This is a genomic window from Chryseobacterium defluvii (assembly GCF_014204415.1).
GTDB lineage: Bacteria > Bacteroidota > Bacteroidia > Flavobacteriales > Weeksellaceae > Chryseobacterium > Chryseobacterium defluvii_A.
Window position 1 is genome coordinate 288,357 of sequence record NZ_JACHLE010000001.1, and the last position, 57,671, is coordinate 346,027.

General features: G+C 39.0%; 43 protein-coding genes (2 of these 43 cut by a window edge). 25 read left to right on the plus strand and 18 right to left on the minus strand.

From position 1 onward, the window contains the following. The 4 genes from HNP38_RS01300 to proS form a co-directional block, all read right to left on the minus strand. On the minus strand, positions 1–132 hold the start of the coding sequence (locus tag HNP38_RS01300; protein WP_184183235.1) for a nucleotide exchange factor GrpE. 405 nt of this gene lie to the left of the window's left edge; 132 of the gene's 537 nt are visible here — the first part of the coding sequence; it begins with the start codon at positions 130–132; its stop codon lies off the left edge, out of view. A 143-nt stretch (positions 133–275) separates the two neighbouring features. After that, positions 276–1,610 carry an Nramp family divalent metal transporter gene (locus HNP38_RS01305; RefSeq protein WP_184183238.1) on the minus strand — a complete coding sequence of 445 codons (1,335 nt, stop codon included), beginning with the start codon at positions 1,608–1,610 and terminating at the stop codon, positions 276–278. A 114-nt stretch (positions 1,611–1,724) separates the two neighbouring features. Next, positions 1,725–3,005 carry an OmpA family protein gene (locus HNP38_RS01310; protein ID WP_184183241.1) on the minus strand — a complete coding sequence of 427 codons (1,281 nt, stop codon included), beginning with the start codon at positions 3,003–3,005 and terminating at the stop codon, positions 1,725–1,727. Positions 3,006–3,123: 118 nt separating this feature from the next. Continuing rightward, complete coding sequence (gene proS / locus HNP38_RS01315; protein ID WP_184183244.1) at positions 3,124–4,599, minus strand: proline--tRNA ligase; 1,476 nt, start codon at positions 4,597–4,599, stop codon at positions 3,124–3,126. Between the two features lie 167 nt (positions 4,600–4,766). Here proS and HNP38_RS01320 point away from each other — a divergent pair, with 167 nt between their 5' ends. Together HNP38_RS01320 and HNP38_RS01325 are read left to right on the plus strand one after the other, a co-directional pair. After that, a complete protein-coding gene (locus tag HNP38_RS01320; RefSeq protein WP_228460897.1) occupies positions 4,767–5,795 on the plus strand; it encodes a prolyl-tRNA synthetase in 1,029 nt (342 codons plus the stop codon). Positions 5,796–5,849: 54 nt separating this feature from the next. Further along, positions 5,850–7,226 (plus strand): OmpP1/FadL family transporter, encoded by a 1,377-nt coding sequence (locus tag HNP38_RS01325; protein WP_228460899.1) that lies wholly within the window; start codon positions 5,850–5,852, stop codon positions 7,224–7,226. Between the two features lie 119 nt (positions 7,227–7,345). Here HNP38_RS01325 and HNP38_RS01330 read toward each other — a convergent pair whose 3' ends face one another. Beyond that, entirely contained in the window at positions 7,346–8,056 is a 711-nt protein-coding gene (locus HNP38_RS01330) for a ZIP family metal transporter (protein ID WP_184187488.1), read from the minus strand. Further along, the gene (locus HNP38_RS01335; protein ID WP_184183253.1) at positions 8,056–8,793 is read right to left on the minus strand and encodes a class I SAM-dependent methyltransferase; all 738 of its coding nucleotides are present in this window, start codon (positions 8,791–8,793) and stop codon (positions 8,056–8,058) included. Before HNP38_RS01335 ends, HNP38_RS01330 begins: the two co-directional genes overlap by 1 nt. Before the next feature lie 248 nt (positions 8,794–9,041). Between HNP38_RS01335 and HNP38_RS01340 the strand changes: the two genes are divergently transcribed. Then, complete coding sequence (locus HNP38_RS01340; RefSeq protein WP_184183256.1) at positions 9,042–10,202, plus strand: class I SAM-dependent RNA methyltransferase; 1,161 nt, start codon at positions 9,042–9,044, stop codon at positions 10,200–10,202. Between the two features lie 100 nt (positions 10,203–10,302). Here HNP38_RS01340 and HNP38_RS01345 read toward each other — a convergent pair whose 3' ends face one another. Genes HNP38_RS01345 through HNP38_RS01355 form a run of 3 tightly spaced genes read right to left on the minus strand, consistent with a single transcriptional unit; the run spans position 10,303 to position 13,281 of the window. Further along, positions 10,303–11,367 carry a GTP pyrophosphokinase family protein gene (locus HNP38_RS01345; protein WP_184183259.1) on the minus strand — a complete coding sequence of 355 codons (1,065 nt, stop codon included), beginning with the start codon at positions 11,365–11,367 and terminating at the stop codon, positions 10,303–10,305. A 49-nt stretch (positions 11,368–11,416) separates the two neighbouring features. Continuing rightward, a complete protein-coding gene (locus tag HNP38_RS01350) occupies positions 11,417–12,223 on the minus strand; it encodes a helix-turn-helix domain-containing protein (protein ID WP_184183262.1) in 807 nt (268 codons plus the stop codon). 38 nt (positions 12,224–12,261) lie between these two features. Then, positions 12,262–13,281, minus strand: coding sequence for an SDR family NAD(P)-dependent oxidoreductase (locus tag HNP38_RS01355; protein ID WP_184183266.1), 1,020 nt, complete (start codon positions 13,279–13,281; stop codon positions 12,262–12,264). A 184-nt stretch (positions 13,282–13,465) separates the two neighbouring features. On the opposite strand from HNP38_RS01355, the gene HNP38_RS01360 reads away from it, so the two are divergent. Next, the gene (locus tag HNP38_RS01360) at positions 13,466–14,470 is read left to right on the plus strand and encodes a glycosyltransferase (RefSeq protein WP_184183284.1); all 1,005 of its coding nucleotides are present in this window, start codon (positions 13,466–13,468) and stop codon (positions 14,468–14,470) included. A gap of 33 nt (positions 14,471–14,503) precedes the next feature. Here HNP38_RS01360 and HNP38_RS01365 read toward each other — a convergent pair whose 3' ends face one another. Together HNP38_RS01365 and HNP38_RS01370 are read right to left on the minus strand one after the other, a co-directional pair. Then, positions 14,504–15,532, minus strand: a complete 1,029-nt coding sequence (locus HNP38_RS01365; protein ID WP_184183288.1) for a bestrophin family protein — start codon at positions 15,530–15,532, stop codon at positions 14,504–14,506. Positions 15,533–15,683: 151 nt separating this feature from the next. Further along, complete coding sequence (locus HNP38_RS01370; protein ID WP_184183291.1) at positions 15,684–17,756, minus strand: thiamine pyrophosphate-dependent enzyme; 2,073 nt, start codon at positions 17,754–17,756, stop codon at positions 15,684–15,686. A gap of 340 nt (positions 17,757–18,096) precedes the next feature. On the opposite strand from HNP38_RS01370, the gene dnaE reads away from it, so the two are divergent. The 4 genes from dnaE (at position 18,097) to HNP38_RS01390 (ending at position 30,625) form a co-directional block, all read left to right on the plus strand. Further along, positions 18,097–22,764 (plus strand): DNA polymerase III subunit alpha, encoded by a 4,668-nt coding sequence (gene dnaE / locus HNP38_RS01375; RefSeq protein WP_184183294.1) that lies wholly within the window; start codon positions 18,097–18,099, stop codon positions 22,762–22,764. A gap of 310 nt (positions 22,765–23,074) precedes the next feature. Beyond that, a complete protein-coding gene (locus HNP38_RS01380) occupies positions 23,075–26,683 on the plus strand; it encodes a T9SS type A sorting domain-containing protein (RefSeq protein WP_184183297.1) in 3,609 nt (1,202 codons plus the stop codon). 327 nt (positions 26,684–27,010) lie between these two features. Continuing rightward, positions 27,011–28,912, plus strand: coding sequence for a T9SS-dependent choice-of-anchor J family protein (locus tag HNP38_RS01385; protein WP_184183301.1), 1,902 nt, complete (start codon positions 27,011–27,013; stop codon positions 28,910–28,912). Between the two features lie 126 nt (positions 28,913–29,038). Continuing rightward, positions 29,039–30,625 (plus strand): GEVED domain-containing protein, encoded by a 1,587-nt coding sequence (locus HNP38_RS01390; RefSeq protein WP_184183304.1) that lies wholly within the window; start codon positions 29,039–29,041, stop codon positions 30,623–30,625. A gap of 113 nt (positions 30,626–30,738) precedes the next feature. Here HNP38_RS01390 and HNP38_RS01395 read toward each other — a convergent pair whose 3' ends face one another. Both HNP38_RS01395 and HNP38_RS01400 read right to left on the minus strand, forming a co-directional pair. Beyond that, positions 30,739–30,897 (minus strand): hypothetical protein, encoded by a 159-nt coding sequence (locus tag HNP38_RS01395; protein WP_184183307.1) that lies wholly within the window; start codon positions 30,895–30,897, stop codon positions 30,739–30,741. A 42-nt stretch (positions 30,898–30,939) separates the two neighbouring features. Next, positions 30,940–31,767 carry an ion transporter gene (locus HNP38_RS01400; RefSeq protein WP_184183310.1) on the minus strand — a complete coding sequence of 276 codons (828 nt, stop codon included), beginning with the start codon at positions 31,765–31,767 and terminating at the stop codon, positions 30,940–30,942. Between the two features lie 62 nt (positions 31,768–31,829). Between HNP38_RS01400 and HNP38_RS01405 the strand changes: the two genes are divergently transcribed. Then, complete coding sequence (locus tag HNP38_RS01405; protein WP_184183313.1) at positions 31,830–32,927, plus strand: Nif3-like dinuclear metal center hexameric protein; 1,098 nt, start codon at positions 31,830–31,832, stop codon at positions 32,925–32,927. 2 nt (positions 32,928–32,929) lie between these two features. Beyond that, entirely contained in the window at positions 32,930–33,706 is a 777-nt protein-coding gene (locus HNP38_RS01410) for a zinc ribbon domain-containing protein (RefSeq protein WP_184183316.1), read from the plus strand. A gap of 76 nt (positions 33,707–33,782) precedes the next feature. Here the strand turns inward: HNP38_RS01410 and HNP38_RS01415 are convergent, their stop codons facing one another. Beyond that, the gene (locus tag HNP38_RS01415) at positions 33,783–34,454 is read right to left on the minus strand and encodes a hypothetical protein (RefSeq protein WP_184183319.1); all 672 of its coding nucleotides are present in this window, start codon (positions 34,452–34,454) and stop codon (positions 33,783–33,785) included. An 8-nt stretch (positions 34,455–34,462) separates the two neighbouring features. Then, on the minus strand, positions 34,463–36,241 hold the full coding sequence (locus tag HNP38_RS01420; RefSeq protein ID WP_184183322.1) for an AMP-dependent synthetase/ligase: 1,779 nt from the start codon (positions 36,239–36,241) through the stop codon (positions 34,463–34,465). A gap of 258 nt (positions 36,242–36,499) precedes the next feature. Between HNP38_RS01420 and HNP38_RS01425 the strand changes: the two genes are divergently transcribed. Together HNP38_RS01425 and HNP38_RS01430 are read left to right on the plus strand one after the other, a co-directional pair. Next, positions 36,500–37,639 (plus strand): acyl-CoA dehydrogenase, encoded by a 1,140-nt coding sequence (locus tag HNP38_RS01425; protein ID WP_184183325.1) that lies wholly within the window; start codon positions 36,500–36,502, stop codon positions 37,637–37,639. Between the two features lie 21 nt (positions 37,640–37,660). Beyond that, complete coding sequence (locus HNP38_RS01430) at positions 37,661–38,023, plus strand: hypothetical protein (protein ID WP_184183328.1); 363 nt, start codon at positions 37,661–37,663, stop codon at positions 38,021–38,023. A 38-nt stretch (positions 38,024–38,061) separates the two neighbouring features. On the opposite strand, the gene HNP38_RS01435 is transcribed toward HNP38_RS01430, so the two are convergent. Beyond that, on the minus strand, positions 38,062–38,400 hold the full coding sequence (locus tag HNP38_RS01435; RefSeq protein WP_184183331.1) for a helix-turn-helix domain-containing protein: 339 nt from the start codon (positions 38,398–38,400) through the stop codon (positions 38,062–38,064). A 128-nt stretch (positions 38,401–38,528) separates the two neighbouring features. Here HNP38_RS01435 and HNP38_RS01440 point away from each other — a divergent pair, with 128 nt between their 5' ends. Then, positions 38,529–39,212, plus strand: coding sequence for a hypothetical protein (locus HNP38_RS01440; protein WP_184183334.1), 684 nt, complete (start codon positions 38,529–38,531; stop codon positions 39,210–39,212). A 5-nt stretch (positions 39,213–39,217) separates the two neighbouring features. Next, positions 39,218–39,403, plus strand: coding sequence for a hypothetical protein (locus tag HNP38_RS01445; RefSeq protein ID WP_184183337.1), 186 nt, complete (start codon positions 39,218–39,220; stop codon positions 39,401–39,403). A 39-nt stretch (positions 39,404–39,442) separates the two neighbouring features. On the opposite strand, the gene HNP38_RS01450 is transcribed toward HNP38_RS01445, so the two are convergent. After that, complete coding sequence (locus HNP38_RS01450; protein WP_184183340.1) at positions 39,443–40,411, minus strand: DUF4349 domain-containing protein; 969 nt, start codon at positions 40,409–40,411, stop codon at positions 39,443–39,445. Between the two features lie 246 nt (positions 40,412–40,657). Here HNP38_RS01450 and HNP38_RS01455 point away from each other — a divergent pair, with 246 nt between their 5' ends. The 3 genes from HNP38_RS01455 to HNP38_RS01465 all read left to right on the plus strand — a co-directional run bounded on the left by HNP38_RS01455 (position 40,658) and on the right by HNP38_RS01465 (position 44,783). Beyond that, the gene (locus tag HNP38_RS01455; protein WP_184183343.1) at positions 40,658–41,599 is read left to right on the plus strand and encodes a hypothetical protein; all 942 of its coding nucleotides are present in this window, start codon (positions 40,658–40,660) and stop codon (positions 41,597–41,599) included. A gap of 460 nt (positions 41,600–42,059) precedes the next feature. Beyond that, entirely contained in the window at positions 42,060–42,449 is a 390-nt protein-coding gene (locus HNP38_RS01460) for a hypothetical protein (RefSeq protein WP_184183347.1), read from the plus strand. 15 nt (positions 42,450–42,464) lie between these two features. Next, positions 42,465–44,783: a reprolysin-like metallopeptidase gene (locus tag HNP38_RS01465; RefSeq protein WP_184183350.1), complete on the plus strand. Its 2,319-nt coding sequence runs from the start codon at positions 42,465–42,467 to the stop codon at positions 44,781–44,783. Between the two features lie 319 nt (positions 44,784–45,102). Here the strand turns inward: HNP38_RS01465 and HNP38_RS01470 are convergent, their stop codons facing one another. Beyond that, a complete protein-coding gene (locus HNP38_RS01470; protein ID WP_184183353.1) occupies positions 45,103–46,698 on the minus strand; it encodes a peptide chain release factor 3 in 1,596 nt (531 codons plus the stop codon). A 144-nt stretch (positions 46,699–46,842) separates the two neighbouring features. Between HNP38_RS01470 and HNP38_RS01475 the strand changes: the two genes are divergently transcribed. From HNP38_RS01475 to HNP38_RS01510, 8 genes are all read left to right on the plus strand, one after another. Then, on the plus strand, positions 46,843–47,436 hold the full coding sequence (locus HNP38_RS01475) for an AAA family ATPase (RefSeq protein WP_184183356.1): 594 nt from the start codon (positions 46,843–46,845) through the stop codon (positions 47,434–47,436). Between the two features lie 46 nt (positions 47,437–47,482). Then, positions 47,483–48,313, plus strand: coding sequence for a CPBP family intramembrane glutamic endopeptidase (locus HNP38_RS01480; protein ID WP_184183359.1), 831 nt, complete (start codon positions 47,483–47,485; stop codon positions 48,311–48,313). Positions 48,314–48,497: 184 nt separating this feature from the next. Continuing rightward, on the plus strand, positions 48,498–49,088 hold the full coding sequence (gene rdgB / locus HNP38_RS01485) for an RdgB/HAM1 family non-canonical purine NTP pyrophosphatase (RefSeq protein WP_194299321.1): 591 nt from the start codon (positions 48,498–48,500) through the stop codon (positions 49,086–49,088). Positions 49,089–49,143: 55 nt separating this feature from the next. Then, entirely contained in the window at positions 49,144–50,058 is a 915-nt protein-coding gene (locus HNP38_RS01490; protein WP_184183362.1) for a ribonuclease Z, read from the plus strand. Between the two features lie 7 nt (positions 50,059–50,065). Next, the gene (locus HNP38_RS01495) at positions 50,066–50,833 is read left to right on the plus strand and encodes a TIGR02757 family protein (protein ID WP_184183366.1); all 768 of its coding nucleotides are present in this window, start codon (positions 50,066–50,068) and stop codon (positions 50,831–50,833) included. 11 nt (positions 50,834–50,844) lie between these two features. Beyond that, complete coding sequence (locus HNP38_RS01500) at positions 50,845–51,375, plus strand: DUF1003 domain-containing protein (protein ID WP_184183369.1); 531 nt, start codon at positions 50,845–50,847, stop codon at positions 51,373–51,375. Positions 51,376–51,628: 253 nt separating this feature from the next. Then, on the plus strand, positions 51,629–53,971 hold the full coding sequence (locus HNP38_RS01505) for a choice-of-anchor L domain-containing protein (RefSeq protein WP_184183372.1): 2,343 nt from the start codon (positions 51,629–51,631) through the stop codon (positions 53,969–53,971). A gap of 184 nt (positions 53,972–54,155) precedes the next feature. Continuing rightward, a protein-coding gene (locus HNP38_RS01510) for a choice-of-anchor L domain-containing protein (RefSeq protein ID WP_228460902.1) crosses the window boundary here: on the plus strand, positions 54,156–57,671 show its 5' portion. Its footprint extends 57 nt past the window's final position; only the first 3,516 of its 3,573 coding nucleotides appear in the window; it begins with the start codon at positions 54,156–54,158; its stop codon lies beyond the right edge, outside the window.

Consider the following 57,671-nt stretch of genomic DNA (forward strand, 5'->3'; position numbering starts at 1 on the left):
GTCTTTTTCCTGTGCCAAAAGTTCCTCTGCTGTCGGCTCAACTGTCACATTTTCTTCAGAGGTATTTTCATTCTGAACGATAGTTTCTTCCTGCTTATTCATGTTTTCTTCGTTGATATCCTGATTTTCCATATTCAATAACTATTTTAGAGAATTGTTTGTCAAAGATTCTGCCAAATAAAAAATATGGACATTAAGTCATATAATGTGAATGGTGAATAAGTGAAGTTGTGAATTTAAAATAGCTTAAAAAAAATTGACAATTCACAAATAAATTATTCTCCAAAAAAAGTCTGATACAACAGGTAAAGGTTCAGTATAATAATCACAAAGGAAATGATCCAGACACAAACTTTCAGGAATGGCTTGTTAACAAATTCCCCCATTTTTACCTTATCACTGGTAAACATTACCAGCGGAACAACGGCAAAACTCAGCTGCATGGATAATATGACCTGACTTAATACCAATAGATCCGTAGTTCCTTTTTCACCGTAGATAATCGTTACAATAAGCGCAGGAATTACTGCAATAAGTCTTGTGATCAGCCTTCTGAGCCACGGTTTCAGTCTGATATTAAGAAAGCCTTCCATTACGATCTGTCCGGCAAGAGTTCCGGTAAGCGTAGAGTTTTGTCCTGATGCCAATAAGGCTATTGCAAAAGCGATACTGGCCATTGAAGCCCCTAAAATAGGAGTCAGCATCTTATAGGCATCATGAATGTCTGCCACATGCTTGTTTCCTGTGGTATGGAAAGTGGCGGCAGCAAGAATCAGGATAGCTGCATTGATAAAGAAAGCCAATAGAAGGGAGAAAGTACTGTCCAGTGTTGCAAATTTGATCGCTTCTTTTTTCCCTTCCCTGTCACGAGAGTAGTCCCTTGTCTGAACGATGCTGCTGTGCAGGTAAAGGTTATGGGGCATCACAGTGGCACCCAGAATTCCGATCGCTATGTAAAGCATTGCCGGATTTTGAATGATCTCCTTTTGAGGAACCAGCCCGCCTAAAATTTCGTTAAATGCAGGTTTTGATACTACGATTTCATAAACGAAACAGGACAGGATAATGAAGATCAGCCCCGCAACGATGCTCTCGATCCATCTGAAGCCTTTGGCTTGCAACAAAAGTATTAAAAGCACATCTATTGTCGTAATAACTATTCCCCAGGTCAGGGGAATATGAAAAAGTAAATTCAGTGCAATGGCAGAACCTATAACTTCGGCGAGGTCACATGCGGCAATGGCAATCTCACAAAGAATCCATAGAATGAAATTTGTAGTGGGATGAAAGTGGTCCCTGCATGCCTGAGCAAGATCTCTTTCTGCAACTACCCCCAGTTTTACAGACAGATGCTGCAATACCATGGCAAAAATATTGGAAATAAGGATCACGGAGAGCAGGGTATAGCCAAATTGCGCCCCGCCGGCAATATCCGTGGCCCAGTTTCCCGGATCCATATAGCCAACGGCAACCATAAGCCCCGGCCCTGCAAAGGCAAGGTATTTCCTCCAGAAACTTCCTCCTTTGGGAACATTGATTGATGAGTATACTTCCGGCAATGAGTGTGAGACCCTGTCTTTTCTCCAGCCTCTTTTGATATTAAAATTCATAAATGTTAGAAATGACTAACAAATTTAATTAAATAAATGAAAATGTAAACAATTTATGGAAAGAAAAATCCCGGAAATTATTTTCCGGGATTAATTTTTATTGATTCTAAAAGATTATTTTGCAAATCTTACCGCCATTTTTCTGTCAACGGCTCTTGCCTCATTAGAAGCAGAAGCATCTACAGTAGCAAATTTACTTCCATATCCTTCAGCTTCTAAAACCTGAGCACCAACACCTGCTTTTGTTAAAGCAGCTTTGATAAATTCAGCTCTTCCTTTAGATAGTTTTACGTTATCTGCCTCATTACCTGTTTTATCAGTATATCCACCAATCTTGATCTTAGCATCCGGGAAAGCTTTTAAGATAGCTACAAGGTTATCCAATTGTCCTTGAGAACCTGCTTCCAGTTCAGTAGCACTTCCGATTTTGAAGTTCACGTGATCAAAATCATACCAGATATCTTTCAGGGCAGCATCATCTTTAGCATTTTTATAATCGTCAGACTTTAAGAAAGCGATCATTTTGTCTTCCATTCCTCCTTTGTAGCCTTTTAAAGCTATACCATTCAGGTCGATATCTTCATCCACTTTTGCTGTAGTTACTGCTGAAGTATCTGCAGAAACTGCTGCCGTATCAGAAGATACTCCTGTAGAATCCGCAGTGGTAGTTGTAGTAGCCGCATCTTTTTTCTCACACTGCTTCCATAGGAAATACCCTGCAGCAAGTAATAATAAAAGAGGAAGCAACCATTTCCAGATAGAACCGCCACCGCTGCCATCATTATTGTTATCATTATAAGAGTTGGTAGGGGTAGTACTTCTTGTCACCTCTACTTTAGGCTCGTCATAAGAACTTACCTTTACTTTATCATCATCGTTTCCAAACCAGCTTCCTAAATTTAAAGATGCCAGAGACAGTCCTGCAGGCAATAGGGTTGAAATGATTCCTTTTTGATCACCCAGCAGGCTTGAAATACCGGATTGTCCCAAATTATTATCAGCTGCATATTTTCCGACAGACCCTAAAGCAGCACCGGTCACCAGATTCAGTAATGAGCTTGATGAATTATTGCTGATGCCTGCGAAAGTAGCTATTGTATTCACCAATCCGCCAACCTTATCTCCAAAGATTGCAGATAATAAACTTGAAATGATAGAATTATTGGAAGAATTTCCCAACAAATTTCCTAAAATTCCACTGGATGAAGCATTGGAAATAGCATCCAGAACACCAGGGTTGTCCGCATTATTAGCTAATCCTCCCACAACAGCAGGTAATAACCCTCCTATTGCTTTTGAAATACCGGACTCACTTTCTCCCAGCTGCGAAGCTGCCTGAGAAACCAAAGCAGGACCTAGTTGCCCTTTAATTAAATCAATGATGTTTAATGACATAATAAATTATTTTTAAGATTAATGTTGAGATAAATTTAAACAAAAAATCTACCAAACATCATTTTTTTTAAAATATTTGTTAGTTTTTCAATAAAGTTTTTGAAAATAATTAAAAAAATTAATACGCTTTTGCGAATAATACACGTCTCTTAGATGTTTTTCCGGAAATTAAAGAAACCCCTTCCTCCATATCATCATCCAAAGGAATACATCGGATGGTTGCCTTCGTTTCGTCCTTGATCTGCTCTTCTTCTTCTTCCGTACCATCCCAATGGGCATAAATAAATCCTCCTTTTTCTTCTAAAACCTTTTTAAACTCTTCATAAGTATCCACTTTAGTAATATGATCTTTTCTGAAGCCGGCAGCTTTATTATAAATATCTTTCTGAATGGTTTTCAGTAATTCTTCAATATAAGAGTCTAAACCATCGATCGAATGGATTTCCTTAGTAAGGTTATCTCTCCTTGCGATCTCTACAGATTTGTTTTCAAGGTCTTTAGGGCCGATGGCAATTCTTACAGGGACTCCTTTCAATTCATATTCCGCAAATTTCCATCCCGGTTTATTCTGGGTATCATTGTCGAATTTCACAGAAATTCCTTTTGTTCTTAACTTAGCCTGAATATCCAAGGCCACCTCGCTGATCTGGTTAAGTTGTTCTTCTCCTTTAAATATAGGTACAATAACCACCTGGATCGGGGCCAGGGTAGGAGGCAGTACCAGTCCGAAATCATCGGAATGGGTCATGATAAGAGCTCCCATCAGACGGGTGGAGGTTCCCCAGGATGTAGCCCACGCGTGTTCAATTTTTCCTTCTTTATTGGTGAATTTCACATCAAAAGCTTTGGCGAAGTTTTGCCCCAGGAAGTGAGACGTACCGGCCTGAAGGGCCTTTCCATCCTGCATTAATGCTTCAATACAATAGGTTTCATCGGCTCCTGCAAATCTTTCAGAAGGAGTTTTCAGCCCTTTAATAACCGGGATAGCCATGAAATTCTCTGCAAAATCTGCATATACATCGATCATTTTTTCGGTTTCTTCAATGGCCTCTTCTTTTGTAGCGTGTGCGGTATGCCCTTCCTGCCATAAGAATTCTGCCGTTCTTAAAAATAAACGGGTCCTCATTTCCCAGCGTACAACATTGGCCCACTGATTGATAAGGATGGGTAAATCTCTGTAAGACTGTATCCAGTTTTTATAAGTATTCCAGATGATGGCTTCTGAGGTAGGGCGAACAATAAGTTCTTCTTCAAGTTTCGCATCCGGGTCTACAATTAATTTATGAGGATTGTTAGGATCAGTTTTCAGCCTATAGTGAGTAACTACCGCACATTCCTTGGCAAAACCTTCTGCATTTTTTTCTTCAGCCTCAAATAAGCTTTTGGGTACAAAAAGAGGGAAGTAAGCATTAACGTGGCCTGTTTCTTTAAATTTTTTGTCCATTTCATCACGCATTTTTTCCCAGATCGCATATCCGTATGGTTTGATAACCATGCATCCCCGCACCCCTGAGTTTTCAGCCAGATCTGCTTTTACAACCAATTCGTTATACCATTTGCTGTAATCTTCGCTTCTTGAGGTTAATTTTGCCATTATATTTTTAACTTTTATGTATTATTGTTATCTAAAAATAAAAATCTATTTTTGATAGATTTTTGTTACCAGTATTTGGTACATTTTTGGTACAGATTGCAAATATAATTTAAATTAAAAATTTTTACAGTATCATGAAAAGAAATATACATAAAAATTTACTTGATATGCTAAAGTCTAAAGGGATCTTGGCAATATCAGGCGGATTATTGCTAATGTCCTGCGGAGCCCAGGTGGGTGGATACAGCGAGACAGATGGTGTTTATTATGATCCCAATAAGGACACCCTGCCGGAAGGCGTAATTATCAGTGAAGGAGGAAACAGAGTGGGAGAATATTATGATTATTATGAGGACTCTAATGTGATCCAGAATGCAGAAATGAATTCCAAAGAACAGGATAACCGTTATAACTCTTGGAATGACAATAATTGGAACAACAATGCTACTGACTCGGACTGGGGTAATTTTGCAGGGAATGTGACCAATTATTATGACAATTCCTGGTGGGGCTGGGGATCTCCTTATTGGGGTTGGAACTATAACCCTTGGGGCTGGAACAGAGGCTGGGGTATAGGTTTATCCTGGGGCTGGGGTAATTCCTGGGGATACAACCCATATTGGAACTGGGGCTGGAACTACGGTTATTCTCCTTATTGGGGATACTATGACCCATACTGGGGAGGCTATGGATCTCCTTACTGGGGCTGGAACGGAGGCGGTTACTGGGGTAACGGATATTATAACAGACCTGTGTACAGAAGAAGCGGAGCTGACGGAAGAGGATTCAACAGCTATAATGCAGGAGGTTTGAATAAATATAAATATAACGGAAACAGCTCCGGATTCAGAAACACCAATGGTTCTACTTTAAGAAACAGTAACGGTGGATTCAGAAACAGTACCGGAGGTTACAGACAACAGGGAGGGGGAACCAGTGGTGGTTTCAGGAATTCTTCCAGCGGAGGCGGTATGAGACAAAGCCCTACCTATACTCCGCCTAGAAGAAGCGATAGTGGTTACAGAAATGACAGTGGCTATAGAAATGAAGGAGGATTCAGATCCAACAGCAATAATAGTGGCGGATTTAATAACTCCAGCAGCAATAGCGGTGGCTTCAGGTCATCGGGAGGTTCCGGTGGCGGAGGCGGTGCCAGATCCGGCGGTGGAGGCGGAGGCTTCAGAGGGGGCAGATAATTTTCAAACGTAATAACTATTCAAAAAATAATGTTAAAAAAATCTTTAGTAATAATGAGCATTTCTGCCGCATTCTTTGCGCAGGCTCAGGATGTTTCTGTGATAAGAAATTCTATAGATGTTTATTCAAATTCTCCTATGGTGGGATCTTCAAAGTTCAATGCAATGGCGGGATCTAACGGAGCCTTGGGTGGTGATGCCAATTCATTGCTTACCAACCCTGCAGGTTTGGGAGTTGCCATTTCGGGAGAAATTTCAGGAACTCTTTCCGTTATGAATAACAAGAATACCTCATCTTTAGCAGGATCATCAATAAAGTATGATATCAATAAAGCAGATATCGGAAATGTAGGTGGGGTTATGACATTCCAGTTAATGACCGAGAGTGCCTGGAAGTTTATCAATATAGGGGTAAATTTTTCCAATCAAACCCTTGAGGATTATGTAGAGACACCGGGAAACAATAATCTGATTTATGATTTTGATGTGGATAGAAGTTCCGCTTATGCGGGGCATGCTTATAATAGATACGGTAATTTGTCTAAAACAAGTTTTGGGATCGGGGCCAACTATAATCATAGTCTCTATCTGGGTTTAGGATTGAATTTCTTTAATGCATCCATCGATCAGTATGATACCGCAGCTTTCAGGTCTCTTGAAAATGGTGCAGTCGATTATTTTGATAAGCAGAATACCCCTTATTTTGAAAGTTCCAATGGATTTTCGGCTTCTCTTGGGGTTATTGGAAAGGTAGGTTCTAATCTCAGATTGGGTGCAGCTCTTGAAACCCCTACTTTCTGGGATATAGACAGGAGCTATAATTTCTACAATGATCCTGCTTACGGAGACGATGTAGCTATAGAAGGAAGAAGATTCACTTCACCGCTTAAAGCTACCGTAAGTGCTGCTTTAGTAGCCGGCAAGAATTTTTCCCTAAACGCCGATTACAGCCTCGGATTAACGAAACCTAAATATAAGGTATACGGACCTGCTGAGACTGAACTGAATGACTTCTTTGAAGACTATTATAAAAACGGATCAGAAGTAAGATTAGGGGCGGAATACAGAGTTAAGCAGCTCAGACTGAGAGGTGGATATTCTTATATGTCGAATCCCCTGGATGCTTTGACCATCAGCAGATTTACTAATGACGGTTCAATGGGTAACCAATCATACAGCAATCTTATTCTGAATGACCGGAACTTATTGTCCTTTGGATTAGGATATGACTTTAAATCATTCTATATAGATGCAGCTTACCAGAACGTAACTTCAAAGTACAGCAATCCTTTCATGAGAGGGCTTCTTACAGATAATATAGACTCAGCTTACTATTCACCAAGTGATATCGTGGCAAGTGATGCGTACATTGTATCAGATGTGAAGAACAGCAGGAATAATTTCTTTGTTACATTCGGCTGGAAATTCTAATTTCCGGATTGTGTAATGAGTGATTAAATTGAGGCTCCGGATTTTAAATCCGGAGTTTTTCATTCCCCTTCACCGAAGGGGTGGATTTTTGCAGAGCAAAAAGACGGGGTAGTTAAATATTAATGCTCGTGAGAATGGAAAAGATGCATTACTAAAGCTAAAGAAACCCCTATGATCACAAGCCCTATCTTGGCCCAGTCGATATTGTGGTTTTTGTTGCTTTCAAAAATAATTACTGAAGAAATGTGCAGGAAAATACCTCCTACAACGGCTAAGAAATAAGGCTGCAGATCAGGATTGAAATAATTGCCCAGCAGCATGCCTAAAGGTGATGCCAATGCAAACAAGGCCACAATCAGCATTGAAGGATAAGGAGGTGTGCTTTTCGACTCATTGCGGTTGAACAGAAAAGCGCCCAGAATAAAGGAGATAGGAATGTTATGAAACACTATTCCTAATAAATAAGGAGATAAAGCTTCCTGCTCATTTGCCAAAGGAATTCCTTCGATGAACGCATGAACAAATAGCCCTGCCATCAAAGCTACAGGAAGTATATTGTGTTCGTTATGATGATGAAAATGCCCATGCTCAAAACCTTTGGTAAGTGCTTCCAGGACCATTTGCAGTAGAACACCCAAAATCACAAAAATACCAAGATTAGTACTTCCTTCCGAAACATACACTTGTGGAAAAACTTCATTCAGGCAGATAGTAATGAGGAAACCGGCACTCAGGATCAGCAGATTTTTAGCCAGCTTTTCTTTTTTGCCGAAATATTTTCCCAGAAGTACTCCTGCAATAACACTTATAATCAGTAAAATAACCGATATCATATTTTTTTCTTAAATAAATTGATGCAGCGTGGTGAAGTATCTTTATAAAATTCATTGAGATGATAATCTCCCCAGACTTTTATTTTTTCAAAGCCACATTCTTCCGCATAAGAATTAATAGCTTCTAAGGTATGAAGTTTTACTTTTTCGGTGAAATGGTATAGGTCTCCCTTATCTTCAAAACGGATATCTTTGATGACATGTCTTCCTTCAATTTTCTTGTTGATTTTAAATTCTATATCTCCCCGCCGGATCGTTGAGTCGGATAATTCAGGAGTGATGGCATGCCGTACATAGATTTCATTTAAATAATCCAGAACAAAATATCCTCCGGGTTTCAAAACATTGTAAACAGACTTGAAAACCTTTTTATCATCACTTTCACGGTCAAAATACCCGAAACTGGTGAACAGATTGAACACGGCATCCATGGGATCTGCATCAATAGGATTTCTCATATCATGAACGTCAAAAATGAGGGTCTGGTTCTCGAATTGTTTGTCAAACTCTATACTCCGTCTTGAAAGATCCAGCCCCAGAACATCATACCCCAGTTTATTGAGAAAAACGGAATGTCTTCCTTTCCCGCAGGCCAGGTCGATGATTTTGGAAGAAGGCGGAAGCTGAAGGTCATCCGTAAGCTTTGTAATAAAGTTTTCCGCTTCAGTATAGTCCCTGTTACTGTAAAGCAAATGATAATAAGGTGTATCAAACCAAGATTCAAACCATTCCATAATGCAAAAATAACTAAATTTGTGCGGTTAAAAGCAAACTACTTTGAAGATTAAAAAAATTAAGAGATTAGAATTAAAGTTATATAAGCTTGTTAGTTTTTTAGTGAATCAGTTTTATTATATTGAAAATCAAAACACTTTTAAGGTAAACTGATCTAAAAGAATAATTAAATCTTAACTTATATAAACTCTATTTACATTCACTAATTTTTTAATTTTTAAATCCTTCAATCTTTTAATTATTATTTATGGATACAGAAAACCTACAGATTCAGATAAAGACATTCTTTGGACTGGAGCCCTTTTTGGCAGAAGAAATTAAAAAACTGGGCGGAAGAAAAGTGGAAATTAAAAACCGCGCGGTAAATTGTGAAGGAGATCTGGGATTCCTTTATAAAATCAATTATTCTGCAAGGACCGCTTTAAAAATCCTGATTCCAATTCATGAATTTAAAGCTTTCAATCAGCATCAGTTTTATGACAGGCTTTTCAAGTTTAATTGGGAAGAATTGATGGATGTTGATCAGTCTTTTGCCATTGATGCCACCGTAAATTCCGAAACGTTTAAGCATTCACAGTTTGTCACATTGAAAATGAAGGATGCAATCGTAGACTATTTTCAGGCTAAGTTTAAAAAGCGCCCGGATGTGGAAACCAAAGACCCGGATATCAAATTCCATCTGCATATTGACCGGGAACTGGTGACCATTTCTCTGGATTCTTCGGGAGATCCTTTATTCAAAAGAGGGTACAGAAAGGAGCAGGGACAGGCTCCGATCAATGAAGTATTGGCAAGCGGGATGCTTCAGATCGCAGGCTGGGACGGAAAAGGCAATTTCCTTGACCCGATGTGCGGTTCCGGGACACTCCTGATAGAAGCTGCCATGATCGCGATGGATCTTCCGGCGCAGATCTTCAGAAAAAAGTTTGCTTTTCAGAACTGGAAGAATTATGATGCCGATCTGTTTACTAAGATCAAAGAGTTCAGGATCAACAGAGTCAAAGAGTTTCAGGGAAAAATTGTAGGATATGACATTGATGCGAGGATGCTGAATGCCGCAAGGATAAATATTGAAGCAGCGGAAATGGAAGATGTGATCGAGGTGAGAAAGCAGAATTTCTTTGACTCCAAAAAAGAGCTTTTCCCTTTATTAATGGTCTTTAATCCGCCTTATGACGAGAGAATTTCCATTAATGATGATGATTTTTATAAGAAGATAGGAGATACCTTTAAAACCAGTTACCCAAATACTTTAGCATGGCTGATCTCTTCTGATCTGGAAACGATGAAGAAAATAGGTCTTCGTCCTTCAAGAAGAGTGAAATTATTCAATGGAAAGTTGGAAACAAGGTTTTTGCAGTATGAAATGTATGAGGGAACGAAGAAAGTTCATAAGATTGAAAATTAATAATTATTTTTGGCTATACAATAGAAAGATTAATCTTCTAATTCAATGGAATAAGGCTATCACAACTAAATAAAATTTAAAATCCGCCATTTGGCGGATTTTAAATTTTAGAGATTTTTAAAAATGTATCAAGAATTCTTTTCCCATTCTTTTCTGAGTCTAGTCCACTAAAAATATAGTTTTCAAAATAATCTGTAGCAAGTTTTAATTCATTTTTTTCTCCAATCAATACATAGCATAAATAAAATAAAGAAATTCCACGGTGAAATTCTCCTTCTTCATCTTTATCAATCCAATGTTTAGCAAATGCAACTATTTTATTTTGATAACTTATTAATAAGGTATCAAGTTCTTTAATATTTCTAATATTTAAAAATTTAAGTCTTTGAACATCATTGGATATAATATAAAAAGATTTTAATAATTTTTTATTAGTTGATTTTGCTATTTCATTGTCTAAAGATTTTACTATTTCACTATTTTTTGCGTAAGCTCTCAAAGATGTTAGATTTATATCAACATCTCCAGTCTTTTTATTAATGAAATTTTGCTTTAATTCTTTTTCATATTTCTCAAGACCATTTTTTATATTTATGAATTCAATATCTGCAGTCTCTAATAAAGCGGCTACTCTATAAAAATTCCTTTTAAATTTATCAGGTATGTCAAATTCACCTTTATAACCTATATCATGTTCTATTTCTGCCCATGCATGTTGTAAAATTGAACGGATCTGAATTTCGATTTTCAAATCTAAAAATCTAGAATACTCTGTTAGCTTTTTTCTTTGGAGACTTAATTCAACAACATAATGTAAAGATCGATAACCGAATTTATCAGTTTCTAAAACTCTTTTATCTATAGAGTTTTTCTCATCTTTTATAAATTCTTTTTCGATCATTTGAGCAATATGATCGACTTCATCTTCATAATAAGTAATAATTCTTATCCCGATTAAGTCAGTAATTTCGTCAAGATTTGAATATTTATTATTTTTTCTCTGAATTTTTTCATCAAGACGATCAACATTTTTAATTCTGGATTCTATTTTATGAAAACTTAGCTTATTTTGAATTAACAATTCTTTTATTAATAATTCAGCCTTATCTTTAAAATCAGAATATTTAGAAATATTTTTCTCATACTCTTTGCATAAGTCATTCATATATATCTAGTTTTAAACAAATGTAACTAAAAAATAGATATAACAATAATTACCTCACAACAGACGGCGCAAAACCATATTGTTTTTTAAATGCATAGGAAAAATGCGACAGGTCTTCAAAGCCTATTTCCATATAAACATCAGTAGGTTTTTTGTTCTTTTCCGTTAAATGATAATATGCCAGTTCAAGACGTTTCTGGATAAGCCAACGTTGTGGCGTTGTCTGGAAAATTTTCCTGAAATCCCGGTTGAAAGTGGAAAGACTTCTTCCTGTAAGATAACCAAATCTTTCCAACGGCATATTGAACATGTAATTCTTTTCCATGAAGCTGATCAGATCTATTTTGCCGGGCTCTTCAAAATTTGTCAGTACGGAATCAATCGTTTTGTCAATTTCCCGTAAAATACTGATCGCTTCCATGATCTTTAACGTGGTAATGTTTTCCGGGAAAGGCTCTTTCATCTCAAAATACGGGATCAGTGAAGCCAGGCAGCTTTCCAATAACGGATGCTTACTAAAACTTCGGATCTTTGTTTCCTCACGGATACTCTTCGGAGCTGCATCAATCGTAGAGTAGAACTGTTTCAGACGTTCTGTGGTAAGATGCATGACTACCGCTTTATGGGGCTGCCCGTCTTTTGGATAATTGATGATGGTTGCCAGATGATTTCTTGGGATCAGGAAGGTATCCCCTGCTTTGAACAGGTAGGTCTTGTCTGCCTGAATAATTTTGGTTTCCCCGGAAATAAACCACACCAGCATATGATATTCAAAAATAGTTTCCGTTTTGAAAAGTTTATCATCGTAGGTGGATAATTTGATATCCGGTGTGAGATATTTGATTTGAAAATCCATTATATAATTCTCTGCTGCAAAGTTATTTAAAAAACAGATTATTCCACCTCGAATTTTATACCGGTCATTTCTTCACTTAGTATCCATAACTGTTTTGCGCTTTCTTTATCTATGGAATAGGGCTGTACGCCACGTATAGTTGACGGATCATCATATCTATGCTCTATTTGCCCGAGATCAGGTTCGGCAATATCACAATCTTCGCAATATACTCCTCCCATGTCTTCCAGTAACAGACTCGTAGCGCACCATACCGTTGTGGCAGCACCCTGCGGAACCGTTTTCAACCGGGCGGCGACTTCCGGCTTTATATGGCCATTTTCATCATGGGTTCCCATCTGTTTGTACAGCTCAATAGGTTCATCCCTTCCTAAGTCTGTACCATATACAGAACCCGGATGCAGGGAATAAGCCCTTACATTGAATGCTTTTGCCCTGCTGTCCAATTCAACGGCAAATAAATTACAGGCTGTTTTGGATTGCCCGTATCCCAGCAAAGTCTGATACTCCCTGTGTTCAAAATTAGGATCATCAAAATGAAAAGGAGACATCTGATGTCCATAGGAGGATACATTGATCACTCTTGCGCCATTGGCTTTTTTCAGGGCAGGCCAGAGTTTTGCCGTAAGGTGGAATGGCCCCAGATAGTTGGTTGCCAGTTGGGATTCAATACCTCTTTTGTCTCGTCGTAAGGGTACCCACATAATGCCGGCATTATTGATCAGCAGGTGAAGGTCTCTGCCTGACCGGATGAACTTTTCAGCAAAAGCATTGATGGAGTCCGGATCCATCAGATCCAAAGATTCTAATTCTATATTTTCAATGCCGGCTAAATTTTTTCTTGCCTTTTCTACATCTCTCGCGGGTATGATCGCTTTTGCACCGGCTGAGACAAGGATCCGGGTGGTTTCGAGGCCTATTCCGGCATAGCCGCCTGTTATGATCACGGTCTTCCCGGAAAGATCGATCCCTTTGATTACGTCCTCTGCGGTAGATTGAGAATTAAAACCCGAATGAATGGGTTTCTGCAGGTTTTCCTGCTTGTTGTGTGGTTGCATTTTTTAAGTTTTTGATTAAGACAAATGTAGAGAGGATATTCTTTGATTATTTTGCTTAAAATGTCAAATGATTTTGTTTAAAATGTCAAAATAGATGAATAAGAAAATAAAAATTTATTGCGCAATCAATGGCAAACAGTTTGCGGGTTCTCCGGCGAATAGTTAATTTTGAAAAATTTTCAATTTGAAGCCAACCATTTCCATTATCGTTGCCATTTTCAACCGGAAGGATGAACTTTTTGAGCTGTTGAGTTCTTTAACCCAGCAGACAGACAGGGATTTTGAAGTAATTATAGTGGATGACGGTTCCCAGATCGATCTTAAGCCAACTATTAATAGCTTTGAAGGAATCTTAAATATTAAATATTTCAGGAAAGATAATTCAGGACCTGGTCTGACGAGAAATTACGGTGCCAGAAGGGCAGAAAATGACTGGCTGGTTTTTGTAGACAGTGACGTTATTGTAGAGAAAGATTATATCGAAAATATTAAAAAAGATATCCTTGCGATCCCGTGTGATGCTTTTGGAGGTGCTGATAAGGCTCATAAAGGCTTTAATCTGATGCAGAAAGCCATTTCTTATTCCATGACCTCTGTTTTTACGACGGGGGGAATCAGGGGTAGTAAGAAAGCAGTTTCCAGATTTCAGCCGAGGAGCTTTAATATGGGGGTAAAAAAGCAGGTTTTTGAGAAGGTAGGCGGTTTTTCGGAAATGAGGATAGGAGAGGATCCCGATCTGTCGATGACCCTCTGGGAAAATGGTTTTACGACTGCATTTTTTGATACTATTGCTGTGTATCATAAAAGGAGAGTAGATTTTGGGAAATTTTCAAAGCAGGTGTATCAGTTTGGCTGTGCAAGGCCTATTCTTAATCAGAGGCATCCGAATTATGTGAAAATTTCTTTTGCATTTCCCACTTTATTTCTTTTGGGGTATATCATGGGCTTCCTGGAATATTTCATACTCGGAAAAGGATTTATTCTGGCGCTGTATGGCTTGTATACCTTTCTGGTATTTTTCCATGCGCTGATGATGACTAAAAATGTAAGCATAGCAGGAATGGCTGTCATTTCTACCTATATCCAGATGTTTTCGTATGGTTATGGCTTCCTGAAGTCCTGGATCCTGCTGAATATTTTCAGGATGAAGCCTGAAGACGCATTTCCAAGCCATTTTTACAGGAAGTAAAGATTTAAAAGCTTCCGAAGTATAATGATGAAATTATACTAAAACACCATTCCTTGATGAAATAGCCTCAGGAAGATCTTCATGTTCCCCGATCATCTGCAAAAGGTCTATTTCAATGGTCCTGCATATGGAAAGCATGGGCACATCAAACATTAATCCGGCAAAAGGGTTTTCCGAATAATCCCCGACCAGCTCCATAACAATGTAGATCCATCCTACAATGACACAGAACGGGATGCAGGTCCAGATCCCCCAGTCTCCTAATTTGGCAAATTCATTCACGAGTCCCAAAGGAAGAAGGATAATGAATATAACGATAAAGATAAAACCAGTATTGGCAAACTGTCTTGGGGAAGGGAATTTTTTAATCCTTTCAGCTTGTCCCTGATACTCATAGAAATCATTCAGGGAGGTCTGTAGCTGCACCTGGTTGAAATCTGATATGGATCTGCCGTTTTTTAATTCATTGATCTCTTTCGCCTGTTTTGAAATTAAAAAGGTGGCGAAATTTTTATAATCGGCTTGTAGTGTGAATTCTTCTTCGGAAAGGTATTTGTTCAGGAAAATAGGGGCTCTTCCGTAATCAGGGAAGCCCGCTTTGATGAGCCTGTGACGCCTTTGATTGATGGCACCAAAATGCCTTCCGAGACTGATGTGTTCCCATTCGGTGGGTACCAATAGCTGTTCACGCAAGGTATATAGCCAGGCAATGTGACGGTATACTATTCTCTTTCTGATTGCTTCCGGATAACCGGCTTTTTCTCCGTCTTCCGTATGAAAAGCATACAGCATGGAGGTAAATGACCTGCTGGAATTCACAATCCCACCCCAGATTTTTCTGGCTTCCCACAGTCTGTCATAAGCCTGATTATTTTTAAAACCCACATAAAAGGCAACGGCAGTACCTATAGACGCCACCGGGATCCACGGGATGATCATCCAGCGCCAGTTAAAGAAATAAAATAGTGCTGCGACTAATGTACACCAGGCAGAAAGCCATATAAGGTGACCGCCTGCTAAGTTTAAAACCTGCCTGTACGTAAAATATTTAGTTGTGATCATAAATGGATATCGGGTTTAAAAATGAAAGTCATCAACAAAATGAATACCAATTTAAGATATTTACTTTATTTAATAGAATATATCCTGATGCAATTTTTTAAAAATCAGGAATAAAAAAACCTCTAATTAATTAGAGGTTTATGTTAAGGTGCTAATATTTTAGCATTTCTTCTATCTTCTTGGTGAGCTTTTCAGCATTGGGAAGCATTTCCTTTTCTAAAACCAGGTTGATAGGAACGGCAGGCAGATCCAGCGATCCCATGGTTTCTACCGGAGCATCCAGGTATTTGAAACAGTTTTTAGAAATACGGTGTGCAAAAGCTTCTGCAAAAGAATTATTAAGCTGTTCTTCCGTCAGCACCATACATTTTCCGTGTGCTTTCACTCTTTCAAAAACAAGCTCTTCATCCAAAGGAATTAATGTTCTCAGATCAATCACCTCAACTCTTCCGTCGAAATTTCTGGCAGCTTCCTTAGCCCAGTAAACACCCATTCCGTAGGTGACAACCAATAATGTTCTTCCTTTTTCGGTTTCTTCCTGATCTGCTTCAATGATCACTTTTCCTTTTCCGAAAGGTAGAATATAATCTTCTGCAGGCTCTACGGTTTTGGCATCTTCGGTTCCCGGAACTTTACTCCAGTACAATCCTTTGTGCTCCAGCATGATCACTGGATTCGGATCGTAATAGGCTGCTTTCAGCAAACCTTTAAAGTCTGCTGCATTGCTTGGATAGGCTATTTTAATACCTTTGATGTTGGCCAGTATACTTTCAACACTTCCACTGTGGTATGGTCCGCCGCCGCCGTACGCACCAATGGGCACACGGATGATATTGCTTACCGGATATTTACCATTGCTTAAGTAATTGGATTTTGAAATTTCTGTGATCAGCTGATTGATCCCCGGATAGATATAGTCTGCAAATTGTACTTCGACAATCGGCTTTAAGCCGACAGCACTCATCCCGGCTGTGGAGCCAATAATATAAGCTTCCTGAATAGCTGTATTGAATACTCTTTTATTCCCAAATTTTTTGCCTAATGTTACAGTCTCACGGAAAACCCCACCAATCCTTTCGCCTACATCCTGCCCATAAAGCAAAGCTTCCGGATGTTTCCACATAAGTTCCTGAATGGCATGGATAGCAGCATCTACCATTACAATTTTTTCTCCACCGGCTGGTTCACGGGTGCCACTTTCTTCGGTAATCGGAGTAGGGGCAAAAATATGGTTGGTCACTGTTTCAGGTTTCGGATCTTCTGCATTTTTAGCCCTTTCAAAAGCTTCTTCAACTTCTAATCTGGCTTTTTTTGTGATCTGTTTTAAAAGTTCCTCATCTATTCCTCCGTCCAGCAATTGTTTTCTAAGGATCTCTCCCGGATCTTTTGCTCTGTGTTTGGTTAAATCTTCTTCATCTCTATAGAATTCTCTTCTTACTCCTGAGGTATGATGTCCTATAAGAACTGTTTTTGCACATACCACCAAAGGTTTTCTCTCAGTTCTTACGAAATCTACCGCTTTTTTCATGGCTTCAAAGCTCTCGGCAAAGTCAGTTCCGTCCACTCTCATTCTGCCCAAGCCTGTAAATCCTGCTACAAAATCGTAAGCGTCACAGGTTCTCGCTTCATCTTTCGTTACGGAGATTCCCCATTCATTGTCCTGAACCAGGAAAATGATAGGAAGCTGGTGTAGAGCTGCAAACTGTAAGGCTTCACTTACTTCTCCTTCTGTTACGGAATTATCTCCAAGGCTGCAAATGACCACAGGATTGTTTTCAAAATGCTGTAAATTAAATTCTTGGATATATTTTATTCCCTGTGCAACTCCCGTGGTGGGAATGGTCTGCATTCCAGTAGCAGAACTCTGATGAATGATCTTTGGCATTTTCTCATTTCTGCTGGAAGGGTGGGAATAGTACGATCTGCCTCCGGAAAAAGGATCATCAGCTTTTGCCAATAGCTGCAACATCAACTGGTAAGGTTCAAAACCTATCCCTAAAAGAATGCTTTCATCCCTATAGTAAGGAGAAACCCAGTCCTCTTTTTTCAACTGATAAGCTGTTGCCAGCTGAATGGCTTCGTGACCTCTTGAAGTACTATGAACATATTTGCAGATATTCCTGTTTTCTTCATATACATCAGCCATAGCTTTCGCAAGCATCATATGATTGTAGGCCTTTAGCAAAATATCCTGAGAAACTTTTTCGTGAAGTGTATTTTCCATAGAAAGCAAATATACATAAAAAACAAAATACTAACAACTGTTAGTATTTTGCTGTAATCTGTTTATGGTATTGATTATTCTTTAATTATTTTTTTAGAAATCACCTCTTTGCCGGTTTTTACTTCAATGATGTAATTTTGTTTATTCGAATTGAAACATCAGGAATGTATTTCAATAAGTCAACTCTAAACTTATCTGTGTCTTTATATTCGATTATCCTACTCATCGATGAGTCTTTTAATCAATAGTTATTAGTCATTAAGTAAATGGACAAGTTCATAATTATTGAAAAATTTGAAGTAACTTTACATTCACTTTCCTAATAAAGTTAGAAATTTATATGTATTTAATTTTTGACACAGAAACCACAGGTTTACCAAAGAATTTCAACGCACCTCTTTCGGATTCGGACAACTGGCCCAGAATGGTTCAGATTGCCTGGCAGGTGCATAATGATGATGGAACATTAATAGAAAATCAGGATTATATCATTAAGCCTGAGGGGTACGATATACCTTTTAATGCGGCGAGAATTCACGGGATCACGACAAAAATTGCCAATGAGGAAGGTCGAGACCTGCAGGAGATCCTGGAAGAATTTTCCAAAGTCCTGGAAAAAGTAAGAGTAGTTTCCGGACACAACGTAGAATTTGACTACAATATTGTAGGCGCTGAATTTTTCAGAAAAAATATAAAAGATAATCTCCAGGAAAAGCCCAAAGCCGATACGATGCTTCTGGGTACGGACTTTTGCCAGCTTGGAGGAGGCAGGGGAGGAAGATTTAAACCTCCCAAACTGGAAGAGCTGTATGAAAAGCTCTATGGATATAAGTTTGACGAAGCACACAATGCTGCTGCCGACGTAAATGCAACGGCCCAGGTTTTCTTTGAAATGATGAGGGTGGGAATAATTCCGGCGGAAGTATTGAAGATTTCAGAAGACCAGCTACAATATTTCCGGACTTTATATCCAGATCCGATCAAGCCTTTCGGTATAGTGATCAGAAGACAGGTTGCAGATTTCCATAACAAGAAAAAGCAGGCTGATTTTGGAAGTATTGATGAAATAGATCTTGGAAAATACTTCAATTTTGATAACCACAGTGTTTTTTCAACACTTACAGCTACTTCCGGCATATCTGATCTGATCAAAAAGGCGGCTGATGATAATTTCCCGGCGGTCGGGATGGTGGATTTGGGTAATATGATGGGAGCTTTTAAATTTGTTTCCGCGGTAGAGTCTGCAAACTCCGACAGAGCTAAAAAGCATAAGGAATACCTTGCTAAAAAACAGGAAGCTGAAGAAAACGGACAGCAATTTAATGAAGAAGAGCCGGTTTCCGAACCCCTGATCCCTGTTGTGGGGTGTGAATTCTATATTTCGGATCGGTATGAGCAAAAGCAGTTTACCAAGGATGATCCTGACAGAAGGACGCAGGTAGTGCTGCTTGCAAAAGATTTTAACGGATACAAAAATCTGGCAAAGCTTTCAAGTATAGGGTTCCTGAAAGGATTCTATTTTGGTGTTCCACGGATCAGCCGTGAGCTGATTGCTCAATATAAGGATGGTCTGATTGCTTTAACCTCCGGAATTTACGGTGATGTCCCAGATGCGGTCTTAAATACCGGGGAACAAAAAGGGGAAGAACTTTTCAAATGGTGGAAAGATACTTTTGGCGATGATTTTTATGTTCAGATCCAAAATCATAAGCTTCCTGAAGAGGAGCACTTAAATGAGGTGTTATTATACTTTGCAGATAAATATAATGTAAAGATCCTAGCGCAGAACGAAACTTTTTATACCAATAAAGACGATTCCAATATTCAGGATATCGTTAGCTGTATAAAAGACGGTGAAAAACTGTCAACGCCTGTTGGGAAAGGGTTTGGCAAAAGAAGAGGTTTGGCAACGGGAGAATACTATATTAAGAATAGTGATGAGATCAAAGAAGCATTTCTGGCATACCCGGACTCCTTTGAGGCTTACGAAGAGTTTCTGGACAAATTCAGTCCTTATACACTGAAAAGAGATGTGCTTCTTCCTAAATTTGATATTCCAGAAGAATTTATCCATGCTGAAGACGATGTGGATGGAGGAAAAAGAGGGGAGATGGCTTTTTTAACGCATCTTACCTATGAAGGAGCGAAGAAAAAATATGCTGATACCGGTATCACAGATGAAATAAGAGAACGCCTTGATTTTGAGTTAGATGTCATTGCCAATACAGGGTATCCGGGGTATTTCCTTATTGTACAGGATTTCTGTAATGAGGCCCGGAAAATGGGAGTCTGGGTAGGGCCGGGGCGGGGTTCAGCAGCAGGCTCGGCGGTTGCCTATTGTATTGGGATCACCAATGTAGACCCCATCAAATATGATCTCCTTTTTGAGAGATTCCTCAATCCGGAAAGGATCTCAATGCCTGATATTGATATCGATTTTGATGATGAAGGCCGTGACAGGATCATTAAATGGGTTATTGACAAATACGGTCAAAACCAGGTGGCTCAGATCATCACCTATTCTGTTCTGGGAGGAAAATCAGCCATTAAAGATGCAGGAAGGGTGTTGGATGTTCCGATCCCTGAAACCAACAATATTGCCAAACTGGTCCCGTCTACTCCGGGAATGAATATTGCGAAAGCCCTTACAAAATATGATAAATTAAGGCCCGAAGAACAGCTTCTCGTTGATGAAATGAGAATGGTGCTTGGCAATCCCGAAGATCCGCGTTTTGATGTGCTGGAAAGTGCAAAAAAAATGGAAGGGTGTATCAGGAATACGGGAATTCATGCCTGCGGGGTGATCATCACTCCGGAAGAGGTGAGTAATCTGGTTCCGGTGACCATCGCTGCAAAAGATGCCGATATTCTTGTGTCCCAATTCGATAACTCGGTGGCGGAAAGTGCAGGGCTTCTGAAAATGGACTTCCTGGGCCTTCGGACATTAACTATTATCAAAGATGCTTTAAAGCTGGTAAAGGAAAGGCATGGAGTTGATATTGATCCTGATGACATCGGCCTTGAGGATACAAAAACGTATCAATTATTTAAAGAAGGGAGAACAGTAGGGATTTTCCAGTATGAAAGTCCGGGAATGCAGAAATACATGAGGGAGCTTAAGCCTACGGTTTTTGCAGACCTTATTGCCATGAATGCATTGTATCGCCCGGGTCCGATCAAATATATCCCGAATTTCATCAACAGGAAGCACGGTGTTGAAGAGATTGTCTATGATCTCCCCGAAACTGAGGAATATTTAAAAGAAACCTACGGAATTACCGTATACCAGGAACAGGTAATGCTTTTGTCCCAGAAACTGGCCAACTTTACAAAAGGTGAGGCGGATACCTTAAGAAAAGCGATGGGTAAAAAACAGATCGATGTTCTTAATAAAATGTATCCTAAATTCATTGAAGGAGGCAAGAAAAATAATCTCGACGAAGACAGGCTGAACAAAATATGGAATGACTGGAAAGCCTTCGCGGAATACGCCTTTAATAAATCCCACTCTACATGCTATGCCTTAATTGCTTATCATACGGCTTTTCTAAAGGCAAATTACCCGGCAGAATATATGGCAAGTGTGATGAGTAATAACATTAATAATACAGCCCAGATCACGATGTTCATGGAAGATTGTAAAAGTATGGGAGTAGATGTTTTAGGGCCGGATGTTAATGAATCCCAATATAAGTTCTCTGTAAATGACAAAGGGCAGATCCGCTTCGGCTTAGGAGCCATCAAAGGGATCGGGGAAGGGCCGAGTGAAGCGATAACCAGGGAACGGGAAAACGGAAGGTTTAAAAATATCTATGATTTCTTTGAAAGAATCCCTGCTTCTCAGGTGAATAAAAGAGTGGCGGAAAGTTTAGTAGTCGCGGGAGCTTTTGATGAATTGGATAAATACCACAGAGGGCAGTATTTTGACATTGATGTGGCCGGCAGAACCAATCTTGAGAGGTTGTTGAGGTATGGCCAAAGCTTTCAGGAAAGTAAAAATGAAGTGGAAAATTCTCTTTTTGCAGATTTTGCAGAAGAGATCCAAATTGAGCAGCCTAAACTGGCTCCTTGTCCGGAATGGCCGAACATGCATAAATTAAACAAGGAGAAGGAGATTATAGGATTCTACCTTTCTGCGCATCCTCTGGATGAATTCAGGTACCAGTTTCAGTTTATGCAGGGCCAGCTTTCCAAAAAAACAGTACTGGAGAAAGAAGAAGGAGAAAAAATAGTAGTGGATGAAGCTCCGATCCTTGAAAGAGATTCTCAGGACGAAACAGCAGATATAGCAGAAATAGCTTCTGATGAACTATTGACCGGAGAAGAAGAAATAATAGAAGAAGTTACTAAAAAAGCAGAACCTAAAGGAAATTTTGGATTTTTAAACCTTGATGAGGTGGATGCTTATAAAGAACAGGCCTTTTCAAATAAACCTCCGGAATTGTTTGAAGAAAAAAAGAAGGACTGGAAACAGATCCAGAAAGAAAGAGAAAATGGAGGCGGAGGCAAAGAATTTACTGTTGCAGGCCTCATTACGGAATATAGGGTGCAGGATGGTTTCAAAAGTGGTGAGAAGGTGGCTTTTCTTACTTTGGAAGATTATACCGGTTCCTATTCTTTCCGGTTAGGGGACAGAGATTATATGCGGTTGAAAGAAAAGCTCGAAGTGCAGCGTTTTGTAGTTTTAAAAATAAAATTTGCACAGGTGAAAGATGGGCGCGTTTTCGTTAATGTAAATGAAGTCATTGAACTTAAGGAAGCTTTTGAAAGATTTGCAAAAAGCATCTCTCTGGTGATGGATGTAATGGATTTCAGGAAGGAAGATCTGGAGTTTTTCAGGGAAGTGCTTGAAAGGAATAAAGGAGATCAGAAGTTTAAATTTTATCTTAAAAATATAGAAGACGACTCCCATATAGAGCTGCAGTCGATGAAATATTCAGTTGACCTGAACGGGGATCTGATCAAAGAGATCCAATTGCTGAATAAATATGAATTTTATTTAAATTAATGTATATATTAATTACGATGTAAGAGCAGTCAGGAAGACTGCTTTTTTTATGCATATAAGTTTTTTACTGGCTGCCGGAAATTGGAGTTATTTTGTTAATCTTGTGGTTTTTAGGCTGTTTATAGATAATCTGAATATCATTTATAGATGGGTTGGATATTATTAACTTTTTATTCCATTGAAAATATATTTGGTTTATCCTTAATTAAAATCATTATAAATTAAACATTATTGAATTAAATTTTAAATTTGATGTTACGCATATAATTTATTTTGTATTTTTAAGGCCTTGAAATTTAATTGACTAAGCATGAAAAAACTACATTTACTCTTTCTGCTTTTGATGAGTTTGGTTACTTATCAATCGTATTTTGGGCAAACTTTTACGTTAGGTACCTGTTCCACTCACGTGGACTCCTTTTCGTATGGTACACCATTGAGAAGCAGTACTACTGCAAATGACAAAAGCAGGGCTTCTTATATTATTCCCGCATCACAGCTGCTTGCTATTGCGGACGGTACTATCACTTCAACTTATTTCTACAGGTATACCCCTACGGGTACTCTGAATGCGGGGACGACCCTGAAGATTTACCTGAAAAATACTTCTGCAGTAGATTATCCAACTGCGCCAAGCTGGGCAACTGAAATTGGAACCGCTACATTGGTATATAGTGGCGACCCGCAGGCGGCTGTAGGAAGCACAGCAGGGTATAAGCAATTTGTACATTCAACGAATTTTGTATATACCTCAGGAAGTAATTTAGCAGTTTTTGTGGAATATGTACAAACTACCGCACAGGCTTCCAGTATCTATTGGACGTATGATTATACTGGTCCTTGTGTTAATACTTCTAATAATAATATCGGTAGATATGAAGCTACAACCGGAGCTTTTACCGGAAACCTTCCGACAGCAAATTACAGAAGGCCATTTACTGGTTTTGATGTAACAATGCCGCCCGCTACTACAGCGCCCGCGTGTACTACAGTTAGTTCGCCTGCAAATGCTGCAACGGGTGTTTCTCTTACTCCGTCTGTTTCCTGGGCTGGAGTTTATGGGGCAAACGGGGCTTCCAGTTATTTAATTAATCTTGGGACAACGCCTGGTGGAACAGATATACTGAATGGATACAATGCCGGAAACACAACTTCTTACAGTATTCCTGCGGGAACTTTACAGTATAGCACCACTTACTATTTAACAGTAATCCCTACAAATAATATAGGTCCTGCAACAGGTTGTACGGAAACTTCATTTACTACTTTATCCGTACCTTGTCCTTCTTTTGGGTCTCCGGCCAATAATGCAACGGGGGCTTCTCTTCAGCCTACTATAAACTGGACTGCCGTGGCAAGTGCATCGGGGTACAGATTGACTGTAGGTACTGCTCCAGGGGGTAGTGATATATTACCCAATATAGATCTTGGAAATGTTACTTCTTACACATTTGCTGCTCCTTTGAGTCCTTCTACTCAATATTTTTATACTTTAGTAGCTTATCAGGGGGCTAATGCATCAACCGGGTGTACAGAAAGAAACTTTACTACCGGTACGGCTACTCCGCCAGCCAATGATAATTGTTCGGGGGCAGTTGCATTAACTGTAAATGCGGATCTGGCCTGTGGGGTTGTTACTCCGGGCAATACTTTGGGTGCTACTTTATCTATGGCAGCAGCTCCTTGTAATGGAAACCCTGATGATGATGTTTGGTTCTCATTTACTGCAACCAGCACGGCTCATATGGTTAGCTTATTAAATGTTGTTGCTACCGGTACAGGCACATCTACGGATATGTATTTCCAAGTATTAAGCGGAACCTGCGGATCAATGACCAGTGTACTGTGCAGTGATCCTAACAGTGCTATGGTTAGTGGTTTGGTTCCGGGAACCGTATACTATGTAAGAGTTTACAATTATGGTTCGGCAGGAGCTAATAATAGTTTTAATATCTGTATAGGAACGCCGCCTCCGGCTCCTGCAAATGATAACTGCGCGAATGCAGTAGTTCTTACTCCAAGTGTTAACGGAACCTGTGCAGGAACTGTTTCCGGAACAACTTATTATGCTACCAATTCGGGGGTTGCCATATCTCCTTGTACAGGAACGGCAGATGATGATGTTTGGTATTCTTTTGTTGCAACCGGTACTTCGCATATCGTAACGGTTTCTAACGTAGTTTCCGTGGGAACTACATCTGATACTTCATTGTATCTTCAGGTACTTACCGGTGCTTGCGGATCTTTAACGAATGTTATCTGTGATACTTCGTATGCTTCACCTACGGGGCTTACCGGATTGACAGTCGGACAAACTTATTATGTGAGAGTATATAATTCCAATACAGGTACAGCTTATGCCAATACGTTTAATATTTGTATAACTACGCCTGTTGTTCCTGCCAATGATGATTGTTCGAACGCTGTTGTCCTTACTCCGAGTGCTACTGCAACTTGTGCGGGTGTTGTATCCGGAACTACTTTGGGGTCTTCGGCTTCATCGGATGCACTTACACCATGTAGTGGAACGGCGGAGGATGATGTGTGGTATTCTTTTGTTGCAACCAGCACTAATCATACCGTTACTCTGTCTAATGTTGTTTCTACAGGGATTACATCCAGTACTTCATTATATCTTCAGGTTCTTTCCGGTGCTTGCGGGTCTTTAACAAATGTTATTTGTGATACAACTTATGCGACTCCGACTTTGCTGGCAGGCTTAACGGTAGGGCAGACTTATTATGTAAGAGTATATAATTCGAATTCAGGAGGATCTTTAACCTATTCAAATTCATTTGATATCTGTGTTACCACTACGCCACCTCCACCTGCCAATGATGAATGTGCTAATGCGGTTTCATTAACGCCGAGCAGTACGGGGATGTGTAGCTCACCGGTATCAGGTTCTACAGTAAGTGCTACAGCCAGTACGGGGACAGCGCCAACTTGTAGTGCAACAGGTATTAATGATGATGTTTGGTATACATTTGTGGCGACTGCTACGACTCATATGGTAAATGTAAATTATAGTGATAATGCAACTGCTACACAGGTTTATTCCGGATCTTGCGGAAGTCTGACAGCTATTGCATGCTATACCGGAGCCTATGGAAATTCAAATATACTACTGGAGAGCTTAACTGTCGGGCAGGCTTATTATGTGAGGGTATTTTCATCCAGCAATACAGCTGATTTATTCTCAAATTTCCAGATTTGTATTACTTCACCGGCTGCTGTGGCTAATGATACCTGCGATACGGCTGCTGCTATTTCCTGTGGAGGTACAGTTGAAGGGAATAATGCTCTTGCAACAAATGAAACATTACCATCTTCATCTTGTGGAGGTACAGGTACTACTGCAAGTTATAAAGGAGTTTGGTACACAATAACAGCTACTGCTAATGGACCAATTACGATCAATGGATGTGGAAGTCAGTTTGATGCTTACCTGAGAGTCTATACGGGAAGTTGTGCAGGTCTTACATGTTTAGGCAATACTTCGGGAGTGGGGTATGCAGATTCCGGCTGTCCGGGTGCTAATCTTAATAACTCTCCTACGCTGACATTTACCGCGACTGCCGGTACAACATACTATGTATTGTTGTCCAGTTATTCTGCGGCACAATTCGGTAAGTATGTTATTTCTGTTACGCAGGATTGTTCAACAATGGGTACAGCAGAAGTTAGTCGTAAGGATAATGTTAAGGCTTATCCAAACCCATTCACTGATACTTTGAATATTTCTGATATCAGTAATGTGAAATCTGTTGCAATTATTGATACAGCGGGAAGATTGGTGAAAACTATTGATAAACCTTCATCAGCTCTTCACCTTGGAGAATTGAAATCAGGAATGTACCTGGTAGCTCTTTATATGAAAGATGGTTCTAAACAGACCATTAAAGTAATTAAAAAGTAATTTAAATACATATTGAATAAGTGGATAGCGGCTAAATTGGCCGCTATTTTTTATAAAAAAGATTGAAAGTTTTTTTATGTTAAATTATTGAATTTCCCATGTAGGGATTGAGAAGATTAATGATGAGTGTTTTATTAAATAGCTGTAAATCATTTTTTTACAATAAATCATTAAATTATGAATAAAGTGTTAAAATTAAATGATTGTTTGACTTTGAATAAAAAATCAAATTATTTTTTCTTTTAATTTCAATAAATTATGATAATTTTTGAGTTTAATTGAAAAAATATACCTACCTTTAGTTCGCTAATTTTTAATTTATAACAGATGAGAAAACTATTATTTTTTATCTTGGGATTGCCGGCATTAAGCTTTGGGCAATGGACGGAAAACTTTGATGCTGGTACGACGATGCCGGCGGGTTGGGCTGTAATCAATAACGGAGGAGCTAATGGTTGGGTATTCGGAACTCCGGGTACCGGGACTGCGCAATCAGGGACTAATGTTGCATCTCTTACGTATAATGCGACGGCTCACGATGATTATTTGATCACGAAAGCTATTACTGTAACTGCGGGAGTGAGTGACAGAATTTCTTTTTATGTAAAATCAAGAAGTGCTTCTTTCCTTGAAAACTATGAGGTGTTGCTTTCTACAACGGATCAGACTGCAGGAGCTTTCACCACAGTGCTTCAGGCTTCTCAGGATGCACCAACGGCTTGGACGCAGAATACCTTTGATTTGTCGGCTTATGTAGGGCAAACGGTGTATGTTGCTATCCATGCAACGGATACTGATCAATGGCAATTGTATGCAGATACATTTGTAGTAGATTCAGTTCCAACTACACCTCCATCATGTACTACTATTACTTCGCCGACAAACGGAGCTACAGGAGTGAATCCGGATGGAATTCTAAATTGGACTATGATTCCTGCAGCAACTGGTTATAAAGTTAGAGTAGGAACTACCCCTGGAGGAACTGACATTGTAAATAATACTGATGCTGGTAATGTGCTTACTTATAATATCACAGGTAATCTTAATACAAATACCCTGTATTATGCTACCATTATACCGTATAATGGTATTGGTGATGCAACAGGATGTTCTGAGATTTCCTTTACAACAGTTGCTGCACCGGCAAATGATGACTGTGCAGGTGCGGTTTCTCTAACTGTAAATTCTGATCTTGCCTGTGGTACTGTAACAGCTGGAAATACTTTGGGTGCATCTGCATCTGCAGATGTTTTAGCGCCATGTACAGGAACTGCAGACGATGATGTTTGGTATAGCTTCACGGCTACAGGTACTACACATCAGATCTCGCTTACTAACCTGGTTTCAACAGGTACTACAACGGCTTCTTCTATCTACTTCCAGGTATTATCAGGAGCATGTGGAGCATTAACGAATGTAAACTGTTCAACAACTGCAACCAAAACAATAACAGGTCTTACAGCGGGGCAAACTTATTATGTAAGAGTTTATACATCTTCAGGTGCAGGGTATAATATGAGCTTCAATATCTGTGTAGGAACTCCGCCACCGCCACCTGCAAATGATAATTGTGCAAGCCCGATTGCATTAACTGTGGGTACAGACTTTGCTTCAGGAGCTATTACAACGACCAATGTGAGTGCAACTAGTGATGGAACACCTGAGTCATGTCAGACAAGTTCTAATAATAATGTTTGGTATTCAGTAGTGGTGCCTTCATCCGGAATGCTTACCATAGAAACTAAAGCAGCAACAGGATCTGCATATACAGACTCGGTTATTAATGTATTCTCTGGTTCTTGTGGTGCTTTAACAGGTGTTGGATGCGATGATGATAATGGAGATGGTAATTTTTCTTTACTTTCTTTAACAGGACAAACGCCCGGAACTGTATTATTGATCAGTGTTTGGAGATGGAGTAATGCTTCTGTATTCGATGGCGAATTCCAGCTTTCGGCTTATGATAGCTCTACTTTAGCTACTACAGAGGTTTCAAAAACTAAGAATAGCATTCAAGCTTTCCCTAATCCGTTTAGTGAAGTATTGAATATTTCTGATATATCCAATGTGAAGTCTATTTCTGTAATGGATGTTGCGGGAAGATTGGTGAAAACTATTGAAAAACCATCATCTACACTTCATTTAGGAGAATTGAGATCAGGAATGTATATGGTAACATTAACTATGAAAGATGGTACTATGCAGACTATCAAAACAATTAAGAAATAAAACTTAATTTATTAAATAATGAATAGGGGCTAGTACTAGCCCCTATTTCTTTTGTTAAATATTAGAATTTTTAGAAGGGATAGAGGTTTTTATTATTAAATTAGTGACAAATTAAAAAATATTTACATGAAAAGAATTCTATTATTAAGCTTTTTAGGAATCGGAATGAGTGCGTTTGCTCAGACGTATTGTGTTCCCGAATTTGAAAATGGGTGTGATGATGGGGATCAGATTGACAGTTTTGAAATTCCCAGTGCAAGTTTCAGCCATTTAAATACCGGCTGTTCACTGGATGCTTATGGTGATTTTACTGCTCAGACCATTAGTATGAATGCAGGAGTTAATTATCCTTTTACCGTTACTCATAATTATGAAGACCAGAATATCCGGATCTGGATAGATTTTAATAATGATGGGACTTTTGATGATGCGGCTCCTGAGCTTGTTGCTACCGCAAGCAGTATTACATCCGGAACAACAGTGACTACTAACGGGACAATTGCAATTCCTTCTACTGTAACCCCCGGAACCTATAGAATGAGAGTCGGAGACCGGTATTCCAGTCAGCCGATACCTTGTAATCTGTATGGTTTTGGAGAAGCTCATGATTATACTGTCTCTATTGGTGCAGCACCAAGCTGTGTAGCACCGGGGAATATATCATCAAGTGGAGTTACTTCAAACTCGGCAACTATTAATTGGACAGCCTCTACAAGTACTATTGGAGTTGGGTATGAATATTTTGTTTCTACTTCCATTACGGCCCCTACCACGGCTACAACGGCCACTGGAAGCGTAGGAGCATCAGCTACTTCGGTAACGTTACCTAATAACCTCCAGTCAGCTACTACCTATTATGTATGGGTACGTTCCGTATGTACAACTGTTGAAAAAAGCCAATGGTCGCTGGAAACAACCTTTACAACAGATTGTGCTACTATTACACCTTCCTATACCAATGATTTTTCCTCATTCCCGCTTGTATGCTGGGAGCAGGTATCAGGAGGTTCTCCAACAGCTCCTCCTACAGGAACAGACGAGTATTGGTATGAAGACGGTTTCCTTAATTCAGGGTTTGACGGTGCCGTGAAGATCAATTTATATGATACGGATCAGGTGGGGTGGTTGAAAACAGTTCCTTTCAATTTGTCAGGAGGCGGATACCGTGTTAAATTTGATTATGGTGTGACTGAGTATGCAGATACGACACCGGCAACAATGGGGTCTGATGACGTGATCCATTTCCTTGTTTCCAGTGACGGAGGAAATACCTGGACTGTATTGCAGACCTGGAATGCCTCTAATACTCCTTCCAATGTTTCTACGGAATATTTATTGGATCTGACCTCATATACAGGAGCTAATACTATTTTTGCTTTTTACGGTTCAGATGGTACTGTAGATGACTCAGAAGACTACGAATTCTTTGTGGATAACTTTGTAGTTGAACAGGCATCATTATCAACTGCTGAAGTGGCAGGGGTTAAAAACAGCATCAAAACTTATCCGAATCCATTTACGGAAGTACTGAATATTTCTGATGTAGCCAATGTGAAATCCGTTTCCATTATGGATGTGTCAGGAAGATTGGTAAAAACTATTGAAAACCCTTCTTCTGCTTTACATTTGGGAGAACTAAGACCGGGAATGTATGTTGTGAGCTTAAATATGAGAGATGGCTCTAAGCAGGCAGTCAAAGTGATTAAAAAATAGATATTATAATCATATATAATTTTAGTAGCAGTTAAATTTTTTAGCTGCTACTATTTTTTAAGCGTATATCGTAATTGCCCAAATTAGAGAAGGAGGTCTGCGTCCCTTGCTTTTTATTTATTAGGTACAGGCTGTATATCACCTGTATTCATACTACTGAATACCGCCGGGAAGAAGGTCACCAGTATAAAATAGATGATTACCATTAAAACAACCAGGGCAAATAGTATAATGACTAAACTGTTGGGTTTGTTTTTCTTTTTTGGTTCCATGATATTGCGTGTTTGGTTAATAGATCAGTTTAATAAATAATATTAAGCTAATTTCTTGCCACACTGTTTGCAATACCTTGCATCATCATCAATATCCTCATTTCCGCACCGGTCGCATACCTTTTCAAGATTCTGTCTTTTATTACGCATTTCAGCTGTAACAATTCCTGTAGGAACTGCAATGATGGAATATCCGGCCAGCATGAGAACCACTGCAAAAAATTTCCCCATCGGAGTTATGGGTGAAACATCTCCGTATCCTACAGTCGTAACGGTTACAACAGCCCAGTAGATAGACTGTGGTATGGTTTCAAAACCTTCTCTGCCTCCTTCTACCATGAACATCATAGAGCCTACGATCACAGAAAAAATGATCAGGAATAACAGGAAAATATAAATCTTTCTTGAACTGTTCTTTAAGGCTCTAACAATGACAAAACCGTCATTCATAAAATCCAGCAGGTTAAAAATCCTGAAAACCCTCAACATTCTCAGCATTCTGAAGATCAGGAAATATTTTGTAACAGGAAAGAAAAGGCTTAGATAAAAAGGAACCAGGGCCAGGAAGTCCATGATCCCGAAAAAGCTGAAAATGTAATGCTTCTTATTTTTTACCACGGCAATCCGCAGCCAGTATTCCGCAGTGAAGATCAATGAAATGATCCATTCAAGAATAAGAAAGATGGTGTGGTACTTTTTGTCAAATTTAGGTACGCTTTCCAGCATAATGATAGCTGTACTCAAAAAAATAAGGGATAAAAGTACAATGTCAAACAATCTTCCAAGCCGCGTATCGGAACGGTAGATAATACGGTAAAGAAACCTTTTCCAGAGTGTATCTCCGGGAATGAGATTATGTTCTCTCTCCATTTTCAGAGTTTTTTTAAAATTAACAAATTATCCCTATTTTCGTGACAAACATACAGAATAAAATGACAATAGGCGAAGTAATTTCAAAAATAGAAAAACGTATACCTTTGCAGCAGGCGGAAGACTTTGACAATGTAGGACTGTTATGCGGGATTCCTTCCCGTAATGTGAGCGGAATACTGGTTTGTCATGATGCTTTGGAAAATGTTGTGAGTGAGGCAGTTGATAAAAATTGTAACCTTATTGTGTGCTTCCATCCGATTATTTTTTCGGGGTTAAAATCATTAACAGGAAAAAACTATGTAGAGAGGGCGGTTTTGAAAGCTATTGAGAATAAAATTGCCATTTACGCTATCCATACTGCTTTTGACAATGATCTTTTTGGAGTAAATGAAGGAATTTGCAGGCAGTTGGGTTTAAAAGACCTTAAAATCCTTCAGCCGAAAAAAAATAACCTGAAACAGCTGACGGTTTACGTTCCGAAAGAGTATTCGGAACAGCTGAAAGAAGCTCTTTTTTCATCCGGAGCCGGAAGTATCGGGTTTTATGATGAATGCAGCTTCACTGCTGATGGAAACGGAACTTTCAGGCCGGCTGAGGGTTCAAACCCGTTTTCCGGGCAACAAGGTGTTCGTGAAAATGCTGATGAAAATATGATCTCCGTAATTTTTGAAGGCTATAAGCAGGGCCAGGTCATAGCGGCAATGAAAGCTGCTCATCCTTACGAAGAAGTGGCTTATCAGATCTATAGCCTGGAAAATGAGAACCAATATTCGGGATTGGGAATGTATGGTGAATTGGATGAAGAGATGGAGGAAAAGGATTTTTTGATGTTGGTGAAAGAAAAATTCAATCTGGAAATAATAAGGCATTCTGACTTTAACGATAAAAAAATTAGGAGAGTAGGGGTTCTGGGCGGTTCCGGGGCCAGTGGTATAAAATCGGCTTTATCGAAGAAATGCGACGCCTATCTGACGGGAGACGTTAAATATCATGATTTTTTTCTGGCGGAATCCAAAATGCTGATCTGCGATATCGGGCATTACGAGTCGGAACAATTTGTTGTTCATCAATTATTTGAAATTTTGTCACAAAAATTTAGTACATTTGCAATCTCAAAATCTAACGAAAAAACAAACCCAGTAAATTATTTCCTTTAGATATGGCAAAAATCATCGATATTTCAGTTGAAGAGAAATTAAGAGCTTTATACGATTTACAGATCATTGATTCAAGATTGGATGACATCCGGAATACAAGAGGAGAATTGCCGATCGAGGTAGAAGATCTGGAGATCGAAATCGAAGGGCTTGAGAAAAGAGCTGAAAAATTTCATGCAGATATCAAAGATCAGGACGATCAGATCAAGACCAAGAATGAAGTGATCAACCATGCAAAAACCTTAATTGAAAAGTACAAATCTCAGCAGGATAATGTAAGAAACAATAAAGAGTTTGAGGCACTAAGCAAAGAAATGGAATACCAGGAGCTTGAAATACAGCTTGCTGAAAAAAGAATTAAAGAATTCGGGGCTAAGATCGCTCACAAAAATGAAACATTAAGTGACCTTAATACTAAGATTGATGAGCTGAAAAATCACCTGAAGTTCAAAAAAGAAGAATTGGAAGGTCTTATTTCTGAAACTCAGAAAGAAGAAGAATACCTACTGGATCAGTCTAAGGAATTTGCTTCCAAGATCGATGACAGATTATTGGCTTCTTATAACAGGATCAGAACCAATTCTATCAACGGATTGGCAGTAGTGGGACTGGAAAGAGGGGCTCCAAAAGGCTCATTCTTTACCATTCCGCCTCAAAAACAGATGGAAATTGCCCAGAGAAAGAAGATCATCATTGATGAGCATTCAGGGAAAATCCTTGTTGACGACGAGTTGGTAATGGAAGAAAACGAAAGAATGAAGTCTGTGATTAAGTTCTAATTAAGATTTAAAAAATAAAAAGGCTCCGGCGGAAACTTTGTTTCCGCCGGAGCCTTTTTATTTTCCTTCTCAATTTTTATTCATATTGTTTATAATGAAAATTCAGTTCTTTACATAAATCAATGATTGCCGCTTTACCGGAATCGGTGAAACCGGTCATTGCATATTCATGTTCGGTGCCGGCATTCACTTTTTTATGGGTTACGGCAGGGATTTCAATGTCAGAGATCAAATAATTGCAGTCCAGGCAAATATCAATTTCATTGATTTTTTTATTTTCTTTAAAAAATACCAATGCCAGATGAGGCCTAAAGCATGCTGCCGTTGATCCTCCGTAAGCTGAATTTCTGGTTAAAACAGATAAAATCCTGTCTGCCTGTTCCTGTGTGAGGGATTGTTGCTTTATGATAGCAGGAATAAACTTTCCTTTCTCGTTGATTACATTAAAATATTCCTCTTCATTACCCTCATAATCATAGGCAATGATCTTATCATAATCAAGCTTATCAAAAGGAATCCCGTTTTTAGGATCAGGCCTGATCAGCCCTGCGGCCGGAATATAGGCAAGTAAGGTTTTTTCCTTTAAAGTTTTGGATGTATCAATTCTTAAAGGTGGTGGCGGTGGTTCTTCGGTTTTTTCCTCTGAAATTGTATTGCTGTTTTCAATTTTAGTCTGGCAGGAAAATATAAAAAAAGCCAATCCAAAAAATATGGATCGGCTCATGAATGTATTGTTGAATAATTTCATTGTAATGATTACTGTTGGTGCTCATACATTTTGTTATAAAGATCAATGAACTTTTCCTTGATGGCTTTTCTTTTCAGCTTTAAGGTAGGAGTGAGCAGGCCTGCTTCAATGCTCCATGCTTCAGGGGTCAATTCAATTTTCTTGATCTTCTCCCAGCCGCCCAGATGCTCATTGATATCACCGATCTCTTTTTCTATCCGGTCTTTTAATTCAGCGCTTTTGGCAATTTCCTGAGGGGTAGAGCCAATATTTAAATTGTTGCGCATCGCCCAGTTTTTAGCAAACTCAAAATCCGGCTGAACGAGTGCACAAGGCATTTTTTCTCCGTCACCCACCACCATGATCTGCTCAATGAATTTTGAGGCTTTGGCAAGATTTTCAATAGTTTGCGGTGCGATATATTTTCCGCCTGAGGTTTTGAACATTTCCTTTTTACGGTCGGTGATCTGTAAAAATCCGTCACTATCGATATGTCCGATGTCCCCGGTTTTGAAATATCCGTCTTCCGTAAATGCTTCTTTGGTCTGTTCCTCATTTTTAAAATACCCTTTAAAAACAGAAGGTCCTTTCACGGTAATTTCACCGTCTTCCTGGATTTTCACATCCAGATTATCTAAAGGTAACCCTACAGTCCCGATCTTTATTTTATCAAAGCTATTCACAGAGATAACAGGCGAAGTTTCCGTTAAGCCATATCCTTCAAGAATAGGGATCCCGGCATTCTGGAACATTAAATTCAATCTTGTGGATAAAGCAGCGGAACCCGAAACCAAAGTAATGATCTCACCTCCCAAGCCTTCTCTCCATTTGGAAAACACGAGCTTGTCCGCAATGATCTCCTGTAGCCCGGAAGGTTTGGAAACCTCTTTCTTTTTAGTAATTAAATTTAAAGCCCAGAAAAATATTTTAGATTTCATTCCTCCTGCAGAAGATCCGGTGTTATAGATCTTATCATACACTTTTTCTACAAGCCTAGGTACCACACTCATATAATGAGGCTTTACCTCTTTTACGTTTTCACCCATTTTCTCAATACTTTCAGCGAAATACACTGAAAACCCGTTGTATTGGAATAAATAGAAGAGCATTCTTTCAAAAATGTGACAGATAGGCAGGAAGCTGAGTACCCTTGTATCTTTATAATCTAAGCTTTTCTTTCTGGGAATTCTTGGGTTTGAACCAATGACGTTAGAGACAATATTATGATGCGTAAGCATTACGCCCTTAGGTTTTCCCGTAGTTCCCGAAGTATAAATAATGGTCGCCAGGTCTTCAGAATTGATCGTATTGGCCAGATCTTCTACCTCAATCTGTGTGGAATCATCTTCTCCCAGATCCAGGATCTCCTTCCAGTTGGCAGCACCGGTGATGCTATCGAAAGTAAAAATTCCCTGTAAGGTCGGAATATTGTGCTTTACTTTCACTACTTTATCCAAAAGATCTTTATCAGAGACAAAGCAATATTTTATTTCGGCATCATTAAAGATAAACTGATAATCCTCGGAGGATATACTCGGATAAACAGGTACGGAAACCACCCCGATCTGGGATAACCCAAGATCCATAATGGCCCATTCTGTGCGGGAGTTGGTCGTGATGAGTGCAATTTTATCACCGGGTTTTATACCCAGCTTCAAAAGCCCTCTTGATATCTTATTTCCCTCGTTGATAAACTCCTGCGTAGATGTTTTTTTCCATTCACCGTGATACTTTGTAACAAACATATCATTTTTAGGAAATTTCTCTAAAGCATGGTGGGGTATATCGAATAATCTCTTGATGGTCATAATTTTTTAAGCATTTTATTATAGAAATCTAAATATAAGCATTTTTTTTAATTAGAGAAGTTAGAAAATAGAAGTTAGAAAATAGTTAAATGTTTACCATAATATATTTACTAATTACCGGGCTGTAAACATGTCTTATGAATGATTGGAAAAGAGCCAGATACCTCATTAACTTCCAACTTCTGGCTTCTGGCTTCTAATATTATTTTCAGATTTCCCCAAAAAGTGTAAATTAGCGAGCATCTAATTATTATTTTTATGGACTTTAATTTATCGGAAGAACAGCTGATGATTCAGCAGGCAGCAAGGGATTTTGCGCAAAACGAACTATTACCGGAAGTCATCGAAAGAGACCGTGACCAGAAGTTTCCTGCCGAGCAGGTAAAGAAAATGGGAGAAATGGGGCTTTTGGGAATGATGGTAGACCCTAAATACGGAGGAGCCGGTATGGACAGTGTTTCTTACGTATTGGCAATGGAGGAGATTGCAAAAATTGATGCTTCTGCAGCTGTTGTAATGTCTGTAAACAATTCCCTGGTTTGTGCAGGTCTTGAAAAGTTCGCTTCTGAAGAGCAAAAAGTGAAATACCTTACTCCTTTGGCAAGCGGTCAGGTGATCGGGGCATTTGCTTTATCTGAGCCTGAGGCCGGTTCTGATGCTACTTCTCAGAAAACGACCGCAGAAGATAAAGGAGATCATTACCTTTTGAACGGGATCAAAAACTGGATCACAAACGGGGGAACGGCTTCTTACTATATTGTAATTGCACAAACGGATCCTGAGAAAAAACATAAAGGAATTAATGCATTTATCGTAGAAAGGGGCTGGGAAGGTTTTGAGATCGGGCCAAAAGAAGATAAATTAGGGATCAGAGGAAGTGATACACACTCTTTGATCTTCAACAATGTGAAAGTGCCGAAAGAAAACAGGATTGGGGAGGACGGATTCGGATTCAATTTTGCGATGGCGGTATTGAACGGTGGAAGAATCGGGATTGCTTCCCAGGCTTTGGGTATTGCTTCAGGGGCTTATGAACTGGCTTTGAAGTATGCTAAAACAAGAAAAGCTTTCAGAACAGAGATCATCAATCACCAGGCAATTGCTTTCAAACTGGCAGATATGGCTACCCAGATCACGGCGGCAAGAATGCTTTGCTTTAAGGCTGCTACTGAGAAAGATGCCGGGAAAGATATTTCTGAAAGCGGGGCTATGGCGAAATTATATTCCTCTCAGGTGGCTATGGATACTACCATTGAAGCGGTACAGATCCATGGTGGATACGGGTATGTAAAGGAATACCATGTGGAAAGAATGATGAGGGATGCCAAGATCACCCAGATCTATGAAGGAACTTCCGAGATCCAGAAAATTGTGATCTCAAGAAGCATTGCTAAATAAACCATTTACTATTACTGCATTATGAAATATTTGTGGATTACTCTTGGAGCCATTCTCTTACTTTTAGGAGTATTTGTGTGGTATAAGTATTATTTTGTTTTCGGGGAAGGAGTGAAATCCGGTTACCTGAATTATGCCATTAAAAAAGGCTATGTCTTCAAAACCTATGAAGGAAAACTGATCCAGGAAGGTTTCGGAAGAGGAAAAACAGGAACGGTGACCAGCTATGAGTTTGAATTTTCCGTCGAAGATCCCGCGATCTTCAAACAATTGGAAACCAATAGCGGTAAAACCTTCGACCTTCATTATAAAGAATATAACGGAGCTTTACCATGGAGGGGAAATACCAAATATGTAGTGGATAAAGTAGTAAGTATGAAATAATAAAAAAGCCTTCCAGAATTTTCTGGAAGGCTTTTTTATTATTTTTCTTTTTCAAGTTTATTTTTAATAACTTTTATTAAATCTTCTACACTATTTTTATCAGTTATAATAAGAATAGCTCCATTTAACAAGGAACTATCTTTTCCTTCATTGTGTTGTTGAATAATTTCAATTTTGGAATCCAAATCATGAAATAAATCTTTTATTTCCACATCAAAAATAGTTGCCAATTTAGGAATGTATTCAGACTTAACATCGTTCTGATCATTTTCCCAATTGACGTATGTTTTTCTATCTATATCTAATAAATCTGCAATCTCTTGTTGAGATTTACTTTGACGTGTTCTTAGCTTTCTAAGATTATATCCAATACTCATATATGAAAGTTTTATCAAAAATATGAAAATGTCCAAGAAGTTGCACAAAAATTGTGCAATTAATTGTATATTAGTTCACGCACAAAAGAATTATATTTGTTTAGTTTAACAATTTAAAAATTCAATTTATGAAAAAAATTATTTTAATGATTAGCTTTACTCTTACTTTGTTCCTTTTATCCTGCACTCAGGATTCATTTGATAGTTCGGTTGAAAAGTCTACTGTTGAGAATAAAGATTCAAATCAATATTCCAAAGATGGCTCAAATGATGAGGTTTTAAAAGCTAATTTGAAAATTTTTTATGACCAGAATAAAGATTATGCTGAAAAAATAGGTCAGATATTAGATCAAAATCCTAATTTTAAAGGTGGAAATTATTTTTATGCAGAAATAAATCAGGCTCAAAATGACGAGGATATTATTCAGACTTTCAGTAAATATGGAGTAGTAAGTAATGCTCAGGAATTGCTTAGATTGATTAAAGAAAAAGATGGTTTAAGTGAAGATTTTAGTAACTCAAATCCTTATTTATATCAATTGGACGAAGCTACTCGTGAGCAATATATCAATGAGATTGTTCAAAATGATGTTAATAATGAGTCTATAGTGGCAAAACCCACATGCTATCAGCAATATCAGATGGATAGAACAAGATGTTATAGAAATTATGCTGTAGCAAGTGTTGTAGCAGTAGCATCAGCTCCCTTTACAGCCGGAATAGTTACTGCAATTGTTGGAGGAGGTGCAGTTGCAGTGTATGCATTTTGTTTAGGTGATGCTAATGAAGATTATGAAAATTGTTTAAAATAAATTTTATGGAAAATAAATGGAAAAAAATATGGAATAAATGGTGGACTGCAATTTTGTTTTTCATCGCAATAGGAATTAGCCAAATAATGGACCCTGCTATAAACTGGATACCTCTAGCAATAAATTTATTAATTGTTGTTCTCTATTTTTATGTGTTTAAATTTCATAAAAAACAACAACATAATAATTAAAGAAAAGCCTTCCAGGATTTCTGGAAGACTTTTTTATTATTAAGTATTTTGATCATTTCCGTTTGAAGGGCGTTGTGTGTTTTTCTTTTTATAGAAATAATATCCTATTCCGGTAATCAGGAACAGAGGCCAAAACGGAAGAAGAAAGAGAAATATGGAGGTAATGACACCCCAGCCGGAAGAGATTGCGGCAAAAGATTTTTCTCCGAATGTTTTAGGCTCTTTTTCAGCTTCGGATTTATCGGTAAGGGTTACGGTGAGCTTACAGATCGTATTATTGATATAATTGCTTCCGGAAACGTCAATGTTTTTGCTTTCAATATCCCCGAGATTGCTGCTTAGATCATTTACCAGGTCATCGAAATTCTGGATAGGCACTTTTATCTGCATATAATAAATCTTTTGGCTGGTTTCCGCATCTGATCCGTTTTTTACCGGTTCACTGGCTACGTAAGAAAGCTCTTCGCTGGTGATATAAGCATTGTTTTTTTCTGCTTCTTCCCTGATGATCTCCTTTACTGTTTCTGCATTTTCAGCGTTGATTGAGATATGGCCGGTCTTTACCATCCTGTTTTTGGCAGTGCTAAGTTCATAATCATCTTTTTTAGGCAGATCTTTATAAACTACTTTTGTTTCTTTAATGACCTTGGGAGCAGGTACATTTACCACTATTTTTTCAGGTTTCGGGTCTGTGGAATCCTTCTTTTCCGGTTTTGATTCCAGTTTTGTGGAAGAAATCTTTTCAGCAAGAGAATCTATGCTTTTCGAAGTGGTCTCTATCTTTTCCCGGATGTCTTCTTTGGTATTTTCAAATTCTTTTATTTTAATATTGGCGGAATCTAAAACCTTGTTGGCAGTATTGCTGACCTCATCAACGGTATTGGAGGCAACTGCGACGGCGCTGTCTGCAGCATGTACGGCTTCTTCCAGTTTAGATTGTGCGATATCTGATTTTTTGCACATAATGAATGTACACGATACTACTGCTAATAGAATGAACTTTTTCATAACATTAATTTTTTTGATGAGATAAAATTAGTCTGTAGTGATATTTTTCCTTTGTAAATGGCAAGTATTGTTCTCGTAAAGTTATAAGTATAATGAAACCAGTGTTTTATGTTTGTTTTACAAATGATTTACAAAATATTTAAATGTGGGAAATATGTAATAATATTTAATTTATGTATAAAATTTTATAATTATATTTTAATATATTATTAAATTAGATAACTTTGTGGCTCAAAAATTAAACTGATGTCAAGAGTTATACCCTTTTTATTCTTTTTTATAACTATATTAATCAAATCCCAAATCGGAATAAACACAGCTAATCCAACAGAGACATTGGATGTGAACGGCACCATGCGTGTAAGAAATATTTCATCTTTAGGCTCTAATGCTTCTGCAAAAGATTCTATTCTGGTGTTTGATAATGACGGTGTATTGAAGAGGGTGACCGCTTCCCAGATCCTCACTCAGGCGAACGGTATTACTTCAATCTCTACTTCCGGGGTAATAAGCGGAAACGGGACAAGCTCCAATCCTGTTACTTTAGGACAGAATGGGGCTGCAAACGGGCAGCTGCTTCAATGGAATGGTACGGGATGGGTTCCGGTTTCTGCTTCTTCTTTAGGGACTATATCTTTAAATACTGGAACTTCAGGAGCCAATATCAATGTCTCCGGCTCGCCCGCTGCTTTGGGAGGAAGTATTACACTCAATATTCCGGATGCAGGTGCTGCTGCGAGGGGAGTAGTAAATACGGCAAGCCAGGTGTTTGCGGGAACAAAAATGTTTTCGGCAGTAGGAATTAATACAACCACTCCTAATGCTTCTGCGAGTTTAGATGCAAATGGCGCCTACAAACTTGGGAGTACGGGAACTGTCAATAAAAATATGATCAGTTTTTCTGCAACGGTAAATAATAATATAAATAGCGGGACCTCTGCATTTTTAGGAGGGTTGTCCGCATCAAGGGTTTTAGATATTGATATTACAGTACCTGCTGCAAACAGGCCAACCTCTACACAGGCCGTTGTGAATGTATCGCCGGCTTTTGATTTGCCGGGATCGGTCTCAATAGCATCGGCAAGACTTACCTCTGTATCAAACGTAAGGGTACGCTTTCTGAATAATGATGTTTCAAACAGTCAAACCATTTCCGGTACTCTTTACGTTAAAATCAATGAATTTTAGCTTTGTTGAGATTGAATTAGAATTATTTAAATCCTTCGATCTCTCATCAGCTTCAATCCGAAAGATTTTTGAGGCAAGGTTTCAAGACTGCATTTTGCATCGTATTTATGATTTAAAAGTTATAGGTACAGCTGTTCCGATGATCTTTTTCCGTTCATTTCAGGAGTGAATAGGTGAACCATACTCTTGTTCATCAGCCGATCGATACCTTCTGCCGGCAGTTTGGACTTCAAAAGTTTTGTAAATGATTGACAACAGCTTTATAAATTTCTAAAAAAAATCAAAAAAATGTTCAAAATGCTAATTATGAATAATTTAATAATTACATTTGTGTATTAATATTTTATTAATGAAAAGAGGAGTTTTATTAATGGTTTTCTCATTGTTTTTTGGATCTGGCAGCGGGTTGAGCTGTACAAATGTTTCTGCCGCAAAGAATATCGTTGAAATAGAACCGGCCATGAGTAAAAATGATAGTGAAATAAAATTTTCAGAAGTACGAAGATTAAATAAAAATATCTCCCTAAAAGAGTGTATGATTGTACAGTCCTTGGAGGAAACGGTTAAGTTATACGGTTTGCTGGAAGATAAAAGGTTTTCCCGGTCAGAGCCAATTCCTTCACTTTCTGAAAATGAATTTCTTCTTATGCTGAAACCTGAACTGAAAAAACAGCAATACGGGGATATTGAAGTAATTAAAATAGAAGAAGAACAATCGGTTTTTAATGTTTATTATAAAGAAATTAACAACGAAGAATACTTACTGAACAAAGAAAAGAATCCTATACTGATTCTTAAAATAGAAGGGGAAATTCCTTCAAGTGTTAAACTAATACCTCTTAATTTGTAAAAAAATGAAAATCATATGAAGAAAAAACTACTCATTTTGAGCACTTTGCTTGTATTTTCAGCGGCAGGATTTGCTCAACAAAATCACTGGAAGAAATTTGATTCGAAAATTGGCAGCGAAATTCGTGAAAGCGGGGTAAGAATTACTGATTTCACTCTGTTTACGCTTAACGTTAAAGAGATCCAAAATCAACTCAAAAATTTGCCGGACAGTGATTTCCATTTGTCCCGCAAAGGAGTTCTCTTAAACTTTCCAAATCTTGAAGGAGGTTTTGATACTTACGAGGTTTTCGAATCATCAACGATGCATCCCGATCTTCAGAACAGATATTCTGAAATCCGATCCTACACCGGTTTCAAAAAAGGTGACAAATCAACAGTTTTAAAGTTTAGTATAGATCCTTATTTCGGATTTAACGGGATGATCAGAACTAATCAGGGAATTTATTATATAGATTCTTATACAAAAGATAATCAGGTCTATAAACTGTATGATAGGAAAAAAGCTTCATCTCCTAACCAGTTTGAATGTCTTTTTAATGGCGACAGTGAGCTGAAAGAATCCGCTTTAAATGCCCAGAAAACAGTTGTTGATGCATTAAACAGAAAGTACAGGCTATCCATTACCACAACAATAGAATATACGGCTTATACTGCAACACAAGCTGGTGTGGGCTCAGGAACGGATGCCCAGAAAAAAGCGGCAGTTCTTGCGGCGGTTAACCTGGCTGTAACAAGATTGAATGAAGTTTTTGAAAGAGATATTTCTGTAAGATTACAGCTTATTGCAAATACAGACGCTTTATTCTTTATCAGTTCAGATACTTTCAATACCCTGAATGCAGGGCAGATGCTTACTGAGAATATTACAGTGACCAATAATATCATTGGTGCTGCTAATTATGATATTGGCCACTTGTTCTTTCAGGCAGCTGCAGGAAATGATAATGGTTTGGCATCCACTCCTTCAATCTGTGGAAACAACAAAGCCGGGGGCGTGACGGGTTCTGCAATTCCGGTAGGAGATCCTTTTGTGATAGACTTTGTAGCCCATGAAATGGGGCATCAGTTTGGGGCTATGCATACCCAAAATAATAACTGTAACAGAAATGTACCTACATCTATAGAACCGGGAAGTGCAAGTTCTATTATGGGATATGCAGGAATCTGTCCTCCAAACGTACAAAATAACAGTGATGCTTATTTTCATTCAATAAGTATTGCTGAAATGTACACAAGACTTACTTCAGGTTCCACTGCTACCTGCGGTGTTAAAACACCAATTAACAACGCAGAACCTATTGTAAATGCAGGAGCTGATAAAAGTATACCGAAGAGTACGCCATTTATGCTAACGGCAACCGCAACGGATGCAAATAATGATGCACTTACCTATACCTGGGAGCAGATTGATGCGGGAATTGCTACTATGCCGCCTCAGCCGACAAGTGCCGTAGGGCCTCTTTTCAGATCTGTAATGCCTACAGCATCGCCGTCAAGATATTTTCCAAGATTATCAACCATTGTTGCAGGATACGACCCTACAATTGTAGCTCCTACAGATGTAAGAGCATGGGAGAAACTTTCTTCCAGAGCAAGAGATCTTAATTTTTCAGTTCTTGTCAGGGATAATAATCCTGTGGGAGGCCAGACGGGGCGTGACGATGTGAAACTTACCGTTGTAGATGGTGCAGGGCCGTTTGTGGTTACCTCGCAAAATACGACAGGAGTTGTCTGGAATGAAGGGCAGGCATATGCCATTACCTGGGATGTAGCCAATACAACAGCTGCGCCCGTAAGTACACCTAATGTAACGATCCTGTTATCAAAAGACGGAGGTCTTACTTTCCCGACTGTCCTGGTGGCGAGTACACCTAATAACGGGACTTATAATTATACAGTTCCGGGAGGCCTTGGAACTATTAATAATGCCAGAATTATGGTGAAAGCGGTGGATAATGTATTTTTGAATGTTAATTCAAGAAACTTTACGATCAATTCATCTGTGGTGGTAATTCCTCCGGGAAATCCGGGAACTAATCCTGTGAAGGTATATCAGGGGCTGATGATCTATCCGGTGCCTTCAAGTGATGGATATGTTTATATTAAAGCTGATTTCCCGAGATTGCTTCCGGTTCGTCCTTATGTGGTTACGTATGAAATATACGCAATGGACGGAAAGCTTATAGTACCTAAGAAGACAAAATATATATTTGAGCAGCATTTGGAGCAAATAGACTTAAGACATTTGCCTACGGAAACTTATATGATTCATGTGACAGTAGATGGAGAAAAAATTGTTAAAAAATTAGTAATGACTCCCTCTTCTAAGTAAACTCTCAAAATATATCCATAAAAAAACCGTTCATTGAACGGTTTTTTTATTTTTTATTACAAAATCTGTTTAAACTGATCAAAAGGAATTAAACTACAAAGCGATAAGGGCTTTTACAGACACTTAAGTTGATGATAAGACCCTTTAATAGTATAAGAAGATAGTCGTTGAAAATCTAATATTGATATTGAGTTTAAACGAAATATTCTACTTATATGAACTTTTATGCCAATCAAATTTTAACTTTCTTAGTGCCCTAAAATGTTTTATAAATAAGAAACTTTTGTGGTTAAAATAAAAATTTAAACAACCTTACAACTTAATCCGGCTTGAATTCACTGATGAAATGAAGTTTTACATTCGGGAACTTTTCCTGGGTCATATGAATAGTGAAAGAAGAATCTGCCAAAAATACCAGTTGGTCGTACTTATCCCTGGCAAGGAATCTTTGTTTTAATCTGGCAAACTCCTTAAATTCTTCAGATTTTTCATCTGCTTCTACCCAGCAGGCCTTATGCATGGCAAGAGGCTCATAGGTGCATTTTGCACCATATTCATGCTCCAGACGGTATTGGATCACCTCATACTGAAGGGCACCTACTGTTCCTATGATCTTTCTGCCGTTCATTTCAAGAGTGAAGAGCTGGGCGACACCCTCATCCATTAGCTGATCGATCCCTTTTGCCAGTTGTTTGGCTTTTAAAGGGTCATTATTGTTGATATAGCGGAAATGCTCCGGAGAGAAGCTCGGAACTCCCTTGAAGTTTAGCTTTTCGCCTCCCGTTAGTGTATCTCCGATTCTGAAATTGCCAGTGTCGTGCAAACCAACAATATCTCCTGGATAACTTTCGTCCACTACTTCTTTTTTATCAGCAAAGAAAGCATTGGGAGAAGAGAATTTCATTTTTTTGCCCTCTCTCACCAGTAAATAGTTCTCATTTCTTTTGAAAGTTCCTGAAACAATTTTTACGAAAGCCAGACGGTCTCTGTGTTTCGGGTCCATATTCGCGTGGATCTTGAAGACAAACCCGGTGAACAGATCTTCTTCAGGTTTTACAAGGCGCGTATCGCTCTCTTTAGGCTGAGGCATCGGAGCAATTTCGATAAAGGCATCCAGTAATTCCCTTACCCCGAAATTATTCAATGCAGAACCGAAGAACACAGGCTGCAGATCTCCTCTCATATAATCTTCACGGTTGAATTCAGGATATACGGATTGTACCAGTTCAAGCTCATCACGTAAAGTCTGTGCAGCTTTGGAACCGATGACCTCATCAATCGAAGGATCATTGATATCATCAAACTTAATTGTTTCTCCTACTTTTTGCTTCTTTTCCTCCAAAAATAACTGGATATTGTTTTCCCAGATATTGTATATACCCTGAAAGTCGCTCCCCATACCGATCGGAAGAGAAAGCGGAACCACACTTAATCCCAGTTTTTGCTCCACTTCATCCAGAAGGTCGAACGCATCTTTACCTTCACGGTCAAGTTTATTAATGAAAACAAGCATCGGGATGTTTCTCATTCTGCATACCTGAACCAGTTTTTCCGTCTGCTCCTCAACCCCTTTGGCAACATCAATTACTACGATCACGGAATCTACGGCCGTTAAAGTCCTATAGGTGTCTTCTGCAAAATCTTTGTGGCCGGGAGTATCGAGAATATTGATCTTATGATCTTTATATTCGAAAGCCAGCACGGAAGTCGCTACCGAGATCCCTCTCTGTCTTTCGATCTCCATAAAGTCGGAAGTGGCTCCTTTTTTTATTTTGTTCGATTTTACCGCACCTGCTTCCTGAATGGCACCTCCAAAGAGTAGCAGCTTTTCGGTAAGAGTGGTTTTTCCGGCATCCGGGTGGGAAATAATCCCGAAAGTCTTTCTTTTTTCTATTTCTTTGATTAAGTCTGACATAATGTATTTTGAGGTTGCAAAAATCGTGATTTTTTATGGAAAATGAAAACTTTCTGAAATTACGGATTGAACCCGTATGGTAAAACCCGATTTTTGTTTGACAGGATGTTTTTAACCATTATATTTGTTTAAAAATTCTTTTAAATGAAGACCAAAAGATTAATTCTTGTTACTTCGCCACCCGCTTCGGGAAAAACATATATTTCAAAGAAAATTTCGGAAAAGCTTAAGAACATTGTTTATCTTGATAAAGATACGCTGATCCCTTTGAGCAAACAGATCTTCGCAGTTGCAGGGGAAGAGTACAACCGGAGTTCGGATTTTTTTGAAAAGCACATCCGGGATTATGAATATACTACGATCGTAGACCTGGCGCTGGAAGCTTTGAATTATGATGATAAAGCTCTGATCAATGCTCCTTTTACCCGGGAAATACGTTCACCTGAATACATGAATGCCTTAAAAGCGAGACTGAAAGACTATAACGCAAAGCTTACCGTGATCTGGGTAATCACAAGACCTGAGATTATTCATCAGCGTATGATCGAACGGAATTCTGACCGTGATACATGGAAACTGGAAAATTGGGATCAGTATATCTCCGAAGTAGATTTTTCCATACCTTCTGCCATTGACGATAAGAATGATGACCTGGACTTCCTGGAATTTTATAACTCTTCGGAAGAAGAATATACTGAATCTATGGAAAGAATTGTTTCTTTGCTGGAAAATGAGTGATGTATTAAAGGGTAATTAATTTATATTTGACAAAATTTAAAAATTGATGGAAAATAGTAGATATCCGAAGTTTACCTTTACATGGATAGGCGGGCTCGTTTTACTGGGCGGATTGTTTATGGGGACGATGCTGGTCTCATTATTTAATGTTTTCTGGATGTTTGTGTTTAAAGAAAATCTTCAGTACAGGGATTGGTTTCTTATGATTGCCAATGCGGCGGGATTTCTGACGGCTATTGCTTTCTTTGATTTTTTTATCGTAAGGCGGACTACAAATAAAAAACTGAACTTCAACTTTTCCCCGACGAATTTTTATACTTATCTCCTGATATTTCCTTTAATGCTGGGAATGATGTTCATTGCGGAATTCATTACAGCTCAAATTCCTGTAACAGGGCCCTTCTTCGGGAAATATTATGAGTTCTTTTCCGAGCTGATGAATCAGCTGACAGATAATAGGGCCGTAATGATCATTACGGCGGTCATCATGGCCCCGATCTTTGAGGAGATTATTTTCAGGGGAATCATTCAGAAAGGGTTGATTAATAAAGGAGTAGAACCCTGGAAAGCCATTGTATTTGCATCTGTCGTTTTTGGCTTGGTTCATGCCAATCCGTGGCAGTTTGTAGGAGCGGTGTTATTGGGATGTGTTTTAGGGCTGGTGTATTACAAGACCAAATCTTTATTGTTGCCTATGCTGCTGCATGCATTTAATAATTTATGCTCTTCATTGCTCATTATTTATACTAAAAATGAAAATTTTGCAGATGCTTTTAAGGTTCCTGAATGGGTGATGCTGGCTATCGGAATTGCACTTTTTTCTATATTCTATTACCTGTTTATGAAAAAGTATAAGGTGCATTATTCTGAGATCTGAGAAAAACAATAACTAAAATTAAACCACAAAAGTCACAAAAGCTTCAGACACTTAAGCGAAATCTTTGGTTTTTCTTATATGAACTTTATTAAAGACTACATTTTAACTTTCTTAAGTGCTCTAAAGTGTTTAAACTAAAGAGCTTTTGTGACTTTTGCGGTTAAAAAAATAAAGCAACGTAGAAATGAAAATAAATATGGAGCTATTGGTAGCTACCCACAACAAACACAAAAAAGAAGAGATTCAGCAGATCCTGGGAAACGATATTATTGTTAAAAGCCTTACGGACTATAATATCCACGAAGAGATCGTGGAAGACGGAGATTCATTTAATGCCAATGCTTTGATCAAAGCCAAATACTGTTTTGAAAAGACCGGAATTCCCAGCCTCGGAGATGACAGCGGACTGGTAGTTGAAGCGCTGGACGGAAGGCCCGGAATTTTTTCCGCCCGTTACGCAGGAGACCACGATTTTGCTAAAAATATTGAAAAAGTGCTGAGAGAAATGCAGGAGATCGATAACAGGCGTGCTTATTTTATTACGGTATTGTGCTATTATGATGAAAACGGAGCACAATATTTTGAAGGCAGAGTGTACGGTAACTTATTATCGGAAAATAAAGGGCTTAAAGGATTCGGCTACGACCCGGTCTTTGTTCCTGAAGGCTATGACCGGACTTTTGCAGAAATGGATCCTGAAGATAAAAATAAGATCAGCCATCGGAAAAGAGCTTTGGATTTGTTCTTAAATGACCTGAAAGTGACTGATAAATAATAAAAATTCGGGTTTCGGATTTTCTGTTGTACATTTGTTCTAATAAACTATTAATTTGAGTACTTATTTAACGATATTAGGTTTTAATTCAGCGATTCCTACCATCAATTCTTCTCCCACATCGCAGCTTTTAGAAATGGAAGAAAGGCACTTTCTGATTGATTGCGGCGAAGGAACGCAGGTTCAGCTGAGAAAAGCAAAGGCAAGGTTTTCAAAGATCAATCATATTTTTATTTCCCATCTTCACGGGGATCATTGCTTTGGGCTTCCGGGGCTTATTGCCTCCTTCCGGTTATTGGGAAGAGAAACACCGCTGCATGTATATGGCCCCAAAGGAATTAAAAATATGCTGGAAACCATTTTTACAATCACGGAGACCCACCGTGGTTTTGAAGTGGTTTATCATGAGCTGGACAGCAGCCACTCCGAGAAGATCTATGAAGATAACAGGGTAGAGGTGTATACGATCCCGCTGGACCACAGGATTTACTGTAACGGTTATCTTTTTAAGGAAAAGCCGAAAGACAGGCACCTCAATATGAAAGAAATTGCTAAATACAGTGAAATAGAAGTCTGTGATTATCATAACCTTAAAGCCGGAAAAGATTTTGTTCTGAGCGATGGTTATGTGCTTAAAAATGAAGTGCTGACCATAGATGCGGCCCCTTCTGTTTCATATGCTTTCTGCAGTGATACAAGATATCTTGAAAGTGTGATTCCGATCATCAAGAATGTAACCGTGTTGTATCATGAGTCCACATTTTTGCATGATCTGAAAGAAATGGCTGATTATACAGGGCACTCAACCGCTTTGGAAGCCGCTAAAATTGCACAAAAAGCAGAAGTGGGTAAGCTGATCTTAGGACATTTTTCTAACCGGTATGCAGATCTTACCGTATTTACAGATGAAGCGAGAAACGTTTTTCCGAATACATTCCTGCCAAAAGCACTGGAATGTGTGAAAATTTAAAGATTATATGAATTTCGAGGAATTGAAAAGCTTTTTGGATGAAAAGGCAGATCAGTATAATCATTCAGATTTTATTGAAAATGATCCCATACAGATCCCGCACCGGTTTTCCGCAAAGCAGGATATAGAGATCGCAGGATTTTTATCGGCTGTTATTTCCTGGGGAAACAGGAAGTCGATTATTAAATCAGCTGAAAAGATACTGGATATCATGGGAAATGCTCCCTATGATTTTGTATTGAACCATTCCGGGAAAGATATGACGGCAATTGAAGATAAAAGTATTCACCGGACATTCAATGGTCAGGATTTTGTATACTTTATCAGGCAGTTTAACAGGATCTATAAAGAAAATGACAGCCTTGAGGATTTATTCAGGATCGATGAGCAGGAGATTAATTTCTACCATGCCATTGAAAGGTTCAGAAACCATTTTTTAGAACCTGAGAAACACAGGAGCCATAAACATATAAGCTCGCCTTATAAAAATTCTTCGGCTAAAAGGATCATTATGTTCCTGCGTTGGATGATCCGGAAAGATAAAAGAGGAGTAGACTTCGGGATATGGGAAAATACAGATCAGAAATACCTTTCGATCCCGCTGGATGTACACACCGGTAATATTTCAAGAAAACTGGGGCTTATCACAAGAACACAGAATGATTGGAAAACAGTGGAGGAACTGGACAGGATGATAAGACAGTTTGATGAAAAAGATCCCGCAAAATATGATTTTGCCTTGTTTGGATTAGGAGTGACTAAAGAACTACAATAAAAGTAAGAGAGATGAAAATGTACAATGAAAAAACAGAAGCTTTAGAAAAGATCGCTAACGGCATTACGTGGTGGATTGGTTCTATCCCGTCTCTTATCGCCCATACCTTATTTTTTATCATTTCATTTCTTCTTCCCCTGTTGAATATCGTTGAATTCGATAAGATGTTGCTGATTCTTACGACCGTGGTTTCACTGGAAGCGATCTATCTGGCTATTTTTATCCAGATGTCCGTTAACAGGAGCCATGAAAAAATTGAAGATATCCAGGAAGACATCGAGGATATTCAGGAAGACATCGAAGAGATCAGCGAGGATATTGAAGAGATCAGTGAAGATATAGAGGAAATTAATGAGGATATCGAAGACATCCAGGAAGATATAGAAGAAATTAATGATGAAGAGGATGATGATAATCATAATGAAAGAGCAAAAAACGTAATGCTCAAAAGCAACGTAAATTCGAATAAAAACGAAATCAAAGCCTTAAAAGATAAGATCCAGGAACTTCAGGGTAAAATTGACGAGCTGAAAAAGGACTGATTTGCCAATCATTCTTCCATATTGACGATTGGTAATTCAATAATTTATTTTTGAAAAATTAATATTTAAGAAAAAATTCTTTATTTTAAATTAATTGTAAATAATTTATTTAAAAAATGTGTATGTTTTTTAATTTAACTGCTGTTAATTTCAAAATATAACGATGTTTTATCTGATTTTATTCTGATGTCTTATTTTTAAAAATTTAAAATCATAAGTTTATTTTTGCTATTTTTGGATAAACAATAACAAAATGTTAAACTATAGATTAAAAAACTACTTTTTCTTTCTGGTACTGCTATTGATTTCCACTTCTGCGTTTTCTCAAAACAAGAGAAAGTCTCAAAAGGAAAAATCTACTACCGGAAGCATGAAAGCAGGAGCATTTATAGATGTAAATGTAGCTCCTTATGCAGCATCCGGTTACACACCTACCCAGTTAGTAAGAGATGTGCTGATCACAGGGGGAAATACCTGTACAACACCCAATGTCTCGAATGTTACGGTTTCTCCCAACCAGCCTGTAACAGATCCCAACAGAGTATGGGGGTACTTTAATAAAGGAACAACCAATTTCCCTTTTACCGATGGAATTGTTTTAGTAACAGGAGCTGCCAACAAGGCAGGAAATGCCTTTGAGGCTAATTCACTGGGTGATAGTCCCGGAACGGGAAGTGATGCTGACCTGGTAGCTGCCATCAACCCGTTGGCAGGCCTTCATGATGCTGTTGCTCTGGAATTTGACTTCGTACCTAACAGTACACAGGTTAAGTTCAATTATTTATTTGCTTCCGAAGAATATACCTCCAACTTTCCTTGTGGGAACTTTTCTGACGGCTTTGCGCTGTTGCTGAAAAAAGTAGGAGATCCTACCTATACCAATATGGCTATTCTTCCGGGTGGGGCAGGGCCAGTGAGTGTAACCAACATTGTGCCTTCCAACTATTCGTGCGGGCCTATCAATGCACAATACTTTGCCGGGCAGAATACCGCAAACATAGAAACAAATTTTAATGGTAGGACAATTCCGTTAACGGCTGTTGCAGATGTAATTCCGGGACAGACCTACCACTTTAAAATGGTGTTGGCAGATGCTTCGGATTCCAGTTTTAACTCTGCTGTTTTCCTTCAGGGAGGCTCTTTTGATATAGGGATCAGTTTTGTGGATGAAAACGGAGTTCCGCTTCCGGATACGATCAATATGTGTGATAACTCACCAAAGATAATTAAAGCCCAGGTGGCCGTTGTAACCGGAATGACTTTCCAGTGGTATAAAGACGGAGTTCTTATTCCGGGAGCTACCAATATTTCCTATACGGCTACACAGCCGGGTGTTTATGAAGTAAGGGTGACTGTTCCGGGAAATCAGTGCCCGGGAACAGCTGAAATTACAATTGTAGGAGGGACAACGCCGGTAGCTCAGAATGCTTCATTAAAGCTGTGCAGTACGCCAACGCTCTCAACATTTAACCTGAATGATGCCATCCCGTCCATAAGCACTACACCGGGTGCCGTATTCCGTTTTTACCAGAACCAGACAGATGCGGTGGCTCAAAACAGTAACTTTATTGCCAACCCGACAAATTATAACGGGACCGATGGGCAAACCTTATATGTAGTAGTTTCTAACGGAGGCTTCTGCAGCAAAATGGTTACATTGGCCCTGATAAAAGAAGAAACCCCGGTTGCCCAGCTTACTGCTTCAAAACCGAGGATCTGTGCAGGGGAATCTGTGGTGTTAACGGCTTTGGGAGGAGCAACGTATCAGTGGGATAATACTTCAAATACGGCAGCTATCCAAACCCTTACCCTTACTCAGACTACAACATTTACAGTATATGCTATCGGTCCGAAAGGATGTAAATCCTTGCAGCCGGCAACCGTAACCGTACAGGTGGTTCCGGCACTTAAATCCGATCTTAAAGGGGGAATGATCTGTCTTGGGGATGAAATTACCCTGGATGCAGGAGCGGGGCCTAATTATACCTATACATGGAATACAGGAGAAACAACACAGACGATTGTGGCCGATACACCGGGTGCTTATACGGTTACTATCGATAACGGTGTCTGTACCAAGGCATATACCACTGAGGTGATCTTGGCTCTGGTTCCTCAGATCACTAATATAGATTATAATGAGAATGGTACGCTAACCATTACTGCAGTGAGTAACGGGCCTATGGAATATTCCGTAGATAATGGACTGACGTGGCAATCTTCCAATGTGTTTTCCAATATTCCTAAAAATGCAATAATTCCTATTAGGGTAAGGGTGAAGACTACAACCTGTGTAGGTGTTTTAGATTATTTCACATTTGTAGTAAAGAATGTAATTACCCCTAACGGCGATAATGTTAATGATATTATTGACTTCAGGCCGGTGATCAATTACAAAGATTTCAAAGGAGTCATTTTTGACCGTTATGGAAAAGCAGTGTACAACGCGGAAAAAGTAAGGCCGTATTGGGACGGATATTTCCAGGGAAAACGGCTTCCTACGGCTTCCTACTGGTTCCAGGTATCCTATGAAGATCCTGCCAATAAGACAACAGCAGTGAAAACCGGCTGGATTCTGCTGAAAAATATAGAATAATTTATAAAATATATTGTAAAAAGGCTGACATTTTGTTAGCCTTTTTTGTTTTTCAGATAAAACCAAATTAATATTTGAAAATAAATAAGTTTATATGAGTAATAATACAATTTATATTGAGTTGAATTTCAATCAAAAAAAATAGTATTTTTGTTGAAAATAATATAAAATGTTAAATAGGAGGATGAGAAGTTTATTTTTAACTTTATTTTTAGCTCTTATAAGCAATTTTGCCTTTTCGCAAAACAGAGGTAAAAGCGTTAGTATTCAAAAACCTTCAGCTTCAACTATGAAAGCCGGTGCTTTTATAGATGTCAATACCAGCAATTATCCTGAATCCGCTTATAGCATTACACAGCTGGTAAAGGATGTTCTGATAGCCGGAGGTTCCACGTGTACTAATCCTAATGTGAGCAATGTTGTGGTATCCCCTAATTTAGCGCCTGCTGATCAGAGCAGAACATGGGGGTATTTTAACAAAGGGACAACGAATTTTCCATTTGCAAAAGGGATCATACTTACCACGGGACATGCACGCAAAGCAGGGAATTCATTTCAATCCGGAAATCTGGGAGATGCTTTTGGACAGATTGGGGATACAGATCTTGCAACCGCTTTAAATGTGGCGAATAGCTCATTATATGATGCCACCTATATAGAATTTGATTTTGTACCTACTTCCACAGAAGTTAAGTTCAGGTATTTATTTGCTTCAGAAGAATATGAAGGGACCTTTCCGTGTAATATTACAGACGGGTTTGCTCTTCTCCTAAAAAAAGTAGGGGATCCCAGCTATACCAATCTGGCTGTCCTTCCCGGTGGGGCAGGACCTGTGAGTGTGACAAACATAGTTCCTTCCACATATCCATGCGGACCTAAAAACGCACAATATTTCGGAGGGCAGAATACATCGAACATTGAAACAAATTTCAGCGGACGTACGGTCCCATTAACAGCAAGTGCTACTGTAATTCCGGGGCAGACCTATCATTTTAAAATGGTTCTGGCAGATTTTTCTGACTCCAACTATGATTCAGGGGTATTTCTGGAAGCCGGATCTTTTGATATAGGTGTTCAAATCTTAAACCCTGCGGGAGTAGCTTTGCCGTCATCCATCAATGTATGTGATAATGCACCTCAGACTTTTACGGCATCAGCACAAATTCCTAATGCTACCTATCAATGGCTTTTTAATAATAACCCAATTCCGGGGGCGACTTTCGCTACATATACCGCTACACAGCCGGGATTATATACGGTTCAGGTGTTTATACCGGGCAATACATGTCCGGGAACAGCCAGTGTAACCATTGTGGGAGGGACTTCTCCTACCGTACAGAATGCCACTTTAACCAGTTGTTATGTCCCGGGAAATGCCATATTTAACCTTACTACGGCTGAGTCTTCCATCAGTACTACTCCCGGGGTAACCTATGCTTATTACGTAAACCAGGCAGATGCCAATGCTGGAAATACCAGTACAATTGCCACTCCGACGGCATTTTCAAGCCCCGGTAACCAGACCGTATATGTACTAGTTAAAAACGGATTTTGTTCAAAGGTGGCTCAATTGCAGCTTATAAAGGCTCCTCAGATGACAGGAACCATTGCGACACCTCCGGCTTTAACGTGTACCAGTTCACAGACTACGCTGGATGCTACTGCTTCCGTATATCCTACGGGATCTACTTTCAACTGGACAACCACAGGAGGAAATATCGTTTCAGGTGGGACTACGTTAACCCCGGTAGTGAATGCGGCAGGAACTTATACTCTGACAATTTCCAATACCTACCAGCCAGGAAATGTAAATTGTACTGCTACTGCAACTGTAACTGTTGTTGGAGACAGCGCACCGCCTAGTACAGGGCTTACGGCTAGTAAAGTACAAATTTGTGCCGGTGAATCAGTGACCTTAACGGCTTCCGGAGGAGCAACCTATAATTGGACAGGATTGCCGGGAACAGGAAATACACAGATAGTTTCTCCTACTGTAAATACAACATACACGGTAACCGCGGTTGGAGCTAATGGTTGCGTTTCCCAGAGTCCGGCGACCCTAACGATAGAGGTTTTTCAGCCTATTACGGTGCAGAATGCTACATTGCTTAAATGCTACGAACCGGGAAATATTATTTATGACCTAACTTTGGCCCAGGCTCAGATTACTCCGGCTAACCCTGGGGTAACATTTACCTATTATGTTGACCAGGCAGATGCCAATGCGGGAAATGCCAATACGATTGGGACTCCTACGGCATATTCAAGCCCCGGCAACCAGACTGTATATGTTCTGGTGAAGAACGGTGGCTGTAGATATGTAGTGTCTTTACAACTACTGAAAACTGCTGCAACGACTTTAACGATAGCAACACCGCAAACCATAACCTGTACAACCCCTCAGATTACGTTAAATGCTTCTGCCTCTGTAATTCCTGCGGGCTCTACCATAGCATGGACTACAACAGGAGGGAATATTGTTTCAGGAGCAGGTACCCTGACACCGGTTGTAAATGCCGGCGGAACGTATACTTTAACCGTTCAGAATACAACCCAGCCTGAAAACCTGACCTGTACCTATACTTCAAGTGTCAATGTAATTGAGGATAAGGTTTTGCCGGTTGCTGCAGTTACATCCTCCCACGCTCAGATTTGTATAGGAGAATCGGTAACCTTAACGGCTTCAGGGGGAGCTACCTATAACTGGACGGGACTTCCGGGTAATGGAAACACTCAAGTGGTTTCCCCAACTGTAACTACAACTTATACGGTGCATGCAGTAGGAGCCAATGGATGTATTTCTGCAAACCCTGCTACAGTTACTGTAATTGTAGGGCCTCCAACGGCGATGGTGGCGGCCTCAAAATCAAAAATATGTGTGGGTGAATCAGTGACACTCACTGCTTCAGGTGGTATTACTTATAACTGGGTAGGACTTCCGGGTAATGGAAATACCCAAGTGGTTTCTCCTACGGTTACTACTACATACTCTGTATACGCATTAGGCGGAAACGGATGTAGTTCTATTGATCCGGCAACCATCACTATTGAAGTTGTACCGGCTATTACTTCAACATTACAGGATGTATACGTTTGTGCCGGTGATAATGGAATTTTAGATGCAGGGGCAGGTCCTAATTATACTTATGTATGGAGTACGGGAGCTACTACCCAGACAATTTCTACAAATGTTGTAGGAACCTATACGGTAACAATCAGCAACGGGGTGTGTTCCAAAATCTTTTCAGCACAATTATTGAATCCCAATCTTCCGAAATTTACCAATATAGTATATGAAAATCATGTGCTTACGCTTACGGCTTCCAACCCTACAGGAGGAATTCTGGAATATTCTATTGATGGAGGAGTGACCTGGCAGGCGTCAAATATTTTTTACAATGTCTTGGATAATACCAGTTATAATCTGATGGTAAGGGTGAAAGATGCAAAATGCAGCACCTCCTTAGAGTACTATACCTTTGTGGTCAGCAATGCGATTACACCGAATATGGATGGGTATAATGATGTAATTGATTTTTCAGGCATCAGCAAGTATAATAGTTTTGCTGCTTCTATATTTGACAGATATGGAGCTGAGTTATTCAGGGCTACAAAATCCGAAACGGTATGGCGGGGCTCTCTGAAAGGTATGAATCTTCCTACGAGTACCTATTGGTATAGGGTACAGTGGGAGAATCCG

Bases quoted from the DNA above. Each gene is read 5' to 3' on its own strand.
- HNP38_RS01305 (WP_184183238.1), bottom strand. From the start codon at position 1,610: ATGAATTTTAATATCAAAAGAGGCTGGAGAAAAGACAGGGTCTCACAC.
- HNP38_RS01310 (WP_184183241.1), bottom strand. From the start codon at position 3,005: ATGTCATTAAACATCATTGATTTAATTAAAGGGCAACTAGGTCCTGCT.
- proS (WP_184183244.1), bottom strand. From the start codon at position 4,599: ATGGCAAAATTAACCTCAAGAAGCGAAGATTACAGCAAATGGTATAAC.
- HNP38_RS01320 (WP_228460897.1), top strand. From the start codon at position 4,767: ATGCTAAAGTCTAAAGGGATCTTGGCAATATCAGGCGGATTATTGCTA.
- HNP38_RS01325 (WP_228460899.1), top strand. From the start codon at position 5,850: ATGAGCATTTCTGCCGCATTCTTTGCGCAGGCTCAGGATGTTTCTGTG.
- HNP38_RS01335 (WP_184183253.1), bottom strand. From the start codon at position 8,793: ATGGAATGGTTTGAATCTTGGTTTGATACACCTTATTATCATTTGCTT.
- HNP38_RS01340 (WP_184183256.1), top strand. From the start codon at position 9,042: ATGGATACAGAAAACCTACAGATTCAGATAAAGACATTCTTTGGACTG.
- HNP38_RS01345 (WP_184183259.1), bottom strand. From the start codon at position 11,367: ATGAATGACTTATGCAAAGAGTATGAGAAAAATATTTCTAAATATTCT.
- HNP38_RS01350 (WP_184183262.1), bottom strand. From the start codon at position 12,223: ATGGATTTTCAAATCAAATATCTCACACCGGATATCAAATTATCCACC.
- HNP38_RS01355 (WP_184183266.1), bottom strand. From the start codon at position 13,281: ATGCAACCACACAACAAGCAGGAAAACCTGCAGAAACCCATTCATTCG.
- HNP38_RS01365 (WP_184183288.1), bottom strand. From the start codon at position 15,532: ATGATCACAACTAAATATTTTACGTACAGGCAGGTTTTAAACTTAGCA.
- HNP38_RS01370 (WP_184183291.1), bottom strand. From the start codon at position 17,756: ATGGAAAATACACTTCACGAAAAAGTTTCTCAGGATATTTTGCTAAAG.
- dnaE (WP_184183294.1), top strand. From the start codon at position 18,097: ATGTATTTAATTTTTGACACAGAAACCACAGGTTTACCAAAGAATTTC.
- HNP38_RS01380 (WP_184183297.1), top strand. From the start codon at position 23,075: ATGAAAAAACTACATTTACTCTTTCTGCTTTTGATGAGTTTGGTTACT.
- HNP38_RS01385 (WP_184183301.1), top strand. From the start codon at position 27,011: ATGAGAAAACTATTATTTTTTATCTTGGGATTGCCGGCATTAAGCTTT.
- HNP38_RS01390 (WP_184183304.1), top strand. From the start codon at position 29,039: ATGAAAAGAATTCTATTATTAAGCTTTTTAGGAATCGGAATGAGTGCG.
- HNP38_RS01395 (WP_184183307.1), bottom strand. From the start codon at position 30,897: ATGGAACCAAAAAAGAAAAACAAACCCAACAGTTTAGTCATTATACTA.
- HNP38_RS01400 (WP_184183310.1), bottom strand. From the start codon at position 31,767: ATGGAGAGAGAACATAATCTCATTCCCGGAGATACACTCTGGAAAAGG.
- HNP38_RS01405 (WP_184183313.1), top strand. From the start codon at position 31,830: ATGACAATAGGCGAAGTAATTTCAAAAATAGAAAAACGTATACCTTTG.
- HNP38_RS01410 (WP_184183316.1), top strand. From the start codon at position 32,930: ATGGCAAAAATCATCGATATTTCAGTTGAAGAGAAATTAAGAGCTTTA.
- HNP38_RS01415 (WP_184183319.1), bottom strand. From the start codon at position 34,454: ATGAAATTATTCAACAATACATTCATGAGCCGATCCATATTTTTTGGA.
- HNP38_RS01420 (WP_184183322.1), bottom strand. From the start codon at position 36,241: ATGACCATCAAGAGATTATTCGATATACCCCACCATGCTTTAGAGAAA.
- HNP38_RS01425 (WP_184183325.1), top strand. From the start codon at position 36,500: ATGGACTTTAATTTATCGGAAGAACAGCTGATGATTCAGCAGGCAGCA.
- HNP38_RS01430 (WP_184183328.1), top strand. From the start codon at position 37,661: ATGAAATATTTGTGGATTACTCTTGGAGCCATTCTCTTACTTTTAGGA.
- HNP38_RS01435 (WP_184183331.1), bottom strand. From the start codon at position 38,400: ATGAGTATTGGATATAATCTTAGAAAGCTAAGAACACGTCAAAGTAAA.
- HNP38_RS01440 (WP_184183334.1), top strand. From the start codon at position 38,529: ATGAAAAAAATTATTTTAATGATTAGCTTTACTCTTACTTTGTTCCTT.
- HNP38_RS01445 (WP_184183337.1), top strand. From the start codon at position 39,218: ATGGAAAATAAATGGAAAAAAATATGGAATAAATGGTGGACTGCAATT.
- HNP38_RS01450 (WP_184183340.1), bottom strand. From the start codon at position 40,411: ATGAAAAAGTTCATTCTATTAGCAGTAGTATCGTGTACATTCATTATG.
- HNP38_RS01455 (WP_184183343.1), top strand. From the start codon at position 40,658: ATGTCAAGAGTTATACCCTTTTTATTCTTTTTTATAACTATATTAATC.
- HNP38_RS01460 (WP_184183347.1), top strand. From the start codon at position 42,060: ATGAGTAAAAATGATAGTGAAATAAAATTTTCAGAAGTACGAAGATTA.
- HNP38_RS01465 (WP_184183350.1), top strand. From the start codon at position 42,465: ATGAAGAAAAAACTACTCATTTTGAGCACTTTGCTTGTATTTTCAGCG.
- HNP38_RS01470 (WP_184183353.1), bottom strand. From the start codon at position 46,698: ATGTCAGACTTAATCAAAGAAATAGAAAAAAGAAAGACTTTCGGGATT.
- HNP38_RS01475 (WP_184183356.1), top strand. From the start codon at position 46,843: ATGAAGACCAAAAGATTAATTCTTGTTACTTCGCCACCCGCTTCGGGA.
- HNP38_RS01480 (WP_184183359.1), top strand. From the start codon at position 47,483: ATGGAAAATAGTAGATATCCGAAGTTTACCTTTACATGGATAGGCGGG.
- rdgB (WP_194299321.1), top strand. From the start codon at position 48,498: ATGAAAATAAATATGGAGCTATTGGTAGCTACCCACAACAAACACAAA.
- HNP38_RS01495 (WP_184183366.1), top strand. From the start codon at position 50,066: ATGAATTTCGAGGAATTGAAAAGCTTTTTGGATGAAAAGGCAGATCAG.
- HNP38_RS01500 (WP_184183369.1), top strand. From the start codon at position 50,845: ATGAAAATGTACAATGAAAAAACAGAAGCTTTAGAAAAGATCGCTAAC.
- HNP38_RS01505 (WP_184183372.1), top strand. From the start codon at position 51,629: ATGTTAAACTATAGATTAAAAAACTACTTTTTCTTTCTGGTACTGCTA.